The sequence below is a fragment of the Shewanella sp. MF05956 genome, assembly GCF_059758055.1.
Genome location: NZ_JCAYNV010000010.1, coordinates 1 through 57671, shown reverse-complemented (window position 1 = coordinate 57671; position 57671 = coordinate 1). Strand labels below are relative to the sequence as shown.

General features: G+C 41.6%; 49 protein-coding genes and 2 pseudogenes (1 of these 51 running past the window's edge). 26 read left to right on the top strand and 25 right to left on the bottom strand.

The features are described 5' to 3' along the window. Nucleotides 1-445: the 3' portion of an RNA polymerase sigma factor SigZ gene (gene sigZ, locus AC19MX_RS12355; protein WP_498298387.1), read on the top strand. It extends 92 nt beyond the left edge of the window; only the last 445 of its 537 coding nucleotides appear in the window; its start codon lies off the left edge, out of view; its stop codon occupies nt 443-445. Between the two features lie 114 nt (nt 446-559). Here sigZ and AC19MX_RS12350 read toward each other — a convergent pair whose 3' ends face one another. After that, a complete protein-coding gene (locus AC19MX_RS12350; RefSeq protein ID WP_498298385.1) occupies nt 560-1999 on the bottom strand; it encodes a glutathione synthase in 1440 nt (479 codons plus the stop codon). Nucleotides 2000-2278: 279 nt separating this feature from the next. Here AC19MX_RS12350 and AC19MX_RS12345 point away from each other — a divergent pair, with 279 nt between their 5' ends. After that, the gene (locus AC19MX_RS12345; protein ID WP_160052074.1) at nt 2279-2500 is read left to right on the top strand and encodes a penicillin-binding protein; all 222 of its coding nucleotides are present in this window, start codon (nt 2279-2281) and stop codon (nt 2498-2500) included. Between the two features lie 155 nt (nt 2501-2655). After that, nucleotides 2656-3021, top strand: a complete 366-nt coding sequence (locus tag AC19MX_RS12340; protein WP_498298580.1) for an MmcQ/YjbR family DNA-binding protein — start codon at nt 2656-2658, stop codon at nt 3019-3021. 116 nt (nt 3022-3137) lie between these two features. Here AC19MX_RS12340 and AC19MX_RS12335 read toward each other — a convergent pair whose 3' ends face one another. Continuing rightward, nucleotides 3138-4352, bottom strand: a complete 1215-nt coding sequence (locus tag AC19MX_RS12335; RefSeq protein WP_498298384.1) for an MFS transporter — start codon at nt 4350-4352, stop codon at nt 3138-3140. 103 nt (nt 4353-4455) lie between these two features. Between AC19MX_RS12335 and AC19MX_RS12330 the strand changes: the two genes are divergently transcribed. Both AC19MX_RS12330 and AC19MX_RS12325 read left to right on the top strand, forming a co-directional pair. Then, nucleotides 4456-5244 (top strand): AraC family transcriptional regulator, encoded by a 789-nt coding sequence (locus AC19MX_RS12330; protein ID WP_498298382.1) that lies wholly within the window; start codon nt 4456-4458, stop codon nt 5242-5244. Nucleotides 5245-5438: 194 nt separating this feature from the next. After that, nucleotides 5439-5759, top strand: coding sequence for a hypothetical protein (locus tag AC19MX_RS12325; RefSeq protein ID WP_498298380.1), 321 nt, complete (start codon nt 5439-5441; stop codon nt 5757-5759). An 86-nt stretch (nt 5760-5845) separates the two neighbouring features. Here the strand turns inward: AC19MX_RS12325 and AC19MX_RS12320 are convergent, their stop codons facing one another. Then, complete coding sequence (locus AC19MX_RS12320) at nt 5846-6271, bottom strand: transporter substrate-binding domain-containing protein (RefSeq protein WP_498298378.1); 426 nt, start codon at nt 6269-6271, stop codon at nt 5846-5848. Between the two features lie 806 nt (nt 6272-7077). Between AC19MX_RS12320 and AC19MX_RS12315 the strand changes: the two genes are divergently transcribed. Beyond that, nucleotides 7078-8127, top strand: coding sequence for a hypothetical protein (locus tag AC19MX_RS12315; RefSeq protein ID WP_498298376.1), 1050 nt, complete (start codon nt 7078-7080; stop codon nt 8125-8127). 24 nt (nt 8128-8151) lie between these two features. Beyond that, nucleotides 8152-9207, top strand: a complete 1056-nt coding sequence (locus AC19MX_RS12310) for a hypothetical protein (RefSeq protein WP_498298374.1) — start codon at nt 8152-8154, stop codon at nt 9205-9207. Between the two features lie 112 nt (nt 9208-9319). Here the strand turns inward: AC19MX_RS12310 and AC19MX_RS12305 are convergent, their stop codons facing one another. The 4 genes from AC19MX_RS12305 to AC19MX_RS12290 all read right to left on the bottom strand — a co-directional run bounded on the left by AC19MX_RS12305 (nt 9320) and on the right by AC19MX_RS12290 (nt 14638). Beyond that, the gene (locus AC19MX_RS12305; protein ID WP_498298372.1) at nt 9320-10258 is read right to left on the bottom strand and encodes a sensor domain-containing diguanylate cyclase; all 939 of its coding nucleotides are present in this window, start codon (nt 10256-10258) and stop codon (nt 9320-9322) included. Between the two features lie 292 nt (nt 10259-10550). Continuing rightward, on the bottom strand, nt 10551-12854 hold the full coding sequence (locus AC19MX_RS12300) for a xanthine dehydrogenase family protein molybdopterin-binding subunit (protein WP_498298370.1): 2304 nt from the start codon (nt 12852-12854) through the stop codon (nt 10551-10553). Beyond that, nucleotides 12838-13317: a (2Fe-2S)-binding protein gene (locus AC19MX_RS12295; RefSeq protein WP_432400729.1), complete on the bottom strand. Its 480-nt coding sequence runs from the start codon at nt 13315-13317 to the stop codon at nt 12838-12840. The genes AC19MX_RS12300 and AC19MX_RS12295 overlap by 17 nt, the downstream gene beginning before the upstream one ends. Before the next feature lie 19 nt (nt 13318-13336). After that, entirely contained in the window at nt 13337-14638 is a 1302-nt protein-coding gene (locus AC19MX_RS12290; protein ID WP_498298368.1) for a cytochrome c, read from the bottom strand. 470 nt (nt 14639-15108) lie between these two features. Between AC19MX_RS12290 and AC19MX_RS12285 the strand changes: the two genes are divergently transcribed. From AC19MX_RS12285 to AC19MX_RS12275, 3 genes are read left to right on the top strand one after another with little or no spacing between them, the layout of a single operon-like run. Continuing rightward, the gene (locus AC19MX_RS12285) at nt 15109-15426 is read left to right on the top strand and encodes a hypothetical protein (RefSeq protein ID WP_160052058.1); all 318 of its coding nucleotides are present in this window, start codon (nt 15109-15111) and stop codon (nt 15424-15426) included. A 33-nt stretch (nt 15427-15459) separates the two neighbouring features. Further along, entirely contained in the window at nt 15460-15720 is a 261-nt protein-coding gene (locus AC19MX_RS12280; protein WP_432400725.1) for a hypothetical protein, read from the top strand. An 11-nt stretch (nt 15721-15731) separates the two neighbouring features. After that, nucleotides 15732-17318, top strand: a complete 1587-nt coding sequence (locus AC19MX_RS12275) for a PepSY-associated TM helix domain-containing protein (protein WP_498298366.1) — start codon at nt 15732-15734, stop codon at nt 17316-17318. Nucleotides 17319-17414: 96 nt separating this feature from the next. Here the strand turns inward: AC19MX_RS12275 and AC19MX_RS12270 are convergent, their stop codons facing one another. Next, nucleotides 17415-18110 carry a pirin family protein gene (locus AC19MX_RS12270; RefSeq protein WP_498298364.1) on the bottom strand — a complete coding sequence of 232 codons (696 nt, stop codon included), beginning with the start codon at nt 18108-18110 and terminating at the stop codon, nt 17415-17417. Nucleotides 18111-18210: 100 nt separating this feature from the next. Then, nucleotides 18211-18657 (bottom strand): DoxX family protein, encoded by a 447-nt coding sequence (locus AC19MX_RS12265; protein WP_498298362.1) that lies wholly within the window; start codon nt 18655-18657, stop codon nt 18211-18213. A 158-nt stretch (nt 18658-18815) separates the two neighbouring features. Here AC19MX_RS12265 and AC19MX_RS12260 point away from each other — a divergent pair, with 158 nt between their 5' ends. After that, nucleotides 18816-19712, top strand: a complete 897-nt coding sequence (locus AC19MX_RS12260; RefSeq protein WP_498298360.1) for a LysR family transcriptional regulator — start codon at nt 18816-18818, stop codon at nt 19710-19712. Nucleotides 19713-19812: 100 nt separating this feature from the next. On the opposite strand, the pseudogene AC19MX_RS12255 reads toward AC19MX_RS12260, so the two are convergent. After that, nucleotides 19813-21004 (bottom strand): annotated as a pseudogene (locus AC19MX_RS12255) (MFS transporter). A gap of 147 nt (nt 21005-21151) precedes the next feature. Between AC19MX_RS12255 and AC19MX_RS12250 the strand changes: the two are divergent. From AC19MX_RS12250 to AC19MX_RS12220, 7 genes are all read left to right on the top strand, one after another. Next, nucleotides 21152-22033: a LysR family transcriptional regulator gene (locus tag AC19MX_RS12250; RefSeq protein WP_498298359.1), complete on the top strand. Its 882-nt coding sequence runs from the start codon at nt 21152-21154 to the stop codon at nt 22031-22033. A gap of 120 nt (nt 22034-22153) precedes the next feature. Then, a complete protein-coding gene (locus AC19MX_RS12245; RefSeq protein WP_498298357.1) occupies nt 22154-22276 on the top strand; it encodes a hypothetical protein in 123 nt (40 codons plus the stop codon). Between the two features lie 251 nt (nt 22277-22527). Beyond that, the gene (locus AC19MX_RS12240) at nt 22528-22974 is read left to right on the top strand and encodes a MerR family transcriptional regulator (RefSeq protein ID WP_498298355.1); all 447 of its coding nucleotides are present in this window, start codon (nt 22528-22530) and stop codon (nt 22972-22974) included. Continuing rightward, on the top strand, nt 22974-25214 hold the full coding sequence (locus AC19MX_RS12235) for a heavy metal translocating P-type ATPase (RefSeq protein WP_498298353.1): 2241 nt from the start codon (nt 22974-22976) through the stop codon (nt 25212-25214). Before AC19MX_RS12240 ends, AC19MX_RS12235 begins: the two co-directional genes overlap by 1 nt. 9 nt (nt 25215-25223) lie before the next feature. Then, nucleotides 25224-25574: a cupredoxin domain-containing protein gene (locus AC19MX_RS12230; RefSeq protein WP_498298578.1), complete on the top strand. Its 351-nt coding sequence runs from the start codon at nt 25224-25226 to the stop codon at nt 25572-25574. A gap of 183 nt (nt 25575-25757) precedes the next feature. After that, nucleotides 25758-26270, top strand: coding sequence for a DUF2937 family protein (locus tag AC19MX_RS12225; protein ID WP_498298351.1), 513 nt, complete (start codon nt 25758-25760; stop codon nt 26268-26270). A 31-nt stretch (nt 26271-26301) separates the two neighbouring features. After that, nucleotides 26302-26775 carry a peroxiredoxin gene (locus tag AC19MX_RS12220; protein ID WP_432400713.1) on the top strand — a complete coding sequence of 158 codons (474 nt, stop codon included), beginning with the start codon at nt 26302-26304 and terminating at the stop codon, nt 26773-26775. A gap of 86 nt (nt 26776-26861) precedes the next feature. Here AC19MX_RS12220 and envZ read toward each other — a convergent pair whose 3' ends face one another. The 9 genes from envZ to AC19MX_RS12175 form a co-directional block, all read right to left on the bottom strand. Then, nucleotides 26862-28196: a two-component system sensor histidine kinase EnvZ gene (envZ, locus tag AC19MX_RS12215; protein ID WP_498298349.1), complete on the bottom strand. Its 1335-nt coding sequence runs from the start codon at nt 28194-28196 to the stop codon at nt 26862-26864. A gap of 3 nt (nt 28197-28199) precedes the next feature. After that, nucleotides 28200-28925 (bottom strand): osmolarity response regulator transcription factor OmpR, encoded by a 726-nt coding sequence (gene ompR / locus AC19MX_RS12210; protein WP_432400709.1) that lies wholly within the window; start codon nt 28923-28925, stop codon nt 28200-28202. 117 nt (nt 28926-29042) lie between these two features. After that, entirely contained in the window at nt 29043-29840 is a 798-nt protein-coding gene (locus AC19MX_RS12205; protein WP_498298347.1) for a hypothetical protein, read from the bottom strand. A 417-nt stretch (nt 29841-30257) separates the two neighbouring features. Next, nucleotides 30258-31190 carry a heme o synthase gene (cyoE, locus tag AC19MX_RS12200; RefSeq protein WP_432400705.1) on the bottom strand — a complete coding sequence of 311 codons (933 nt, stop codon included), beginning with the start codon at nt 31188-31190 and terminating at the stop codon, nt 30258-30260. 13 nt (nt 31191-31203) lie between these two features. Then, the gene (gene cyoD / locus AC19MX_RS12195; protein ID WP_498298345.1) at nt 31204-31533 is read right to left on the bottom strand and encodes a cytochrome o ubiquinol oxidase subunit IV; all 330 of its coding nucleotides are present in this window, start codon (nt 31531-31533) and stop codon (nt 31204-31206) included. Next, entirely contained in the window at nt 31533-32168 is a 636-nt protein-coding gene (cyoC, locus tag AC19MX_RS12190) for a cytochrome o ubiquinol oxidase subunit III (RefSeq protein WP_498298343.1), read from the bottom strand. The genes cyoD and cyoC overlap by 1 nt, the downstream gene beginning before the upstream one ends. After that, a complete protein-coding gene (cyoB, locus tag AC19MX_RS12185; protein ID WP_432400699.1) occupies nt 32168-34150 on the bottom strand; it encodes a cytochrome o ubiquinol oxidase subunit I in 1983 nt (660 codons plus the stop codon). The genes cyoC and cyoB overlap by 1 nt, the downstream gene beginning before the upstream one ends. Nucleotides 34151-34152: 2 nt before the next feature. Then, a complete protein-coding gene (gene cyoA / locus AC19MX_RS12180) occupies nt 34153-35202 on the bottom strand; it encodes a ubiquinol oxidase subunit II (protein WP_498298341.1) in 1050 nt (349 codons plus the stop codon). Nucleotides 35203-35374: 172 nt separating this feature from the next. Continuing rightward, nucleotides 35375-35764, bottom strand: coding sequence for a hypothetical protein (locus AC19MX_RS12175; RefSeq protein ID WP_229785805.1), 390 nt, complete (start codon nt 35762-35764; stop codon nt 35375-35377). Between the two features lie 679 nt (nt 35765-36443). Between AC19MX_RS12175 and AC19MX_RS12170 the strand changes: the two genes are divergently transcribed. The 3 genes from AC19MX_RS12170 (at nt 36444) to AC19MX_RS12160 (ending at nt 40624) form a co-directional block, all read left to right on the top strand. Beyond that, complete coding sequence (locus AC19MX_RS12170; protein ID WP_432400694.1) at nt 36444-37934, top strand: SulP family inorganic anion transporter; 1491 nt, start codon at nt 36444-36446, stop codon at nt 37932-37934. Between the two features lie 31 nt (nt 37935-37965). Next, nucleotides 37966-38814 carry a universal stress protein gene (locus tag AC19MX_RS12165; RefSeq protein WP_498298339.1) on the top strand — a complete coding sequence of 283 codons (849 nt, stop codon included), beginning with the start codon at nt 37966-37968 and terminating at the stop codon, nt 38812-38814. A 1135-nt stretch (nt 38815-39949) separates the two neighbouring features. Next, the gene (locus AC19MX_RS12160; RefSeq protein WP_498298337.1) at nt 39950-40624 is read left to right on the top strand and encodes a DUF2238 domain-containing protein; all 675 of its coding nucleotides are present in this window, start codon (nt 39950-39952) and stop codon (nt 40622-40624) included. A 312-nt stretch (nt 40625-40936) separates the two neighbouring features. Here the strand turns inward: AC19MX_RS12160 and AC19MX_RS12155 are convergent, their stop codons facing one another. Continuing rightward, on the bottom strand, nt 40937-41821 hold the full coding sequence (locus AC19MX_RS12155) for a DMT family transporter (protein ID WP_432400686.1): 885 nt from the start codon (nt 41819-41821) through the stop codon (nt 40937-40939). Between the two features lie 144 nt (nt 41822-41965). Then, nucleotides 41966-42304: pseudogene (locus tag AC19MX_RS12150) on the bottom strand (GreA/GreB family elongation factor); the annotation flags it as partial. Nucleotides 42305-42432: 128 nt separating this feature from the next. On the opposite strand from AC19MX_RS12150, the gene gmtY reads away from it, so the two are divergent. The 4 genes from gmtY to greB are packed head-to-tail and all read left to right on the top strand — an operon-like array spanning nt 42433 to nt 50005. After that, nucleotides 42433-43746 carry a gamma-mobile-trio recombinase GmtY gene (gmtY, locus tag AC19MX_RS12145; RefSeq protein ID WP_498298335.1) on the top strand — a complete coding sequence of 438 codons (1314 nt, stop codon included), beginning with the start codon at nt 42433-42435 and terminating at the stop codon, nt 43744-43746. Further along, on the top strand, nt 43743-48893 hold the full coding sequence (gene gmtZ, locus AC19MX_RS12140; RefSeq protein WP_498298333.1) for a gamma-mobile-trio integrase GmtZ: 5151 nt from the start codon (nt 43743-43745) through the stop codon (nt 48891-48893). Before gmtY ends, gmtZ begins: the two co-directional genes overlap by 4 nt. Before the next feature lies 1 nt (nt 48894). Next, nucleotides 48895-49518 (top strand): gamma-mobile-trio protein GmtX, encoded by a 624-nt coding sequence (gene gmtX, locus AC19MX_RS12135; protein WP_498298332.1) that lies wholly within the window; start codon nt 48895-48897, stop codon nt 49516-49518. 19 nt (nt 49519-49537) lie between these two features. Beyond that, the gene (gene greB / locus AC19MX_RS12130; RefSeq protein ID WP_498298330.1) at nt 49538-50005 is read left to right on the top strand and encodes a transcription elongation factor GreB; all 468 of its coding nucleotides are present in this window, start codon (nt 49538-49540) and stop codon (nt 50003-50005) included. 187 nt (nt 50006-50192) lie between these two features. Here the strand turns inward: greB and AC19MX_RS12125 are convergent, their stop codons facing one another. Together AC19MX_RS12125 and AC19MX_RS12120 are read right to left on the bottom strand one after the other, a co-directional pair. Further along, on the bottom strand, nt 50193-50999 hold the full coding sequence (locus AC19MX_RS12125; RefSeq protein ID WP_498298329.1) for a DnaJ domain-containing protein: 807 nt from the start codon (nt 50997-50999) through the stop codon (nt 50193-50195). A gap of 174 nt (nt 51000-51173) precedes the next feature. After that, nucleotides 51174-51380 (bottom strand): helix-turn-helix domain-containing protein, encoded by a 207-nt coding sequence (locus AC19MX_RS12120; RefSeq protein WP_498298327.1) that lies wholly within the window; start codon nt 51378-51380, stop codon nt 51174-51176. A 130-nt stretch (nt 51381-51510) separates the two neighbouring features. On the opposite strand from AC19MX_RS12120, the gene AC19MX_RS12115 reads away from it, so the two are divergent. Next, the gene (locus AC19MX_RS12115; protein WP_498298325.1) at nt 51511-52050 is read left to right on the top strand and encodes a VspR family transcription factor; all 540 of its coding nucleotides are present in this window, start codon (nt 51511-51513) and stop codon (nt 52048-52050) included. 464 nt (nt 52051-52514) lie between these two features. On the opposite strand, the gene AC19MX_RS12110 is transcribed toward AC19MX_RS12115, so the two are convergent. Together AC19MX_RS12110 and AC19MX_RS12105 are read right to left on the bottom strand one after the other, a co-directional pair. Next, nucleotides 52515-57080, bottom strand: coding sequence for a hypothetical protein (locus AC19MX_RS12110; protein WP_498298324.1), 4566 nt, complete (start codon nt 57078-57080; stop codon nt 52515-52517). 49 nt (nt 57081-57129) lie between these two features. Continuing rightward, the coding region (locus AC19MX_RS12105; RefSeq protein ID WP_498298322.1) for an IS66 family transposase at nt 57130-57671 on the bottom strand (542 nt) is incomplete at its 5' end.

The window sequence follows — 57671 nt, the reverse complement described above, 5'->3', positions numbered from 1 at the left end:
AGATGTGTACATCAAAGCCAGCCTTAATTTACATCAGCTGAAATCTGCAGGAAGCTTAAAAGGGTGGTTATACCGTATTGCCCATAACACCATGATGGATTTTTATCGCGCTCGACAGCATTTTGATGAGTTGCCTGACAATTTAGTCGCACAAGAGCAAGATACCGGAGCGGAGGCGCGTGCAGAATTAGCCGAATGCTTACGGCCATTAATTGATGAATTACCTGAAAAATACAGCACACCGTTACGGCTGGCTGAGTTAGAGGGCATGCCACAACAACAGATAGCCGATCAACTTGGTTTGTCACTTTCTGGCGCCAAAAGTCGTGTGCAACGTAGCCGAGTTAAATTTCGCGAACAGCTAATGGCCTGTTGTGATTTTGAAATAAATGAACAGGGTATTTCAGGCTATTCACCAAAAGATCCTACGCGACAGTGTCGATAAAACGTCTCATGATGAGGTGATTAAAGGCGCACGATCTTAATTACGCCTTATTACTTGCATCGAAGTAATCGTGTCGAATATGTCAGATATTGCTCATTGGTGGGTGTGATGGTATTAATCAACTAACGCTAATGAATCTAAAATACCCTGGCCACTGTGGATGCCTCCTTCACCTTCGTCAGCAGGCTTGCTGCGGACTAAGTATCCTGCGTATCCATCCTGTGTTGTGGCAGGCGTATCATTAAACGTGACGGTAAAAAGTCCAATTTCGCTGACAAGATTATCAATATAAGTTTGTTTACTGTCTCTTACCGCAATGGTTGGCGCTTCGCGTTCCCGGGGGTATAAGCGTTGCATCAATGCCCAGGCGTCGTACTCATTAGTTGGAAGTTGCTTGAGTTTACGGCTGATGTCTTCTCCAAAAATACAATGGCCACCGCCTTCGCCTTGGTTTTTTAAGACCCATTGTTGTTTATTAGCTGTGGTGTTAAACCACGCAATGGTGTCGGCATTCACGGGTTTCATCTCTGCTAATACACTTTTTACAAGCATGGCTTCTTCAGTGCTGAGCCCCCAACGCACATAGTCAGTAGCAGGCATCATTGTCAGCTGCATTTGAATGGTTTTGCTGGTGGCTAATTGCTGACTGATGGTGGCGTTCATGGCAACATTATGTTGCTCTATAAAAAGACGTGTCTGACTTAACGTATAGCAACATTCATGTTGATCCATTTCGGGCGCGTAATAGTCAGAGTACTGATATCCCGCTCGTAAATAGACCACATCAATGCCACCAACATCTTGCAATATCAGCCGTTGGTTTTCACCGGTTGAAAGTTGGGCATTGAGCTGCTCAAAAGTGCGCCTAACGGTGCGTATGCCGAGTCGTTGCAATTCAACTTCAAGTAAATGTTGGTCATACACATTATCTTCATTTTTTTGTATCACCATCATAAATGTCGGTTTACCTGAATCGCCAGCCTCATTTTTCACCTTGATTGCAGCAACCGCTATGCCAGCGGCCAGTTGGGTTAATGCTTCATTTTTTTCAGGTATTGCCGACGGGTTTTCGGTCCAAGCTTGATAAGTTTGTGGCCACTGTTGTTGAATGTATTGGTGTATCTCTGTCGCTTTTTGACCAAATGGCGCCATGCCAGCGGCAATGCCATTGAACTCAACCACTCTTGCGCCATATTGGCTATCGTCCATGTAGTCGGTACGCATTAATAGTAGCGGCTGACGCATTACAGTCTTTCGGTTATTGATATCACCATGGGCTTGATAATGTAGTTGCATTAAATGGCCAAAAAACGGATCGGCCTTTGCAACATCACTGAGTGATGCTTGTAAATAATCATGATCTTCAGATACTCGATTAATAAGCTTGGCCATAATCGGGGTAACATTGCGCAAATGTTGGTATACATCGCGTTTCATGGTCATTGGCGCAATGCTAAATGGGCAATGTCGTGCGGTGTTATCTGCTTGACGAAATGCGACGCCATGCATAATTGCCCATTCGCAGGCATCTTCAATGACTTGTTGTGGTATCACAGTATTCTCACTATTTAAATGGTTAACCTTTACAGACAATTACTCATTTATCGATAACAGAATCACTTTCATAAAGTGATATTATATTAACGTGGTTGTAATCGTTTTTATTCGGTTGTGCGTTGTCCAATAGCATTAAGACGAGCGAGCCAGCTTAAAGACGCAAAAAGATGGGAATATTTTGTTAGATTGTGTTTTTGTAAGACATGGTTTTCGTCTAAATTTGGCAGTATGGTGATATATAATTGTCGATGAAGGTTTAACATCAAGGAGTGTGACATGAGTGACAAAATGAGTGAGTCTGCATTACAGGCATTGAAAATTGCGTTTACTTATATGCCAAAAGCAATTGAGGTGACTAAGTATGAGTATGGTGATAATTACCAAAAAACATTAGACCACATTGAAACCGTGAGGGAGATGTTATTGATTAATGATGTCGATCCCGAAGAGGTGTACGGCGACATTAATCCTGAAAGCACGCCTAATTCAACGTATTGATTGCATGAGGTTGAGCATGGCTGGTGAGCGACCCATCGTTAAATCTGATGGGTGCGTTAATTACCACGCTATTGGTGTTTACTTATTGGCTATACGGCCAACGTTTTGGTCATAACCCAAGATTTTTTGCTAACACGATAAACGGTGATAGATTTTTGAAGCACAGTGAATTTAATCAATTTTGTGAAGCTTTACCTGCATCAACTTATGTTATGCAATGGGGTGGTTCGCACGTTTGGAAAGTGGCTGGTAAGGTATTCGCGATTGGTTTTACGGTTAAAAATGGCGATCCTGCATTCACATTTAAAACGTCACCGTTAAATTATGAGTTTTTAAAAAATAATGATGGTTATCATCCTGCGCCTTACTTTGCCAGCCGTGGGATGAAGTGGATCCAACAGATAAAAACATCAGGCAGGTTAGATGAAGAGCTCACCTATTATTTAGCGCAATCCTACCGTATTGTCGCTTCAGGTCTGAGTAAGAAAAAGCAAACTGAACTGGGCTTGCTTCTAAAGTAGACTTGCTGCTTAATTCGGCTTGCTGTTAAGCAAGCCATCTTAAAATGAGTTGCCTCAGCTCACTATGTTGATGAATAAGTTGTTTGTTCTTATCACCATCATCATCACCATCACCATCAATTAGCCGCGGCAGACTTATTCAGAGTGGTATTTCTGCCGCCACCGAACCCGCATATTGCACACAATAGTGCTGCAATGATGCATAACCACAACGGTGCTTCCCAGCTGCCTGTTGAGGTATGAAGTGCTCCCGCCATCATAGGGCCTATCGCCGCCAATAAATAACCGACACTTTGTGACATACCAGAAAGCGAGGCCGCTTGATGCGGGTCATCTGTGCGCAAACTAATAAACGACAACCCCAAAATGAAACAGCCTCCAGAGCAAAATCCCAACATAATCGTCCAAAAAAAAGCAAAGTCAGGCATGTATAACAGGCCTATTGCACTGCCTGCACTGAGTAATCCTAAAATAAAGCTCAGCGCACTCTGATCTTTTAACTTAGCCAATAGGGGGATTAATACCAGGCCGGGTAGTGCGGTCGAAATTTGAAATGCGCCATGATATGCCCCAGCTTCAACTGCTGAGTGGCCAGTATCAGTTAATATGCTGGGTAGCCATGTAATAATGATATAAGTCAAAAATGAGTTTAAGCCGAGCAACAGGGTCACTTGCCACGCTAATAAGTAACGCCATACACTTTTTGACGATGGTGCAAATTGCGACATACTCGCGGGTTTAGTGTGCTTACCTAATTGTGCGGTCCACACAATCAACCCCGCGACCGTTAACATTGCCGACGAGCCCAATGCTAATTGCCAACCTAAACCATTGAACTGACTCAGCGGGAATACCAACGCAGAAAAACCACCCGATGCCATGCCCATGGTGAGAACATAAGCAGAAGTCATGAGTGCTACTTTGGTGGCAAAATCTCGTTTGATTAGGCTCGGTAACAGCACATTTGCAATGGCAATACCGACACCAATAACCGCTGTGCCTACAAATAACATAATAGATGAGTCGATAAATCTCGCCAAAATACCGAATAAAATCAGTGTTAATGCGGCAAACAAGGCATGTTCTAGGCCTTGTCTTCTGGCAAACATGGCTGCCATGGGGGAAACAATCGCAAAGGCGATAAGCGGTAGAGTGGTGATAAAGCCTGCCTGTGAACCACTTAGCGTAAAGTGATCTATTATTTGCGCTAACACAGGGGCAATGCCGGTAAACGGCGCGCGTAAATTAGCCGCAATCAGTAAGATACCTATCACCAGTATTACGCCAGAAAAGCGCGATTGCAGTTTGCTATTATCGGTTGGTAACGTCATTTTCTGCTTTAGATTTCACTTAATAATGGTCGACAGTATAAAGATTTGCCTGCTGAGATAATTTAGCTATAGTGACATTAAATATCTCAAAACGGACAAGTCTATGTTTAAGCCAATAGGGTGGGATGAGATCAGCAATTATGAATCGATGCCACAACCGGTCATCGCTAAAATTGAACAAGCTTGTGCCAGCCATGAAATCCCGTTACACACTCACCCTAAAGGTCAGTTAATTTTAGCTTTGCACGGTTACGTGACCTGTGAAGTCTCGGCAAAAATGTGGATGGTGCCAACCCATAGCGCTATTTGGATCCCGGCAAATAAACTACACAGTAATCGCGCCTCAGATAACGCACAACTGTGTCATGTGTTTATTAATAGCAACATGCAAGGTATGCCGTCAAATACTTGCACCTTAGCGATTACGCCCTTAGTTAAAGAGTTAATGTGTCAACTTGCAGGGTGTGATCAACATTATGACCTAACCAGTAAAACCGCGCGTTTAGCTCAAGTGTTATTTGATCAGTTGAGTGACATGCCCATTCAGCACCTAGATGTTGTGCTGTCAAAAAATGCTGTGATTCAGGCTATGAGCCAGCAACTGATAAGCCAACCGAGCGATAGAAAAACCTTGCCGCAATGGGCCGATGAGTTTGCATTAACAGAACGCACCTTGGCGCGGTTGATTAAGAAAGAAACCGGCATGACATTTGGAAAGTGGCGCACCCAAATTGATATTGTTACCGCACTGCAATCATTATCAGACAAGAAAAGTGTCCAACAAGTGTCTGAGTTATTAGGTTATGAGTCGGTTAGTGCCTTTATCACTATGTTTAAAAAAGTCATGAAACACCCACCGATGAAATACATGAGCGGGTTAAATGCTTATTAAGGCATTTTAGTTGTTTGCTAAAGGTAATAAAACGTTATAAATCAGATTTTTTGGCGATGCACGCCTATGCTTGGATACGTTATTTAGGTATTGACGTTGTTAGTTATTTTTATGGCAGTTGGGTTCGTGGGTAACAAAATACCTTTTAAAGTCGTATCATCAGGTTTTACCTCTGTAAGGTGATGGAGATAAGTGTGAGAGTGTTGAATATTTTTTTTAGTGGCGTGTTAATGCTGATGTCATTGTCGGTAACTGCGTCTGAATCACCTATTCGCGATATCAGTGAGATTATTTCCAAAGAAGAGTTTTTATCTTATCAAAATGTAGCCGATTTTATTGAGCACTCGCCTAAAGTGACAGAGCTTGTGGCGCCTGAAGCTGATGACATAGAGCAATACGGCAGTGATGTGATGAAGACGCTAACAGGCTCCGACTGTGATAGAGACGGTAAAATGGACAGTAACCCTCAGTGTAATGCGGTGTTCTATAAATTATGGATGAAGTACCAACGTTAGTTGGCGTCACATCACCTATCATGCTCCAATATTAAGTGGGGTCATCACTTTACGTTAGCCGCTTTAGCCATAATCGTATTTGTCAGTTATTTTTCAACGGGGTTTAATAAAACATCCTGCATGGCGTGTACATCAAATTGCGCTAAGCCTTGATTGACAATGTCGCACCACTTTTTACCCTCCTGAGTATTATTAAAAGTGATGTGCAAGGTTTTATCTTGCAGCACTTTCGGGTTAACTTGCAATAGATGAGTTACCTTGGCGATTTGCGGATCTGATGCTAAATATTGATACACATTAACGTCCATAATGATGGTATCGATTCGGCCAGCGGCCAGCTTTAAAATATTTTGTTTTTCATCGATACCAGTTTCAAATTTTTGGCTGCCATTGGCAATCATTTCATCTACTTCAACAGTATTGATATAACCTTTTAATACCCCTAATTCATAATGATTTAAATCGCTGACCTTATCCCAAATAATCGGGTTACTTTTGCGTTCTATTAACACAATAGGGCTGGCACCGATGGGATCTGAAAATATTAATCCATTAGCAGGATTAAAATAGGTTGGGTAATACCCTACTGTTTGGCCTGTGGTTACACTGCGAGCGGCTCGGTTCCAGGGTAAAACGGCAATGGCAAGGGTGTGATTTTGAAACTTAATGCTTTGCTAATGATTTGGCTAGTGATTTGGCTAGTGATGCCTTGTTCGGGTCATTCACTGCCTGAAAATGGCGGCCACTCGAGTGTTGAAAGCTCAAGAGTGTCGGCTAGGAGGCCACTTGAGCAGCACAGTGTGACCAAGATGCAAAGACAAAATTGTTTTAGTTCCATTGGTACCGCAGTCATCATTTTTCACCCGTCCGTTGTGAAGTCAACTTTGAATGGCATTTCAGTATAGGCATAAACGTATCATAGTTTTATGCCTTTTTTTACAGAATGAATAACCATATAAATCAAGTGTTAAGCTTTTAAAAGCGACTTCAAGATAAAAAAGCGCTGACGATAAAAATAGTTGGAGTAAAAGCTTAAAACGGGTGTGCCATTATCAATGTTGGCTTTTATGGGCTGGTTATCACGGGTAACAAAAGCTCTTAGATGTTTCGATTTTATCGACAGTCATTAATTCAAACAAGATGCTGATTATTAGGGTTGTTCTGTGCCATTTATGGCCTTTTTTAGGCTTGCATTGTTTTTTATCTGCTCTATGTTGAGTGCTCAGTTGTAACAAAATGCATGAGTTCGATAACAAAAAAACTAATAAATGATAACAGTCTGTCTATTGCTGTTGCAGATAAAAAATGAGGACAACCCATGAACAAATCGATTTTATTGCTGTTAGCTGGCTTATTTAGTGGTGCAGCGCAAGCGGCCGTTGGTGGCTATCCCGTGGTGCTAATCCACGGTTTTCAGCCAGATAACTTACAAAGTAAACCTACTGGGGCGCAGGTGACGAGTAATGGTGCCGATTATTGGGCGCAATATTGGCGCGATAGAGCAGATGAGCGTATTGATTGGCCGTCGCAAGAACGCATTGCCAATAAAATTACCAGCCAGTACGTGTGGCCTAAATTGCAACAAATGTCGCGCGACGGTACGTGTTCCAATGGTTGTGTGTTTGTGACCCACTCAACGGGCGATTTAGTGACACGATATATTATCGATAACCAAGCCTTATGGTTACAAAATGCAGGTTTACAGCCGCTTAATATTGTGGCGACATTTGACTTTGCTGGCGCAGGTGGCGGTGTTGAATTAGCAGATTTAGCGGTCAATGTGGCTAACGGTTCAGGGTTAATCAATTCCGCAGTTAAACTTGCAGTGTCATTATGGCTTGGCGCGACACCGTCATCATCTAACATTGGGGTGTTAAATGATTTACGAGTCAATACCGCACGTCAGTTAGCCTCATTTCCAGGTAGCCGCGTACCGCGATTACGTTTTGCTGGTGCTGGGTCTGACTTTTTAGGGGTAACAGGGGCTTTTTTACCGGGCGAAGATGACGGTGTAGTGGCAAGTCATTCAAGTTGTGGTGCGGCTTCAGCAACCAGTTATGACAGTTGCTCACGCGGTGTCGCATTTGACGGTAAGTTAACTTCGGTCAGCGGCCCTAGTGCGTTTATGCCTTATCATTATCCCATGTTGATGAGTGAAGGTTATAGCCATAATGACACTATTGGCAGTAGCGCTAAAGATGAAGTGACTACCGCCAATAATAGCGCTGCTTACCTAAATGGCGACAATATTAAGTTTACTACCTATGACGAAAAACGTGGCTGGTGGATTTTTAGTTCGCGTTATAGAGTGGTGAGTAATTCAAGTAAAACCAGTATGTCGTCATTGGTTTATCAGGCTGCAAATTAATTCACTCTCAATACGGGCCAATCTATGAAGCATAAAAAAGTTGTCTATGTGGTCGCCTTGCTTGGTGGATGTGCTGGATATTGGTATTTCTCGTCTGAGCCAGCACCTACGCTGGCTCAGGTTGTTATTTCAAACCAGCAAGCTCAAGTCGCCAGCCATCAGCCTAGTGTGGTAAAGCAGATGCAGCCTAAACAAGTGATGGTAAAAGAAACCTTACCTGAGTCGGTGAGTGAGCGCTTTTCGTTGCTAGCAGAAGCGTACGCACAAGAGCTCACTCTGCCAGGGTATTCAGTGCCGCTAGGTGTTAATGATGTTCACCTATTGAACCCGAATCAGTATGTGGCGCAACCTGTGATGTTAGAAGGGGGTGCCAGTGCCAGTATTGTTATGCCTAAATATCGTTTTAGTTTTCCTGAGCCTGTGGTCATTACATTAGAGGTTGATGGTTTAACGGTCACGGGTGTCAGTGCTGCGATCCGCAGTGAATTGTCTTCTCATAAAGAAGTGTTAGCCAAGAGCGATATGGCAAACCATGATGGAAAGTGGACCGTGCAACTCGATGCAACAGAGGAGTGGGACGGCCCGATGGCCGTCAATGTGACCTTTAGCGCTAAAGGTAAAAAGCAGACTTTAACCACGGGCATTGAATATAGCTACCCAGCAGCAACGATTACCGGTGTCGGTGAGGTGCGTGCTGAAGGGAGTGATATGCTCATTCCACTCAAACTAACGGTAGAGAAAGCCGGTTATTATCGGGTAAGAGCCAATTTATATACTGCAAATCAGCAGCCTGTAGCATTGTTAACTGCGTCGAAAAAATTATCTGAAGGTGCGGTTGAAATGGAGCTCAAAGCCTATAAGGGCGTGCTGCCTAAACAAGATGGTGAGTTTACGCTTGGCAGCTTTGTGCTAGAGCGTCGTCCTGCAGTACCTGGTGAGTTAACGCGTTATGGCCGCAGTAATGAGCCCAGTTATGACTTAGGTGAATTTGCTGTTGGGCAATTGTCTGACGAGCCTTGGCAGGCCGATGAGCAAGAAATGCAGCGTTTAGAATTTTTACAAAAAATGGCCGACGAATAGCGCATTGTCAAAGGGATAGATTAGGGCTTTTGTTAGCTTGTTATTGTCGTTGAATCAGTTAATGTTAAGTTGCTGAACACTTGATGAGGTCACGTTAAGTGACTTAAAAGGGTTAACAAATTTGTGCTTGCTGAACTTGATTTCTGCCACCTCGTTTAGCGCAATACAGTGCTTGGTCTGCTCGACTAAAGAGATCTTTCATCGATGTATCCCTCTCAATTAGGCTACTACTGCCAATAGATATCGTCAGAGTAATGTGTTGTTCGGATTGAGTGATATTAAAAAGATGTTTTGCTACTTTGGCACGGATCCGTTCAGCTATTAACATTGCGTCATCATGGTCGGTCATTGGCAGTACCGCTGTAAATTCTTCTCCACCAATACGTGATAACGAATCTGATTGGCGCAGTAAGCCATTACATACTTGGACAAACTCTTTGAGTATTTCATCGCCACTGACATGACCAAAATTATCATTAATCGTTTTAAAGTAATCGATATCGATAACTAATAGTGAAAGTGGTTGGTTAAACCTCATTGCACGGCCAAATTCATGTTTTGCTAATTGATGATATGAACGGCGATTATGCACACTGGTTAACGGGTCGGTATTAACGAGACTTTCGATGTGTTGGTGGGCGTCTTCTAATGCTTTTTGGGCATTTTTTAATTCGGTAATATCAACACCCATAATGATGATGTTACCGCTATCTAGATTGATCCTGGTCATTTTAAACCAGCGGCCATCTAATAAGTCGGTTTCATATTGATTGAGGTTTTTTTCAGAATGCAGCTTGTGTACGTTATCAATCCACTGTTCAAAATCGTTAGTGTTAATGACAACACCCTGTTTGGTGTTCCATGCATGGCGCAATAAATCACTGGCTTTTTTACCTATTGCTTGTTCTTTAGTGACACCAAAAATACTGGCATAGTGCTGATTGCAATAAATAACTTCCTTGTCACTGTTAATTACACCTAAGCAGTTTGGCGTAATGTCTATTCCTTCTAGAAGTATGGCTTCTAAATTTGCAAGTATACTTTTTGGCATAGAATACTCAAGGATGTGGCAATGCTTATTCATTATTATAAGTTAAATCCGTCACTTTTTGTTAACAATTAGTAGTTTAGTATAGTGCTGCTTTGTGGTGAGTATTTTTTGTAGCTGTTTTTATTGATTTTTTAAAAGTCATAATATAAATAAATTATTTTCTTCGTCAGTCTTACGGTTGATAAGTTTAGTCTTGCGGTTGATAAAAGAAATATTGCAGGCATAAAAAAGCCCGACTATTTCATCATAGTCGGGCTTTTTGGGTGTTACTTATTCAAGCTGCTAAACCATATTAAATGCTAGTCAGTTTGCTTTTAAGATCGTTTGGCTTCATTGGTAGCTTGCGTAAACGTACGCCAACGGCTTGATAGATTGCGTTAGCAATGGCTGGTGCAACTGGCGTCACCGCGGGTTCACCTAAGCCTGAAGGTGGCTGAGTGCTCGGGATAAACTCAATCTTTATCTCTGGCGTTTGGCCGATACGTATTGGTGTATAAGTATCAAAGTTTGAGTCTTTATACTGGCCATTAAGCAGCTCGGTGCCTTCATGAATTGCCATCGATAAGCCCCATAATGCCGCGCCCTGACACTGTGCTTCAGCACCATTAGGGTCAACAATAATCCCGGCATCAATCGCAATATACAGTTTTTGTACATCAATGCTGCCACGGGCTTTGTCTACATGCACTTGAACGGCACAAGCCACCCAGGTAGGCATATCGCGTTCTTGACCAAAGGTGGATGCAATCCCTAAACCGGTGTTTTCGGCTTGTGGCTTACCCCACTCAATCATTTCAGCGACTTTTTTAAGTACAGCAGCCTGACGAGCAGCGCCGCCAGCAGCAACAGGTGTGGTACCCGCGTTACGGCCTTCGGCGATTAGCATGTCGAGACGGAATTGCAGTGGATCTTTACCAGCATGATGCGCGGCTTCATCCATAAAGCTTTCAACCGCCCAGCCCGTCCAACCCGGCCCGACTGAACGTAACCAACCCGGTCTAAAAGTGGCAATGGCTAAGTCGTTAGACACCGCCCGCACTTTTTGTGCGCCTACGCTGTACCAGTGATCGGCACCAGCAATTGAGAACGGATCAAATGGCTGACCATTAACGCCTTTAGGCATAAAGCCTGGAGCTAATACTTGTGTTGGCCAACCAGCAGTTGCGTGATGTTCCATGGCGGTAACGGCTTTTTTATCATCGAACGCCATTTTTAATTGCTGTACTGAGGCAGAACGTGCACTGTCAAACAGCATATCTTGCGGACGCATCATCACCATTTTAACCGGTTTACCGCCTAATGCTTTAGAGGTTAATGCCGCTGGAATGGTGTAGTCGCCGTTAAGTCTGCGGCCAAAACCACCACCTAACATGTAGCTACGAATAACAATGTTAGCTTCGTCTTCACCTAATGCAGTCGCTAACACAGGTAGGGTAAGTGATTGCCACTGACAACCTGAATGCACTTCCCAAATACCATCTGGATTTTTAAATACCAGGGCATTTAATGGCTCCATTTGCGCATGCAGTACGGTGCTGGTGATGTATTCTTCGGCGATGGTGCTTTTAGCACTGGCAAAAGCTGGCTCAGTTTCAACATTACCTGTGTCTAAAATGCCGCCTTTGCTGGCGTCGCTAAGTAACTTTTTGCCATGAGCAATAATATCGGCTTCAGACACATTAGCGGTTTCGCCTGCATCCCAGGTCACTTTGACTAATTTTGAGGCTTTTTGTGCGGCAAAAAAGCTGCTAGCAATAACCATTAACCAACCTGGTACACTGCCACTGGCATCGTCTAACACGATAGTTTGTTGATAGCCTTTAATCGCTTTGGCGGCTGAGTCGTCAAACTTAACCACTTTTGAGCCATAACGTGTTGGCGGTAAAATTGGGTTAGCGTACACCATGCCATCAACTTTAGCGTCGATACCAAATACGGTTTTACCATTGGTTTTATTGGCGATATCAAGCGAGGTGACTTGCTGGCCAACTAATTTAAGATCAGCATTGGGTTTAAGCGGCAGTTGCTTGAGTTCTTCTTCGGTAAATTGGCGGGTTAAGCCCATTTTGACCAATTCGCCAAACGACAATTCGCCTTTGCTTGATACCACTTTGCCGTTACTGGCTTTACAGTCAGCAGGCGCAATGCCCCATTTTTTAGCGGCTGCTTCAATTAATGCAGTTCGACCCGCAGCACCCGCCTGGCGATACACAGGCCAGCTTTGTGAAATAGACCAACTACCACCGGTGACCATGTAACCCCAACGTGGATCACTGTCTACGTGGATTATTTCAATATCATCCCACGAGGCTTCTAATTCGTCAGCAAGAATACGCGCAATAGCCGTACCTACATGTTGGCCCATTTCTGAGCGCATAATGTTGACTTTGATTTTGCCAGCAGTGTCGATTGAGTACCATAAAGACGGTTCATAAATATCACCTTCTGTTGGTAATACTTTGCCGTCTGGGCTAGCAGGATCCATCGCCGCCATCAAGTGGCGCGGAAAACCAAAGCTGACGCCGACCGCGGTCATGGCAATTAAAAAACCGCGGCGGGTCATGCCAGCCGATCCACGTTTAGGCAGTCTGCTCATCGTTGCTCTCCTTGATTGAGGTTGCGGCTTCATGAATGGCGCTACGGATACGCACGTAGGTCATACAGCGACATAGGTTTCCGCCCATCACAGCGTCAATATCTTTGTCTGAAGGTTCTGGAATATCTTTTAACAATGCTGCCGCTTGCATAATTTGGCCCGACTGACAGTAACCACATTGTGGTACTTGCAGTTTTTGCCAAGAAATTTGCAAAGGATGATCGCCTTTTTCAGATAGTCCTTCAATCGTGGTGATTTCAGCACCTTCTACAGACGATATTGGGGTAATACATGAACGTGTTGCACGGCCGCCAACATGGACGGTACAGGCGCCGCATGTACCAATACCACAACCAAACTTGGTGCCGGTCATATCGAGTTCATCACGAATAACCCACAGTAGCGGGGTATCGCTTTCCACGTCGGCAGTCATCGGTTTGCCGTTTAAAATAAATTTTGCCATTGGTCACTTCTCCAGTGAATTAGTGCTCAAATCGGGGTTGATTTCGGATCTCGCCCACTTTCTGTTGTAGTGTTGGCCAGGTGTTTTCCCCAGCTGATTGACGCAAATAAGCTGCAATTGCGCTAATGTCTTCATCACTCAATGCATCGCGAAAACCAGGCATTACAATACCGCTGATCCCTTGATCTGCTCTGACGCCATCGAGTATTACGTTGATAAGGTTGGTTGGATCATCTAAATGTGTTGCAGAACCTATCGTCAGTAGTGGTCGGCCCTTAACGAGCTTGTCGCTACTGTAGTGACAGGCTTGGCAGGCTGTGTCATATAAGCGTGCTCCTTCTTCGACTTGTTGATTAGGTTGAGTATGCTGCGCCGCGATGGCAGCTTGTAAGGTGGTGCTAGTGTCTGGCTCGTCTGTATCGTTAGTGCGCGCAAGGTCGGCAAAGTAACCACTGATTGCTTGCATGTCGCTGTCTGGCAGTGCTGATAAACCTTTATGCATTACTGGTGCCATTGGGCCTGCGGCGCTACCGTGATATTTCGAATTACCTGTGGTGAGATATTCGTAAAAATCTTGCGATCTCCACGGAATGGGTGAGGTGCTGGTTGAGGTTAAAGACGGTGCTATCCAACCATCGATTGGCGCGCCTTGATACATTTGTGCGTATTGCTCACCGCCTAATGCATTACGGGGAGTATGGCATGCACCGCAGTGGGCGATACCTTCCGCAAGGTAGGCGCCGCGATTCCACTCTGCTGACTTAGCGCTATTGGGCTTAAACGAATCGGTATCGGCAAAGAGTAATTTCCAACCCGCTTGCAGCATGCTGATATTAAGTGGGAACGGAATACCATTGTCTTTTTTGACTTGGTTTACCGCCGGCACAGACGTCATGATATAGGCATAAATAGCGCTAATGTCAGCGTCGGTCATTTTATTAAAATGTTCGTACGGGAATGCAGGTAATAAATGGTGCCCATCACGGCTAACGCCCGTACGCATTGCACGAGTAAAGGCTTCTTCTGACCAACTCCCTATACCTGTTTCAACATCTGGGGTGATATTGCTTGAGTAAATGGTGCCAAATTCGGTGTGCATTTCATAGTTACCCGCATAAGCGGTGCCGCCAGGTGGCGTATGACAGGTGCTGCAGTAGCCCGCGGCAGCCAAGGTTTTACCTTGTTCGATAACTTCTGGAGAATAGTTGCTGAGTGCTGGAGAGGTGACAGGATCTATCGCGGGTTGCCAAGCATAAAGAATGAATAAGCCTAGTCCTACAATTGCTGCGCCACAAACGCTGTACACGATGCGTTTTAGCATATTTTATTGCCTTATTGTTTTAAGTAAAAATGATATAAAAGAAGGGAATATCTCATCAAACATTCCCTGTATAAACCTTTGTTTAATATTTAAGCTTAGCAATGCATATCGCTTTGTCCAGCGGTAATATTAACCGTTGATTAGATAAAAATAATACAGCATATTTAACTCAGAATATATGAGATTCAATGATTGCAGCAAAGATGTTAATTCATTGTTTAGTAATCGATTTCATTCGTTTTAGCGATGTTACATCAATCGCATTAATAGGCTGCGTTATCATTTAGCTGAACATTCAATCAATTTGGTTATTATCGGCATTAAAGACTTACCGCGCTATTCGATGTTGGTCTAGCCTTATAACGCTTTACGCTATGTTTACATTCGCTTTTACATTATCGACTTGTGTTTAACTGAACAATTTACGATAATGAAAACTATTATCATTTGTATTGGCGAGTTGGCTAAACATGGAACTTATTAGCGTTTCTTCTTTATGGGTAGGGTGTTTGTTTGCTTATTTAGCGTCTGATAAGCAGCAACTTATAAGCCTACCGTTTCCTAAACTACTCGCGTGGAGCCTAGGTTGTGCAGCCATGTTATTTGCTGTGTGGGGCTTTAGCCATACCTACAGTTTGCTGGTGGCTTGTTTGTTAGTTGTTATCTGTGTGATGACCATGTGGATGATGTTGGTGTTGCTAGCCGCACACTTCAAAGGCCGCAGTATGTGGGTGAGTTCGTTCGGTTTCGCCTTATTTGTCAGCATTATGTTGGTTGGCGTTAAATAACCCGTCGCTCAGGATTCAGTAAGGTTAAATCAAATGTGGTTAAAGTCGCTTGCAGCTTTTGCTTGGGGGTTATTACTGGCTGTCTGCCTGGTGTTAATAGTGTTTCGTTTGTTGCCGTTAGCGGTAGATACCAAACTGTTTATTGGCATGCTGTTGGGCTTTTGCTTATGGGTGGCGGTGATGGCGTATTGCTACAGCCGTAATACTGCTAAAGCGGCCAGTATTGTCTGTGGTAAATGGTTTGTCGTCACTGCTGTTGCCAATGTGTTGTTGTTTTATATTCCTGTTTATTAATGAAGTCTTCAATGAATCCTCGCGCTAACGCCCCACATAAACTGATTAAAAACCTCGTCGAAGCCCACAGTTGGCTTGGACTGATCATTTCGCCATTACTGTTTATCGTATTTTGGGCCGGTGCAATCACACTGTTCCATGACGAAGTGGCACAGTGGGCTATTACGCCACATCACCCAGTGCAAAGTAGTCAGCAAGACATACCGCTTGGCAGCTTAGTTGAACAAAAGCGGGCAGAATATCCGGTTGATCAACAAGGGCGTTTTCGGATCAATATGCCCACCTCATTAGTGCCTTATTATATTTTTTATATGGAAGTGCTCGACGATGCCGCAGAAAGTGGCCGTCAATCTTTAGCCATTCTGGTGGATCCTAAAACCGGTGAAACGGTTGCGGGTAAAGATGACTTCTTGTTATCGCAATTTATTTATCGACTGCATTACAACCTTCATTTACCCGGTGGAAGCTACCTCATCGGGATGGTGACATTAGTCTTTTTGTTTGCCCTAATCTCTGGGGTGTTTATTCATGCCCGTAAACTGTTTAAACACTTTTTTCAGTACCGGGTAGATAAGCAGAGACGCGATAATCTATTAGATTTACACACAGTGGTAGGCGTCATGACGCTGCCGTTTACCTTAATGTATGCCTTAAGTGGCCTGGTGCTAAATTTAGCCATTGTGTTTCAATTGGCGTTTGCGATGTTTATTTACCAAGGCGATCAACAAGCCTTGTTTAATGATGCAGGCTTTAAACGAGTGGTTGAGCCTCGCAGCCAAACACCAATGGCGATGGGCAATGCCTTTAAGCTAATTGAAGAGACTCGGCAGCAAGAAAATTTTGAATTACGTAATGTGATTTTTCATCATTACGGTGCCGACAATGCATTAGTGCAAATTCGTGGTAGTGATACCGCCAGTTTTGCCCAGCGTGATGAAGTGACTTACCGTATTGCTAATGGTGCCGTGGTCGATAAGGTCAATGCCGAACAATACAATGTATTCCGCCAGGGACGCGATGTGTTAGTGACGCTGCATTTTGGTGATTTTGCCGGTATGGATGTGCGGATTTTATACTTCATTTTAGCCATGGCCATTAGTGCGATGATTGTGGCAGGCAATATGTTGTGGATTAATAAACGCCGCACCCAGCGTCATTCTTCGCCGCGCAGTATTGCCATTGCAATTGCCGTCACTATAGGTGGATGTGGTGGCATTATTGTGGCCACAGCGGTTGGCTTTTTATGTGAGCGAGTGTTACCTGCCACGTTGCCAGCCCGCGGTGATTGGCTTGTTGTCTGCTTTGTACTGGCTTTGTTAGCGACCATGTTAGTGAGTATTAACATTGGCAATGTTAAACGCCATATTAGCCGCTTATTATTGCTTACTAGTGCACTGTTATTAATAACATTGATAGCCGATTGGCTGATGTTTGCTGAGCAGATTATTACTCTGTGGCAAAACGGCTTTACTGCAGTGATAGGCGTGCAAGTGGCGATGGGCTTAATGGCTGCTATTGGCGTGTTTAGTGCACTAAAGCTAAGAGATGCGCAGCAAGGTAGTGCCACTGATAATATTGGTCAGCCCCTTATTAATTAAAAGCATGAGTGCTGAGTTAATGGGGAGGATGAAATGAGATTAGGAAAAAGGCTGTAGCCTGCGATAACACTATCACAGGCAACAGGGTTTTGAGTATTAAGGTAAATCAAAGATAATTGCAGTAGACTGGTCGTCTTGAGTGTTTTTAAAGGTTATCGTTTGTTGACCTGTTATCTTTGCTCCATCACCGGCAGTGAGTCTTTCTGACTCGATTTTCAGCTCACCGACCACTTGATGTGCATAGACCTGTCTGTCAGCGGCAATCGTGTAAGTCAGCTCTGAATGCGGCGCTAAAATCAATTGTGATAACGTCGCATTTTGCTTGATGTGTAAGGTGTCATTTTCACCCGTTGGCGTCGCAATGGTGGTTAATCCCAGAGCTTGGCCAAAGTTTTTTTGCTGATACCCTGGCGTATTACCTAAGGTATTGGGCTGGATCCAAATCTGTAAAAACTTCAATGGCTCGGTTTTAGACGCATTGTATTCACTGTGAGTGATACCGCTGCCGGCAGACATAAGCTGGAATTCACCAGCAGGCAATACTTCAACGTTACCCTCACTGTCTTTATGGGCAATTGAACCTTCGAGCACATAGCTGATGATTTCCATGTCACGATGGCCGTGAGTGGCAAATCCTGCACCGGGCGTTACGCTGTCATCGTTAATGACTCGCAAGGCTGAGAATCCCATATGCTCTGGGTCATAATAACTGCCAAATGAGAAGCTGTGTTTACTGTCTAACCAACCAAAATTGGCGGTGCCGCGCTCGCTTGCAGGACGTATAGTGATCATGATGTTCTCCTAACGCTTAATATATGTTTATACCAATCAGATGTGTGTTTTGATCTGATTGGTATTGATCGAAATTTGGGTTTGCTAACTTGCTCTGAGGTTATTTAGCTAATCGAGTGGTAAGCGCGTTATCAAGCGCTGCTTTACCCGAACCCGATAAAGCCAATGACACGCTGGCGGCTAATAAAGCCAAAGCATACTCATAACCGTTGTTAGACATAAATAAGCCGTTGCTTAGGTGAACACTGGCAATGGCAATCACCATGGTAAAGGCAAGTGCTACAGCCGCTGGACGAGTCAGTAAACCGAGTAAAATAAATAAGCCACCAAAGAACTCAGCACTGCCTGCCATAAAGGCCATTAACACACCAGGTTCCATTCCCATTGACGCCATCCATTGCCCAGTACCTTCTAGGCCATAACCGCCAAACCAACCAAATAATTTTTGGGCGCCGTGGGCCATAAATATAATCCCTACAGGCACACGCAATGCCAATGTGCTAAAATCTGCAGTAGAGTGTGTAATGCGTTTAATCAGTGCTTTCATGGTTTGTATCCTCAATATTTTTAAACTGTTATTTGGCTGGTGGTAAGCGTAAATAACGCTGCCTCACCGATTGATAATGAGTATATTGAGACTTGATCGAATAAAAAATCGGAATAAACTGAGTTAATAGTTCAAATTTTTTGAATAAGGATGAATTCATGCACCATGCGATTACCATCGATGCATTGCGGGCCCTGGACGCCATTGAGCGCAAGGGGAGTTTTGCAGCTGCAGCGGCATCCTTGTATCGAGTGCCGTCAGCATTAACCTACACCATCAAAAAACTTGAAGATGACATGGGCACAGCGTTATTTGACCGGACAAAACAAAAAGCACAGCTCACCCCAGCAGGTAAAATTGTATTAGAGCAAGGGCGTCAGATATTGCTGGCCACTAATCGACTGATTGATTCCGTGCAGCAATTAGAGTCCGGCTGGGAAAGTGAAATTAGATTGTCGCGCGATACGGTTATTCCTCAAGCGCCGTTGTTTCAGTTAATCGAGCAATTTAATCAGCTCGAACACTCGGTAGACATTAGTATCGATGTGGAAGCTGTGGGTGGTGGTTGGGATGCCTTACACAGTCGCCGCGCAGACATTGTGATTGGTGCCTCTGGCGAATTACCTAGAGGTGTATTTCAAACCCACAAAATAGGCGAGATTGAATTTGTATTTGCAGTGGCGCCTCATCATCCATTGGCGTTTGTTGATGAGGTATTAGCCGCCGACAAACTCACCGAATACGCCTCAGTTGTGGTGGCCGATACTGCGCAAGTGTTGCCGACACGCAGTAGTGGCTTATTTCAAAGCAAGCAAGTCATTAGAGTTAACACCATGGAAACCAAAATAGCGGCACAGCGACAAGGTTTGGGGATTGGTTTTTTACCGCGGCACATGGTGCAATGTTATTTCGACAGCGGTGAGTTAATTGAAAAACAATGCTCAATCCCACGTCCTAACCAGAGCTTATATCTTGCCTGGCATAAAGAGCACCAAGGCCGCGGGTTTGAGTGGTTTATTGAGCATTTACCAAAAATTGATTGGGGATTAAGTTAACCTGAGCTCAAGCTTTTTTTTACTAAAGCTGAAAAGAATCAAGGGCATATAGGTATATATCTATGCCCTGATTTAACGACCTCTAGCTCAGAAATAACTATTATGCCGCTGCCTGAGATACCGCAGTGTTATTGGTTTTATTGTCTAGCGAGCCACTGTAGCGGGTTAACGCTAATGCTAACAATACAATCACCGCGCCAACCCATGGGGTATGCATTAAGCCTGCTTGCTCAACGATTAATCCGCCGCCCCAGGCACCCAGTGCAATACCCACATTAAATGCGGCAATATTGAGGCCAGATGCCACATCAACTGCGTTAGGTGTATGCTCTTGCGCCAGTTTAACCACATAAACTTGTAATCCTGGTACATTACCAAATGCAAATGCGCCCCACACTAAAATGGTGATAACTGCTGCAATAGGGTTAACCGCAGTAAAGTTAAATACCACTAAAATGGCGGCTAAACCGGTAAAAATGATACTCAGCGCTTTGATTGGGCCTAACTTGTCGGCCATTTTACCGCCCCAAATATTACCGATAGCCACTGACACGCCATAAACCAACATAATCAGACCAATCGCATGAGACTCAAAGCCTGACACTTGCTCTAAAATGGGTGCTAAAAATGTAAACGCGACAAAGGTGCCGCCGTAGCCTAATGCGGTAATGGCATACACTAATAATAATCGTGGCTGAGTTAATACCTTAAGTTGAGTGGATATTTTAGTGGCCGCAGGCTGCTGTAAATTGTTTGGTACCAATAAACTGCTGCCTATCAACGCAATAAAGCCTAATATCGCTACCGCTAAAAAGGTGGCTTGCCAACCAAATGTTTGGCCAATATAGGTACCTAAGGGCACGCCTGTCACCAATGCGACAGTTAAACCGGTAAACATAATTGCAATGGCGCTGGCAGCTTTTTCTTTAGGCACTAATCCGGTTGCAATGGTTGAGCCAATAGAGAAAAACACTCCATGGGCTAGGCCAGTAATAATGCGTGCGACAATTAAGGTTTCATAACCCGGGGCTTGCCATGCTAATACATTACCTGCCACAAACAGCGCCATAACGGTTAATAACACGTTTTTACGGTTCCATTTACCTGTAAGTGCCGTTAATACCTGTGCGCCAATCGCAACACCTAGGGCATACAAGCTGACTAACAAGCCTGCTGAGGGTAATGAAACATTAAGGTCTTGGGCCATGGTGGGCAGTAACCCCCACAATGACAAATTCGGTGGTACCGATTGCAAAGGCGCTTAGCGTCAATGCGAGTAGGGCTAACGGCATAATGTGTTCCTCGGGTTTAATAAGGTGAATGAGTCGGTATTGCGTAATGCTGGCTATTATTCACGGTAAATGAGTTGTAAAAAACAGTGTCTTTAGCAAATAACTTTTGTGTAAAATGAAGGTAATTGACGTTAACCCGAGGTGTGTATGCTGACTCGCTCAGATGATCTGGATATTTTATTAACTGTGGTCGACAGCGGCGGCTTTTCTGCGGCGGCCAATACGTTAAATATTCAAGTGGCCCGTGTGTCGCGCGCGGTGAGTAAAATTGAGCAGCAGCTTGGGGTGACCATATTAAACCGCACCACCCGGCGTATTGAGCTGACTGACGAAGGTAGGCAATTTGTCGAGTCGGTGAGAACGGGCTTACTGCAATTACAACGGGCAGAAGATGAGTTAGTTAAGCGAGGTGAGTTACCACAAGGGCGATTGCGCGTAGATGCTGCAAGCCCGTTTGTGTTTCATCAGCTGGTGCCGTTAATGCAAGATTTTAGGCAGGCGTATCCAGATATTATGTTAGAGCTCACTTCAAATGAGGGTTATGTCGACTTACTGGAAAAGCGTACTGATGTGGCGATTCGTATTGGTAAATTAAACGATTCTACCTTGTACGCCAGACCATTAGGCAAGAGTGCCTTACACATCGTGGCCTCACCAGCCTACATTGCCCGCCGAGGCGCACCGCAAAAAGTGGCAGACCTAAGCGGTCATGAGTTACTCGGTTTTACCGAGCCAAAAGCGCTTAACCGGTGGCCGTTAAAAGGTAGCGAGGAAATTATGCCGAGCATCTGTAGCAGTAATGGCGAAACGTTGCGGCAATTGGCGTTAAGCGGTAATGGTATTGCGTGTTTGTCGGGCTTTATGATTAACGACGATTTAGCCGACGGTCGGTTAGTCGCCTTGCTTAATCAAGACAAAATTAATGTTAGCGATCGCGAGCAAGTGAATGCGATGTATTACAAATCATCTACTGTGGCGCGGCGGATCTCAGCATTTATTGAATTTATTCAGCCTAGATTAACCTTATAACTAAGGGCTCAATTTAACCGTGTGTAGATATTTGCAGTTAGAGCAAAACAGATTTGCTTGGTTGACGGTTTATTTCTGTTGTTAGTTGGCGCACAGTGCTGGTCAACTAAGCTGGTAAATGTGCAAGCTAATATGGCCTCATTAGCGTTATCGCTTCCGCCTGAAGACATGGCGGCAATCGATAAATTAGATCGAAATCATCGTGTAGCTGCGCCAGATTTTAGCCCTGATTGGGATCAATAATCTATCAGCGAATGATCCATTAGCGAACGTGCTAATGGCTTAAGTGGCCAGGGAGTTCGCACTCAGTTTTAGATGATTTGTATAGCAAGTATCCACGCCAACATGAGTGATCATATTGGCGTTTTTTATTTTCAGGGTTGCTAGCTGCTTGACGTGGGTGTAAGACATAGGTTTACAGTCGTTGCATATGCTAAGTAGATTTATTTATGTAGATCTTATTTTTCAATACAGTTGTTACCCAAGGAGTGATTATGCAAGTCAGTGAACTCTCAACCTTATTGGGCGTTACCACAGACACAATTCGTTTTTATACCCGAATCGGCCTGCTCGCCCCAACAAAATCGCCTAGCAATGGTTATAAGTTTTATCGTGACAAAGAAGTGTCACGAATGCGATTTATTATGAGTGCCAGAAACTTAGGTTTTTCGGTGGATGAAATTAAAGTGATTTTTTCCAAAACTGATCACGGTGAAAGCGCTTGTACCATGGTGAAGCAGCTTATTAGCCAAAAGTTGGCCGAAACTGAAATACTGTTTAATGAAACGTTAAAGCTACGTAATAAGCTGACTCAAGCCGTAAGTGAGTGGGAAAACCTGCCCGCGTTGGCACCCACCGGTAACATGGTTTGCCACTTGATTGAGGGATTTGATTCAAACCATGAAACCCCTTGTCAGGTTAGTGATAAGGAGTCTTTGTGATGAATACCCAAACAACAACACAATTATTGATAGAGGGTGCAGGTTGTGCCAGCTGTGTTGGCAAAATTGAGAAAGCCCTTAACAGCGTGGCGCAGGTTGACCAAGCAGAAATGAACTTTGCCGATCGCAGCGTCATGGTCACCGGAAATGTTGACGTGGCCAATTTGCTTGAGGCCGTTGAAAACGCTGGTTATCACGCGATTGTGATTAACGATCAGGGTGGTGCAGATGCCATCGATGAAAAAGAACAGGCTGATGCAATATATTATAAAAGCCTAATAAAACATACTATTGTCGCATTAGCAGTGGGTATCCCGCTGATGATTTATGGTTTGTTTATTGGTGACATGACCGTTACTAACCCAATACAACAGATGGTTTGGGGGGCTATTGGTGTGCTGACCTTAGGAATTATGTTTTTCTCCGGCAAGCATTTTTATACTGGCGCATGGAAATCATTTACTAATCATAGTGCCAATATGGATACCTTAATTGCGCTCGGAACAGGCACTGCGTGGATTTACTCTATGGTGGTGGTATTTGCACCAGATTTATTGCCAGAAATGGCGCGCCATGTCTATTTTGAAGCAACCGCGATGATCATTGGTTTAATCAACCTTGGACTTGCGTTAGAGGTCAAGGCACGCGGTAAAACCTCCGCAGCGATTAAGCGTTTAATTGGTTTACAAGCTAAAACGGCTAGGGTGATCCGCAATGGTAAAGCGGTCGATATTGATATTGCCTTGGTGCAATTAAACGATAAGGTCAGTGTTCGACCAGGTGAAAAAATTCCCGTAGACGGTGTGGTCGTTGAGGGCAGCAGCTTTATTGATGAATCGATGTTGACTGGTGAACCTATACCTGTTGAAAAAAGTATTAATGATGATGTTGTCGCAGGCACATTAAACAAATTAGGAACACTCACCTTTACCGCTACCCGAGTCGGTAAAGATACTGCATTGGCGCACATTATTACCATGGTTAAGCGGGCGCAGAACTCCAAACCGCCGATTGGACGGATGGCAGATGTCATTTCGAGCTATTTTGTTCCTGCAATGATGATTATTGCCATTGTCAGCGCCATGGTATGGCTCAATTTTGGACCTGAACCTTCAGTGGGATACGCCATAGTGTCGGCGATGACAATATTAATTATCGCTTGTCCGTGTGCTCTAGGATTAGCAACGCCAATGTCTGTGATGGTAGGTGTGGGTAAAGCCGCTGAATATGGTGTGCTTATTCGTAATGGTGAGGCTTTGCAAACTGCGTCGACTATTACCACCATGATCTTAGATAAAACAGGCACCATTACCGAAGGTGCACCAAAAATCACCGATATGATTGTTGTGAGTGGACGCGAACAAGAACAGGTATTGCAATTGGCCGCGAGTATTGAGCAACATTCTGAGCATCCACTTGCGCAAGCTGTTGTCCAAGCAGCAACGGATAAGGGATTAACCTTATTCAATGTGGAAAATTTTACTGCTATTGCAGGATTTGGTGTTCAAGCTCAGTATCAATCGGCTCAGTTATTATTTGGTAATGAGAAATTAATGCACGATAAAGGCATTGCTTTGAGCGAATATCAACAACAAGCACAAGCCTTAGCAGCAGAAGCCAAAACGCCAATGTATTTTGCCATCGACGGTGAGCTCGCGGCGGTAATTGCGGTGGCCGACCCCATTAAAGCGGATTCTGTTGCCGCCATAGCAAGGCTTAAAAGTAGTGGTATTAAAGTGATTATGCTTACCGGAGATAATCACGCGACAGCCACTGCAGTGGCAGCAAAAGTAGGTGTAGATGACTTTTTTGCCGACGTATTACCACAAGATAAAGCCAATAAAGTGGCCGAATTACAAGCCTTAGGTGAAGTCGTAGGCATGACTGGCGATGGTATAAATGATGCCCCAGCACTGGCTTTAGCTAATGTTGGCTTTGCTATTGGCACCGGAACAGATGTGGCGATTGAAAGTGCCGATATAACGCTAATGCGAGGATCGCTACACGGTTTGGCAGATGCCATCGCGGTGAGTAAAGCGACGTTAGGCAACATTAGGCAAAATCTGGTCGGTGCGTTTATTTACAATATGGCGGGTATTCCGCTCGCTGCAGGGGTGTTATTCCCTGTGTTTGGCGTATTACTTAACCCAGTAGTTGCGGGTGCAGCAATGGCATTTTCATCATTAACTGTGGTGAGCAACGCCAATCGTTTACGCTTTTTTACCCCTCAACAACACTAGGAGTGAATGATGCTATTAATTAACTTATTTTGTGTGGCATTGATTGCCCTTATCGTTTGGTGGTTTTGGTTATACAAACCTAAAGCCGCAACTCATCAAGCAAGTAACGCTATTGTGGTTAAAGACGGTGTTTACTCTCCGGCAAGAATAACCGTGCCAGCTAATACTTCGACACAATTAACCTTTTTACGTCAGGACAAAGCCGGATGCTCCGCCAGTTTGTTATTTCCTGACTTAGACATTAGCGAAGAGCTGCCTCTGGACAAATCTGTGGTGATTTCGCTACCAGCATTAGCCAAAGGTGAGTATCCATTTCATTGCCAAATGCAGATGTATAAAGGCGTCTTGCTGGTTGAGTAAACCTAGACAATGGGTAAGCTAAGTCGGCTCAATAAAACCTTGATGCTTACTACTGAGCCACATAAGCTTTGAAAAAGGCCTACCAGTTACGCAAGTTAACATCTGTTTATTCAAGATGCTTACTTGCGTAATTGGTGATATTGTGGCGTTTGTGAATTTTTCTCTATCTCAACCGATGACATCATGATTAAACATTTAATGGACTACCTGCGTTTAGTGCTGTTTGTTTGTGGCGTATTGATTGGTATTCAAGTTCCTGGTTTTGTCGATCAATATGGTCAACGCTTAGAAGCACATCAGCTAGAAGCCAAGCAAAGTTTGGCCGAATTTCAACACGATGCCGACCGCTTTTTTGCTGGCGACATCAGTAAGCTTATTCAACACTATCGCAAAAATAACGATCCAGTTTTCAGCGCGGGTGGCGAAAGTATCGAATCGATTTATCAACGTTACGTGGCGTTAACCGATGCATTAACGCGCTTTCGTCAACACAGTTATAGCCCATACCAGCAAGTGCTCCTTGCACCGCAAACAGACATTCAAGCTGAAGTATGGAACAACTATTCGCATGTGATTTTATTAAAGCCCGAAGCCATTGCCATCGGCATGTTACTTGGGCTGTTAATCTCAATTTTATGTGAGTCAGTATTATCTATTTTGTATGTAGGTTGCCGTAAAGTATTGGCGCCTAAATAACCCATTTATTCACCCTTAAGGAAATATGATTATGATCGCTACAGGACAATCTTTACCAAAAGCTACATTAAGCCAACTGACTAAAGACGGTATGGTTAATCACGATGTAACTGAGCTTTTTGCCGGTAAAAAAGTGGTGTTATTTGCCGTACCAGGTGCATTTACGCCAACCTGTTCAGAAGCTCACTTGCCAGGCTTTGTGGTACAGGCTGACGAGTTTAAAGCTAAAGGTGTTGACCTAATTGCTTGTGTATCGGTAAACGATGCATTTGTGATGAAAGCATGGGGCGAAGCGCAAAATGCCTCTGAATTAATGATGCTTGCAGACGGCGATGCCAGCTTTACTAAAGCTCTAGGCCTAGAAATGGACACCGCTGGTTTTGGTGGCGTGCGTTCACAACGTTACGCGATGATTATCGACAACGGCGTTGTGACATTATTGAATGTTGAACAAGCCAAGTCATTTGAAGTGAGCACAGCAGAAGCCGTAATGGCTGCACTGTAAGTCGCTATTCAAATTAGATTGAAAAGATGGGCGCCCAATGTGGCGCCCATTTTTTATGAGTGCGTTAACGTCGTTTCAATCAAATCTTATTGATTTTTATCCATTAATGGCAGCCAAACCTGAGCTTTGAGGCCACCTTGAGGGCGGTTAGACAGTTTTACTTTGCCATGATGACGGTCAACAATTCGCTTAATAATCGCCAGCCCTAAACCTGAGCCGACACTGCCGCGGGCAGAATCACCTTGAGTAAAGGGTTGAAATAACTGCTCAACCTTAGATTCATCAATGCCTGGGCCATTATCTTCAACGCTAAAACACACCGCATTACCCTGATGGTACGAACTGATTTTTATCCAGCCATTGCCGTAACGAAACGCATTTTCTACCAGGTTGCTCAGCACACGTTTAATCGCCACGCTATTCATGGCAATGTCGGGGCAGTTGCCCAGCGACAGCTCTATGGTTTCTTCGCGGTGAGATTCCTGTTGGCTAATTTCCTGGATTAAGCGGTTAATTTGATCTGGCTCGCGCACACCTTCACGATCGTTACGAATATAGGCAATAAATTGGTTAATAATCGCATCCATGTCTTCAATGTCGGTAACAATGCCTTCTTTTAAATATTGGTCTTCTTCGACCATCATTTCAGATGCTAAGCGAATGCGGGTTAGTGGCGTGCGTAGGTCGTGGGAGATACCGGCCATGAGTAAGGCACGGTCTTGCTCAAGCTGTTTCATGCTATGCGCCATTTGATTAAACGCATGGGTTACTTCAACAATTTCGGTAGAACCGCTTAATGGTAATGTGGGCGGGAAGTCGCCTTGAGACACCGCAACCGCGGCTTTTTGTAAGCGTTTTAATGGCCTGTTTTGCCTGCGAGCAAATAACCAGCCGCCAGCGACACTGAGCGCGCCAATCACCAATAAATACAAGGTTAATGGCGATAAGTCAGATTCGTTAATGCCGGTTAACGGCACTTTAATCCACAGCGTGGGGGCTTGAGGCGGCTTAATCCACACGTCGAGATTTTCACCCTGAGAAAAACGAACTTCAGCTTCGCCGCCCAAATAAACCGACATTTGTTCAGACAAAAAGCTGTAATAAGTGGCCTGGCTGAGTCCGGCCTCCTGGGCTTGTTTTTGGTTGTAAACCGTCATGCCATCGTCACGCACTTTGGCATTTAAGGCATCAACCATGGTGAGATGTTCGCGGCCAACATCCACGCCATCAACAAATAATAAGTTGATTTGGCGGGCAATCAGTTGGTTAATTTGCTCGTAACTGGGCTTGATAAAGTAAACGGCGACCGACCAATACGACACTAATTGATTGATCAGCAATAAGCTGCCAATCAACAATACCGTTTGGCTAAACGCGCTTCGAGGTAAGAAGCGTTGCCACCATTTTAACTTGAGTTCCATGACTTACTTACGCGTGGTGCCGTCGGGTACAAACACATAACCTAAACCCCAAACCGTTTGAATATAACGTGGGTTGGCGGCATCTTTTTCAATTAAACGGCGTAAGCGCGAAACCTGTACATCGATAGATCGCTCAAGGGCAGAGTAGTCACGGCCGCGAGCAAGGTTCATTAACTTGTCGCGCGATAATGGCTCACGAGGATGGTTAACCAGCACTTTTAATACGGCAAACTCACCGCTAGTCAGCGCAATGCTTTCATCACCATGAAACATCTCTCGCGTGGCTAAATTCAGTGAAAACTCACCAAACTCAATCATTTCTTCCTGCTGCGCAGGCGCACCTGGTACTTCAGTTGTTTGACGACGCATTACCGCTTTAATCCGTGCTAATAACTCACGTGGATTAAACGGTTTAGGTAAATAGTCATCAGCGCCAAGCTCTAAGCCAATAATACGGTCGACTTCATCGCCTTTGGCGGTGAGCATCACAATAGGAATTGGGTTTTCTTGCTGGCGTAAACGGCGACAAATCGATAAACCATCTTCACCGGGTAGCATCAAGTCGAGTACTAAAAGGTGAAAGTTTTCGCGCTCAAGTAATCGGTCCATTTGTTCAGCATTGGCTGCGCTACGTACTTGAAAGCCTTGTTCAAGCAAGTAACGTTCTAATAATGAACGTAATCTCATGTCGTCATCGACAACGAGGATCTTAGAGGTTTCTTGGCCCATGGAATATCCTTTTAACACTAAATTGATACCAGCAATGGCTCAGTATGAAGTGTAATCACTTGAATTTGAATAGCTGATTGCAGCAGAAATTGTAACTAAATAGCTGTAAATGCCGCTTTATTGTTTAAAAAGCAGCAAATGGTCTGTTATGTGGTCTTTGTCTTGGTCAAAAGATAAAGCCAGTTGTTGGCGCAAAGGGTGATAAATCATGAGAGGTAATGCGGATGTCAGTTGTGGGTGGCTATCAAAAAGAGGTTCACTAAATTCTTGCTGTCCTTCAAAGCGGCCCCATTGTAAATGGGTATTATGCGGATGAATGTGAGGGTCTTGATGTAAGTTCACATTCACTAAAACGTAATAACCGCTGCTGAGCAACACAACACTACTTAATGCTGGTGTTGATAATTGATGCCAGACGCCGAAGATAGATTGGTGCTTATAGGCATAATAGTCATGTTGTTCATCGCTAATGCTGTCTGCGTTAGTGTCGATAGTGAAGACTAACTTTTTTGATTCTACGCCAAGCGCGATATGCAGCTTGGGATGGGTAATTTGATACGCCACCAGGCCCAATAGCGGATTATTGCTATAACTGGCCATAAAGCGCACACCATTAGGCGCAATAGCGAGTCGGCCCCATTCGGCTACGCTTTTATGCGGCGTTAGGTGGTTGAGATTAATGTATAAATAGCTTAAATCACGGTTTAATTGCAGTAAGGTGATGTGCTCTGGGGTGTCGATAATCCAATTGCCAAATAACGCGTGCTGATTGTTCGAGGTGAATGTTTGCGCTGTCGCGTTGACGGGCACCACTAACGTTAGGAACATCATCAAAGACAGAATGCATAAGCGCAATGGTTTGTTAGCGGAATTGATGAGGCCAGTAAGCAACTGGGTTGTTAACGTGGTAAACATAATATCCCTTTATGTTTTTAGAGTGGGTAAATACCCAAACAACCTGAAGATGCTCGATTTCAGCAAGAGTTTACACGCGTTTAGGCAAGGCATTGATTGCGGGTAATGGTCGTTCCCTTTCCAAAATCAATAACGCAGCATAAACACGTGTAAAACTTGCCCTTTGGGAGTTTCACCGTGTTCCCACTACGTTGTTGCGCTAATTTATAAGGTACCTACATTACCGCATTAACGCGCCTAGTATTGAAAACACGGTGAAGCTCTGAAACACGGATCTTCAAGTTGATTGGGTATAGACCGAACTTCATACGGTAATTTAAATGAGCTTTAACCCTAGTCAACAATGTTGAATAAGCAAATAAAAAGCCCGCAGCATAGGCTAACGGGCTTTGTGTTCAACCAAATAATGATGACCGGTTAAGGTACTAAAGTCAGTAATGGTACTTGAGCAGCAACTTGAAAATCCAATGCCATGGTCACGCTTAATGCGGTAATCGTGATAATGGAAAATCCAAATACCTGCCGAGCCCAAGACTGCAAATTGATGTCGCGACGATAGCCTTTTAATGCCATGGCTAACCACCATAAACTCGTCGCAAAGGTGACCGCCATAAAGGCAATACCTGTGTAACCAGCTAAGGGAAGCAGTGCACTCACTAGCGCAAATACCGCGATGTACAACACGATATGCAATTTAGCTTTAGTCATGCCTTGGGCTACGGGTAGTACCGGAATATTGGCCGCGGCATAATCGTCAAAGCGAAAAATCGCAATCGCATATGAGTGAGGCATTTGCCATAGGCTAAACATTAGCAGCAAAATGACCGCGCCCATGTCCATTTGCCCGGTAACCGCGCAATAACCCACAACCGGTGGCACGGCTCCCGAAAAACTGCCAACTAAGGTGCCGTAAACCGAGTTGCGTTTCATGTATAGGCTGTACACGCCGACATAAACCACATAGCCAATGGCGGCAAATAACACCGCTAAACTATTAGTGAATATCGCCAGCATGGTAAAGCCGACAACACCCAGACCAATACCAAAGCTCAATACCGCTTGTACCGATATTTCACCGGTAACGGTCACTCGGTTTCGAGTACGCTTCATTTTGGCGTCGATGTCGCGATCAATGCAATTATTGATCGCACAACCCGACGCCACCACCAAAGACAAACCTATCATGGTGGCGAACATCAAGGTCAAATCAACATTACCTTGAGCCGCGAGTAAAAAGCCGCCCGCGACAGAAATTAAATTGCCCATGATGATGCCAGGCTTAGTGACCTGAACATATCCTCGTAAGCGTGAGGTTAATTGTGCTGACATAGATTGACCTTGATTATTCATGATAGCTGTCTAATTACATCATCAATTCGTTAGCTGCGTAGATAATCCACACAGACAAACCCACTACCATGACAATAATCAAGGCGGTGAATAAGAACGAGAATGTATTGATTCTGCCTTCTTTAGAAAAATCTAAATGGAGGAAGTATTTCAAGTGCACCACGATTTGCACTATCGCCGTTATCACCACAACCCAGAGTGTTGTCATGTGGTCAAACTGGTGTGTCATCACCGACCAAAATGGAATACCGGTTAAGACAACCGATAACACAAAGCCGACTAAATATGATTTAACGCTGGCAGAAAAGTCGCCTGCGCCGTGGCTTGCATGTGCATTGCTCATCACAAGACTCCTAACAAATAAACTACGGTAAACACACACACCCAAACGATGTCTAAGAAATGCCAAAACAAACTTAAACAACTCAGGCGAGTGATGCTGCGATTAGTTAAGCCTGTTTTAAGCACTTCAACCATCATGATCAGCATCCAAATTAAGCCCGCGGTAACATGTAAACCATGCATACCGACTAGGGCAAAAAATGCGGATAAAAACGCGCTGCGATCTGGGCCATTACCGTGTTCAATTAAATGATGGAACTCGTAAACTTCCATCGCGATAAACACACAACCCAACGCAAAGGTGATTAATAACCACGTTAATGTTGCGGCTTTCTTTTGGTGTCTTGCGCAAATCATGGCAAAGCCATAAGTAATACTACTGATCAGTAAGGCGGCAGTTTCGATAAGCACGAAGTCTAATTCGAAAATATCTTTGCCCGACACCCCACCATCGGTATTCATAAACAACACCGCATAAGTCGCAAACACAGAGGCGAACAAAATACAGTCGGTCATGAGATAAAGCCAAAAACCGAACAAGGTGTTACCGCTAGTGTCATGATGATCATCATGGTGTTGATCATTGTGCTCAGCAGAATGAGCTACGTGTAAATCTGCTTTAATAGCAATACTCATTATCGGCCCCTTGCTACGTTATCTAAGTGTGCATTTTCAATACGTGCGACTTCATCGGGTTGCACGTAATAGTCCACGTCATTGTCGTAAGCGCGCAGTAAAAACAACACAAACGTACCGCCAAAACCGACAATGGCTAACCACCAAATATGCCAAATCGCCGCAAAGCCCATGGCAGTAATACACGCAGCCATGGTAATACCGCTGGCAGTATTTTTAGGCATGTGAATTGGCTGATAGGTTTCACGACGTTGATAGGCAGTGCCTTTTTCTTTCATGTCGGTGAACGTATCAATGTCCGTTACGGGATCTAACTGGGCAAAGTTATAAAACTGTGGTGGTGAAGAGGTTGACCACTCAAGTGTACGGCCATTCCATGGATCGCCTGTGGTATCGAGGTTTTGCTCACGGTCGCGGAAGCTCACATACAATTGCACAAATTGTAAAATAATCCCCACAAGAATGATGAATGCGCCGACTACGGCAAAGTAAAGCCAGAAGTTCCACGCTGGGTTATCTGTGTGGTTAATACGACGTGTCATGCCCATAAAACCAAGCACGTACAACGGCATAAAGGCCAAATAGAAGCCAATTTGCCAGCACCAAAAAGATGCCTTGCCTAAACGTTCATTAAGCGTGAATCCCATCGCTTTAGGGAACCAGTAAGCAAACCCCGCCATATAGCCAAATACCGCACCACCAATAATGGTGTTATGGAAATGGGCGATTAAAAACAAGCTGTTATGCAACACATAATCGGCCCCTGGTAATGCTAACAATACCCCGGTCATGCCGCCGATGGTGAAGGTCACCATAAAGCCTAAGCCCCACAATACTGGCACGGTCAAACGTAAACGGCCGCGATAAATGGTAAATAGCCAGTTAAACAGTTTTACCCCAGTCGGCACCGCAATCACCATGGTCATTGCGCCGAAGAAGGCGTTAACATTCGCGCTTGAACCCATGGTAAAGAAATGGTGTAACCACACAATAAAGCCAAGTACAGAAATCGCACCCGTTGCCCACACCATTGAGGTGTAACCAAATAAACGCTTTGAAGTGAAGGTTGAAAACACTTCAGAGAAAATACCGAAAGCCGGTAATACCAAAATGTACACTTCAGGATGACCCCAAGCCCAAAATAGGTTGATGTACATCATGGCGTTACCGCCACCGTCGTTGGTAAAGAAGTGGAAATCTAAATAACGGTCTAAGGTCAGCATGCCTAACAAAGCCGTTAAAATTGGGAATGATGCAACGATTAACACGTTAGCCCAGGTACAAGCCCAAGTGAAAATAGGCATTTGCATCAGCTTCATACCAGGCGCACGCATTTTTAACACAGTGGCGATAAAGTTCACCCCGGTTAAGGTTGTCCCTATACCGGATATTTGCAAGGCCCAGATATAATAATCAACCCCCACCCCCGGACTGTAGGCCAGCTCTGACAATGGCGGATAAGCCACCCAACCGGTTTTAGCAAACTCACCGAGTCCTAGCGATATGTTAATTAACACCGCACCAGAGGTGGTTAGCCAAAAACTGAAATTGTTTAAGAATGGGAACGCGACATCGCGAGCACCAATTTGCAGCGGTACGACCAAGTTCATTAAACCAATCATAAATGGCATTGCCATAAAGATAATCATGATCACGCCATGGGCGGTGAAGATTTGGTCGTAATGTTCTGGTGGTAAATACCCCGCAGCGCCATTAGTGGCGAGCGCTTGCTGGGTTCGCATCATAATCGCGTCAGAGAAACCACGGATAAGCATCACCATCGCTAACACGATATACATGATGCCAAGTTTTTTATGGTCAACCGAGGTTAACCAGTCGTGCCACAGCACGCCCCATTTTTGATGCTTAGTGATTAAAGCTGCAATAATGACACCAATAATGGCGACAGCCGCGAGGGTCACCATAATAATGGGTTCGTGATACGGAATAGACTCGAGTGTTAATTTTCCAAGAAATGGCATGATTACTCCGCCTCCCCAGAAGCAGTTGAAGAATGCTCTGTGGTTGAGTGTGTAGGTGATGGATGTTCGGGATGTTTTTCAGCGTCCATGTCTTTCATATGCTGCATATGTTGAGTGTGATCCATACCAGACATTGATTTCATGTTGCCCATGTCGTGCATGCCTTCCATACCTTCCATACCTTCCATGTTGCCCATAGATTTCATGTTCGAGTCTGGATGCATATACTGCATTACAATGTAATTAAACATGCCGTGTTGTACTGAGCCGTAATATTGCACAGGGTTATTTTCGCTCTTTTCAGCGAGCTGCTTATATTGCTCAACATCCAAGGTGTGACCTTGTTGTTTTACCTTAGCAACCCAGGCATCAAAATCATCTGCTGTAGGTGTGGCAATGGCTTTAAATTTCATGCCGGTAAAACCTGCACCACTGTAGTTAGCAGAAATGCCGTCAAAAGTGCCAGGTTCATTCGCGATAAGGTGTAGCTTGGTTGTCATACCTGCCATTGAGTATATTTGGCTGCCCAACTGTGGAATGAAAAATGAATTCATCGCCGTGTCTGAAGTGATTTTGAAGTTAACCGGCACGTTGGCAGGGAAGGCCAATTCGTTAACCGAGGCAATGCCATATTCTGGATAGATAAATAACCACTTCCAGTCCAGCGACACTACTTCAACCGTGACGGGTTTTGCGTCATGTTTAAGCGGTTTATAGGGGTCTAAATCGTGTGTCGAATTCCAGGTGATAACACCCAAAATGATCACGATAATAATCGGTACTACCCACACCACTACTTCAATGGCGGTTGAGTGTGCCCATTTAGGCGCATAAATCTCCTGGTCGCGGCCGTCGCGGTATTTCCACGCAAAGTACAGCGTCATAAAAATGACCGGAATAACCACAATCAGCATCAGTAGCGTTGCCACTATAATGAGGTTTTTCTCATCGATGCCGATTTGACCTTTGGGATCCAGTACGCCGCCTTCACAACCGGCGAGCACAAATGCCAATGCCGCCAGTGCTGGTTTACTTAAATTTCGAATTAACAAAGGAAGATTCCTCTCACCTTAAAAGCTTACTACGCTGCCAATCCCATAAGGTTGTGACAGATTGAGAGCAACACGCAAACACAGCATTAACTGGCCTATAAACGGCAGTTGTTCACTTTGATGTCAAAGTGGGTGTCATAACGAGTTGTTGAGTATTGAGCTAAAACGAAAGTTAACGAGGAGGGGCGCGGCAACCGTGTGCCGTATAGTCTAACGACTTAGGAATAACAGGAGATAATGCACTGAGCGCATCGCTGAGTTCAAGCAGATTGCTAAATTTAGAATTGAGATGAAACAAACGCCAAAATTGTTCAATAACCATAGGGTTAAGCACAATTAAGCTGAGTAAGCCCGCACCCACAAACTCAGCCAATAGGCCGTCTGCAATCGCGATAAACTCACTGATATCAATAAAGTGACCAACCGAAATCGATAACGCATCGGCTAAAGGTTGCAGCAACAGTAATCCGAAACACAAAGTTAAATGTGCTTTACTCAATTTAGACAAGCTTGCTATGCGGCTTAGCGGCGTAACAAGTTTTTGGCAAAGAGTTGGATTCAAAAAACGTTTCCGCCTGAGCGTAAATGAAGTGGTTGTCGCATCAAAAACCATGCGAGTTGTTATACGGCAGGAGAATAACAAGAAGCAGCTATTAATTGAAAGTAGTTAAGGGCCGTAAAACAGCGTAAAGATTAAATAAACCTGAAATAGCACATTATTTATACTGTTTGTTTACATATTTAACCTGGCATTCATCATTTCAGGTCTTATTAAGCTTAAAATCGTGATCGACCGCACACAAAATATCCAGATAAACGTGAGCCATCTTAAAATGGATTTGGGCTGAGTCTATTAAAAAAGGCGCTACTTTTATCGGATATGATCAGTGAAAATATTGTACTGAAACATCGCTGCAAATGAGGCTTAATAAGGCGAAACATCGATTATTTTTACGACAGATTTTGACTTTAGACGGGCTGAACTATATTCTTTGTCGCTGCTTTGAGGTGCATACGTGTATTTAAAGCAAAATCTTGCATGAACTAAGCCGCATTTAGCTATACCCTCCCGTATTGGATTGCGACAATCCATCTGTAGTGGCTGTTTTGCTTTACCCCATATTTGATAGCATCTCGTTGCATGACGGATCAACATCTTAGAAACTGTTTGCGGTATTTTCAGTTTCGGATCAGCACGTACTATTGAAATAAATGACTGAATTTTAAACAGAGTGAATAACATGATACAAACCATGAAAAAAGAATGGTTCTCCAACATCCGCGGCGATCTATTAGCCGGTCTTGTGGTGGCACTGGCGTTAATTCCAGAGGCAATTGCCTTTTCGATTATTGCCGGTGTCGACCCTAAAGTGGGGCTATATGCTTCGTTCTGTATTGCGGTAGTGATTGCGTTTACCGGTGGCCGCCCAGGGATGATCTCTGCTGCAACGGGTGCAATGGCACTGTTAATGGTGACCTTAGTAAAAGAGCACGGCCTTGAATATTTATTGGCTGCCACCTTATTAACCGGTGTATTCCAGATTGCCGCAGGTTACTTAAAACTCGGTAACTTAATGCGCTTTGTATCGCGCTCGGTGGTGACCGGCTTTGTTAACGCCTTGGCGATTTTAATCTTTATGGCGCAAGTGCCAGAACTCATTGACGTGACTTGGCATGTGTACGCCATGACTGCCACAGGCCTTGGGATTATTTACTTATTCCCGCTTATCCCTGTTATCGGTAAATCATTGCCGTCACCGTTAGTGTGCATCGTGGGATTAACCATTTTTGCGGTATTTATGGGTGTCGATGTTCGTACTGTAGGCGACATGGGGCAGTTACCAGATACATTGCCTATCTTCTTGTGGCCAGAAGTGCCATTAACCCTTGAAACCTTAATGATCATCTTGCCTTATTCAGCAGGTCTTGCGGTGGTTGGTTTACTTGAATCAATGATGACAGCCACCATTGTTGATGACTTAACCGACACCCAAAGTGATAAAAACCGTGAGTGTAAAGGCCAAGGTATTGCCAACATTGGCGCTGGCTTAATGGGCGGTATGGCGGGTTGTGCGATGATTGGTCAATCAATTATCAACGTTAAATCAGGCGGCCGTGGCCGTTTATCAACGTTTGCAGCCGGTGTGTTTTTGCTGATTTTAATCGTATTCCTCGGCGAATGGTTAAAGCTTATCCCTATGGCAGCATTGGTTGCTGTGATGATCATGGTGTCTATCGGTACTTTCTCTTGGGATTCAATCCGTAACCTTAAACACCACCCAATGTCGACAAACCTTGTGATGGTGGCCACGGTTGTGGTGGTTGTTGCTACCCATAACCTGGCGATTGGGGTATTTGTAGGGGTGTTATTGGCTTCATTATTCTTTGCCAATAAAGTGGGCCGATTCATGGTGGTTAAAAGTTCAGAGATTACTGCTGAAACTGGCCGCCATTATCAAATCGTTGGCCAGGTGTTTTTTGCCTCGGCAGATAAGTTCAGCCAATCATTTGATTTTAAAGAAGTGGTAGATAAAGTGACTATCGACTTATCACTAGCGCATTTTTGGGATATCACCGCAGTATCGGCACTCGATAAAGTAGTAATTAAATTCCGTCGTGATGGCACCGAGGTTGATTTAATTGGCCTAAACGAAGCCAGTTCGACCATCGTTGATAAATTTGGGGTGCACGATAAACCTGAAGAAGTCGAAAAAATGATGTCTGGTCACTAACCCTGAGCAACACCACAAAAGGAGAACAATAATGACAAATGTGATTGCTTGTATCGACGGTTCAAAAGCAACCTTAGCCGTATGTGATGCCAGTGGATGGGCGGCTAAGCAATTAGATGCCCCTGTGACCTTGTTACATGTATTAGATAAGTCGGTGTATCCAACTCAGTTGAATTTATCTGGCAACATTGGTTTAGGAACGCGTGAGCATCTACTTGACGAAATGGTGGTGCTTGAAGGCCGCAGAAGCAAACTGGCACTCGAGCAAGGCAAATACATGCTCGAAGATGCTAAAACGCGTGTAACTGACCAACAATCTACAGTGTCAGTCGATACCTTACAGCGCCATGGCGACTTAATTGAAACCTTGTTAGAACAAGAGCCAAATGCACGTTTAGTGGTCATGGGACGTCAAGGTGAGCAACACCAGGACCAACCAATTGGTAGCCATATTGAGAGTGTTATCCGCACGCTTAAGCAACCTATTTTGGTTGTTATGGCAGAGTTTACAGCGCCTGAGCGTTTTATCTTTGCTTACGATGGCAGCGCCACCGCTAAAAAGGCCCTTGGCCGAGTTGCCGCCAGCCCTTTACTTAAAAGCTTAGCGTGTCACTTAGTGATGGTGTCAGACAATCAAACGACAGCCAGTGCCGAACTTGCAGCGGCAGCTGACACCTTAAGCAGTGCAGACTTTACGGTAAGTACAGCAGTGTGTCAGGGTGAAGTGCAAACCGCATTAGAAGCCTATCAAGTCGCCAATAATATCGACTTAATGGTAATGGGTGCTTACGGTCATTCACGTATTCGTGAGTTTTTTGTCGGTAGCAATACCACCAGAATGATCAGCAAAAGCAAAATCCCGTTATTACTGCTGCGTTAATCATAATGGATTAGCTGACAGCGAACGGTTATTAGCGGATTGCGATTAGCGAATAATGATTAGCTATGAACAAAGTGCTGATAGCTAAACCTTGATAGCGATAGTTAATAGTGTCAGTTGATAGCTAAAAGTTAAAAGTGCTAGCTAAAAAGCCACCCCGGCATTGTATGTCGGGGTGGCTTTTTGTTTATGGCTTCGTTATGGTTATTTAAGGCCTGCGGCCACTCACGTCGTAGCGCTTCGATGACTCCAGAGTATGAATCAATGTCACTTTGATTCTATTCAACTTTATTCAATTCGATTTAGTTAAATTCGACTTAGTTAAATTCGATTTCATTAAACCCGATTTCATAAAATTCGTCAGCATTAAATTCGTCCTCCCGGCAATGCTTTTGAGCCGGGATCCAGGTGTTTGTTTTACTTTTTCTGATGGCCTACGGCCACTAACGTCGTGGCGCTTCGCCCACACCAGACCAAGAGGAAACCAACGGCTGTTCCCTCTTGGAACTCCCAGCCGCCACATCAAAATTATCTGAAAAGCGATAATTTCGCGACGTGGTTGAATCAAGCTTTTGACCGTATTTCGGTGTTCTTCGGTCTTATTCGAAAATGCTAACGCTTCAGATGGGGCGTCCCTTCCCCTCTAAAGCTAGCCAGACATCCATGTCAGGACTCACGTCATTTTCTTCAACAGCCTCAAGTTCAGAGTTGAATTTGTACATTTTAAAATCAAAAAATTAACTCGGTTTGGCATCAAAGTTAGTAAGGAAGGTTAATCATGGCCAACCAACCTAATTGCTAATGCCTGAGTCTACTACGCCTAAGCGTTTTATCTTTGTTTTGGCTTTTTTCATGGCTATTCGCCCACATTGAGGCAGAGAGTTAAAGCCTATTCTTGTTTAAAATCAGAGATGATATGTTGTGTTAAATAAACGATTTAGCATTGAAATATTGGCGTATGGGTTTATTGTATAAAAATAAAGCGTATCATCAATAATGACGTAGTGATAAATGCAATCTATGAGTCGTAGGTGTTTGTTGCCTAAGATTTTTTAGCAGGTGATGTTGAGAGGCAAGCCTTAAGTAAACTGTGACATGCCATAAAATATCTTTAATTCACAATGGCCAACATTCTATGGAACATAAACGATATTTTTTATTGCTTTCAATCATCTTTGTTATTGAATTTATTGTTATTTCTATCAACCCTTATAATCGAGCTGATTGGGCGCTTGAGAATGTGTTAATTGTCTTCTCTGCCATCTTTGTGGTGTTCACCTATAAAAAATGCCCATTATCGCGGCTTTCTTATAGCCTGATATTTGTCTTTATGAGTTTGCATGAAATCGGCTCATATTATACTTATGCCAATGTTCCCTATGATGAATTTCTGCAGTCGTATTTTAATTTTAGCCTTAACGAATATATGGGTTGGGAGCGTAATAACTTTGATCGATTGATTCATTTCGCATACGGCTTTTTATTGGCATATCCAGTGAGAGATTTGTATTGCAAGATTGCTGACGTGAAAGGCTTTTGGAGTTATTTCACGCCGTTAAACCTGATAATGTCGACATCGATGTTATATGAGTTAGTAGAGTGGGGCGCCGCAGAGATATTTGGTGGCGAACTTGGCATGGCGTATTTAGGCACCCAGGGTGACATTTGGGATGCGCATAAGGATATGGCACTCGCTAGTCTAGGCGGATTTATAGCGATGGCGATAACACTGTTTATCCATTCACGTATTCAAAAAGACTTTCGAGAGCAATGGCGATTAAGCCTAACAGTAAAACATAACGGGGATTAAGCAAAGCTGAGGCAAGTTGAATTGTTATGGTTACCCAGACCTTGTATGACCTAAGGCCACAAACGAGCTAACGCAGTTGCGCTTCGCTGACTCCAGAGTTGGGTAAATGTTACTCAGCTCCACTTCAACTTCATTAAATTCGACTTCATTAAATTTGTCGTCCCGACGAGAAAATAGCTAACAAGCATCGTCAAAAACGAGTCAGTCTCTGGTGCCTCACTCTCACCAGAGAGTGAAGCAACATGATCTTAATGGCCACAAGCCATAAGATCATTGATGCTACAACTAAACCCTGTGCAATCCCACTGCCCATTAGGCTTCGCTATTCACCACCCTCGAACTGACTTTTTTGCGTGTTTGGCTGAGCGTGTAAACGCCGCTGACGACAACCAGTAGGCTGCCGAGTAGCGTCATGGTGTCTGGGGATTCACCGAATATGAATATGCCCAACGCCAAGGCAAATAATAAGCGGGTGTAGCGAAAGGGGGCGATGACCGAGACATCTCCAGCGCGCATGGCGATGGTGAGGGCGTTGTAGGCGGCAACACCAAAAATAATCGCACCGATGATTTGCAGTGATGCTGTGGTATTAAGTTGTGCTGGCTCATTTTGATATAACTGGATAGCGATACCTGCTGGGATTAATACAAAGAATCCGTAAACCCCAAGTTGCATGTTCGATAACACCGGCGGGGCTGCGCGGGTGGCTAAATCGCGGCCGGCAAAGCCTAATGTGGCGATGACTGCGAATAGTGAGTTAGCTTCAAACCCAGCGAGTCCTGGGCGGATAATCATTAACACCCCAATAAACCCTACAAGTACGGCAATCCATCTTTTAACCCCCACGTGTTCACCAAACAATAATGCTGCGCCTATCATGGCAATCAGTGGCGTGGCTTGTAATATTGCCGAGGCGCTTGAGAGTGGTGTGAGAGTGATGGCTAACGCAAAGGTGAAGCGGCCAGTCACTTCGCAGACTGCACGGATTAAAATCGGCGCAGTGAGTATGGCCGGATGGAGTATTTTTTGACCTTTACGCCATGTTAGCAGCATAAAAATCAGCATGCCGCCGAGGCCAAACAATGCCAGGATTTGGCCTAAAGAAGTGGTTTCGGCTGCGGACTTAATCAGCATGTCTTCAATGGCAAAAGCGGCCATTGCAAAAACCATGTAGAGACTGCCTTTCGTGTTGTTCAATATGACACCTATTGGGAATGCAAAGCGATTAACGCAACGTGATAAACACAGCTACCTTGAGTAATGTGTGAGTGAAAAAGGCTTGATACATACGTTAACTGGTTGATTATTATTAGCTATCGATTAGGCAACACTAAATCACTTTTAGGCTTTGGTATAGGTAATTTTATTAATGTACCAGGTTTTATTGCCTTGAGGCGTGCTGACGACGGCTTCGTCGTCGACTTCTTTTTTGAGTAACGCGCGCGCCATGGGTGAGTCGATAGAGATGTAATCTTTGCGTTCGTCGTAGATTTCTTCTGGGCCGACAATTTTAAAGGTTTTAATGTCGCCAGCATCGTTTTCGATTTCGACAACGGCACCAAAAAACACTTTGCCTTCTTGTTCTGGCGCGTAATAAACGATTTTAAGCTCGGGTAACAGCTTGCGTAAGTAGCGCACTCTACGGTCTATTTGCCTTAATAAACGCTTGTTGAAGGTGTATTAGTACCACTGCAAAATATATACTAAATCATTTATAAGTACTCGAAGAAAAATAAATAACTAATTATTTTTATAACTTTGACATTATAAGAACCATTAACTATATAACTTATAGTATGAATTAATGAGTGACTATTTTGGCTTACGTATTAAAAAGGCGCGTGGACTACAAAGCGAATCAATTTGCTGTAATTGTTAGCTTACCTGCATTGATTACAGAAAAAGGTGTTCTAGTTTCACACCTCAGATTCTTATATTCAAAGCGTAATAAATCTCAATCTTGGCTTGAACGAAATACTTTTGCTATTGAATTATTACTTAACTTCATAAATATACATGAAAAAAATTTTTTATCAGCTAGTGAGTTATTGAGATCCTTTGTAGATAGAATGTGTTTTGGTTCAATAGATGATTCACAGATAGATAGCTCAAATTTGTATTGGCACCCGCGTAAAGTTGAAGATGTAAACGTGCTTTTGGGACATATTAATTCTTATTGTGATTATCTAGACCACACTTATGGATATGATGTTCCAAATCTAAATCCTATGAGAAAAGCTACGAAAGCAGAAGAGCGTATGCGCTGGTGCGCTTATTATAAGCGAGAAGCAAATTGTTTCTTGAATCATTTGAGTAATCCTTCCATGAATAGGTTTTCAGCTATTCGGACTGTTAATGGGCCAATTAATCACATGCTTTCAGTTGAGTCTGTGCATCGTTTTCCTGAAGAATACTTTGAAAATTTACTGCGGTATGGATGTGTGAGTAATCGAAGTGGGGAGGTTGATTTATCAAGCCAGTTAATTATCATGCTTATGCATTATGGTGGCATTAGGTTATCTGAATGCTTTCATATATATATCAATGATATAGCGATAGATGCCTCAAGTGGTGCAGCGATTATTTCAGTTTTTCATCCGAGCGATGGTTCAAGCCCAGAAAAAGGAATCTCAAATCGTAGAGAATATTTAAATATTCGATACCGACAGAAACCGCGTAATGAATATAAACGTTCACATAGACTATACTCTGGCTGGAAACAGCCGTTATTAACTAATCGTAATCATTCATTTGATGTGATGATATTTCCAAATAGTAAAGCCATTGAATTTACATGGTTACTTGAAAACTTTTTAGCAAATCGAATCAGTGGCGATCATCCGTACCTTTTCACTAATTCAAATGGTGAGCCAGAATCAAAGAAAAATTTCATACAAAAATATAAACGTGCGGTTGAACGTATCGGATTGGAGTCAAGTAAAAACCTTGGTACTACTCCCCATTCACATAGGCATTCATATGGATATCGTCTAAGTAAAGCTGGTTTTAGTCAGCTTGAAATACAAAAAGCAATGCATCATAAAAGCCCTTTTAGTTGCTTGACTTACCTTAATCCACAAAATGATGACATTAGAGCTCTATCAAGAGGATTAGGCTTATGATTAAGCATTTTTATAAAGATTTAAGTTCGGCAAAAAATGCCGCACAATCTTTAGGCATTACGACCAGAGCTAGCTATCTGAAAAGCTACAAGCGAGATCCTCTTTTACCTTCAACCCCCAATATTTTTTATATAAGCGAATGGATAAGCTGGCCAAGTTTCCTGGGTATAAAATATAAATATTATTTGACCATTTCTCAGGCACAGAAGGCAACTGAGCTTTTAAATATTACAACTTGCAACGAATATCGAAAGTACTATAAAAATGACCCGCGTCTTCCATCAAGTCCATCAGAGTTATATGCAAACGAATGGGAGGGGTGGAGAGTATTTCTTAATTTTAAACCAAGACATTATCTTACTCTGGATGAAGCTAAAAAAGCCACAGAGTCATTAAACATAACGACTAAAGAACAGTATGAGAGAAATTATAAAAAAGATAGCTTATTACCTGCATCTCCTAAGGATAAATACTATAAACAATGGGAAAGTTGGACAGTATTCTTAGGCACAAATAAGGAATACTATCAGAGTATTGAGGACGCTCAAAAAGCTGCCTGTTTATTAGGAATAAGAAATCGTCATGAATATAAAGAAAATTGTATTCGAGATTCACGCTTACCTACAGACCCGTATAGAACTTATGCAGGGGGGTGGATAAGTTGGGCAGTATTTCTTGGAACCGAAAAACAGTTTTATTCTAATCTTAAAGAAGCTCAAGCAGCAACTCAAGCATTATTAATAAAAACTAAAATAGAATATAGTGAAAATTATAAAAAAGATAGCCTTTTACCTGCTGTACCACAAGACTATTATGCTAATGAATGGAATGGCTGGGGAATATTTTTAGATAATTTAAAACAAAACTATCTAACTTTTAATGAAGCAAAAAATGCAACAAGTATATTGTCAATAAAAACTAAAAATGAATATTATAAACGTTATAAACAAGACCGTTTATTACCAAGATCACCACAAGTTATTTATGCTGAACAATGGGAAAGTTGGCCAGCATTTTTGGGTGTTGAAAAATTTTTTTACTCAAATCTTAAAAGTGCTCAAAAAGCAGTTAAACGAATGGGGATTAAGACTAGAGATGAATATAATAAAAATTATAAGCAAGACGCGTTGTTACCATCTAATCCGCATAATTATTTTTCCGAGAGTTGGATAAGTTGGCAATTCTTTCTGGAGATAAAGTGTAAATATTATTCCACTATAAATGATGCTAAAGAGGGGGCGCAGACACTAGGAATAATGACTAAGCAAGAATACTTGAAACAGTATAAAAAAGACCCAAAATTACCACCAAACCCAAAAAGTTTTTTTAATCATGAATGGCAAGGTTGGGGTTTGTTTTTAGGAACGAAAAAAAATATTTATCAATCTATAAAAGATGCTCAAGAGTCGGTTAATAGGTTAGGCATAAAAACAAAAAAAGCATATGAAAAATACTATAAAAAAGACTCGAAATTGCCTTTTAACCCTAAAAGTTTTTATAAACTTGAATGGCAAAGCTGGAAAGATTTTTTCGGGAAAGAAAACAAATTTTATCCTTCATTGGCAATAGCACAACAAGTCGTAAGGGCATTAAAAATAAATAGTAGAATAGAATATAAGAAATATTATAAAAAAGATGAAAAACTACCATCAAGTCCTGAAAGTACGTATGAGTCAGAATGGCAAAGTTGGGTCAATTTTTTAGGGGTAAAAAAATATTATGTTACATATGATGAAGCGAAAGAAGCTGTAAAGTTGTTAATAATTAAACGACGATTAGAATATTCAAAGAGATATAAAGAGGATTTGCATTTACCATCTAACCCCCAAAGGTTATACCCGACTCAGTGGCAAGGGTGGAACGATTTTTTAGGTTTAGAAAATAAATTCTATCTCAATATTCATGATGCTCAAGAGGCTATTAAAAAACTAGCAATAAGAACTGGGACTGAATATAAAAAACGTTATAAAGAAGATTCGAAATTACCTTCAGTCCCTGAGAGGCTATACAAGGATGAATGGATAAGCTGGGCATCTTTTTTGGGAAAAATAGAAGTATACTCCACACTAGAGGAGTCTAAAGCTGCAGCTAAATTACTAGGGATAAAGCGGAGTAGCCATTATAAAAAACTTTATAAAAATGATCCTCGTCTCCCGGCTAATCCAAAAAATTTTTATAGCTCAGAGTGGCAAAGTTGGAACAATTTTTTAGAGTACCCAGATAGGCTGTACAGCACTTATTTTGAGGCCCAAAAATCGGCCCAAAAGTTATTAATTGCAACAGCAACAGAATATCAAAAAAACTATAAAAGAGACAATCTCTTGCCGGCAACGCCTTCCAAGTTTTATTCTGAAGTATGGATAAGTTGGGAAGATTTTTTACTCCCGGAAAAAATAATTGAATTATCCAGTTTAAGAGTTGCGTGTAAAATTTTAAATATAGGTAACTCTCAAGAATATAGAGTGATTCAAAAAAAATATAAGCAATTACCGGCTAAACCAGATAAAAAATTTTCTAATTGGATCGATTGGTATGATCTTTTAAATATTTCTAGACCTTACTCCTACGAGCGCTTGCGAGAGATAGTTTTAAGTCATAAATGTCTGAAAACCTCTGATTATAAAGAGATGAGATCAGCATTAAATGATCCCCAAATACCCTCATCACCAGAGGAAACTTATAAATATTCAGGTTGGAAGAGTAGTTATGATTTCTTCGGTACAACTAGACCATATCAAATAAAATATTTTGATCAAAAATGGAGTAAATGGGCTGAATCAATCGCTAGTTTTTTGAAGCTAGCAAAAGGAGGTGATACTAAGATAAAAGATCTGTGTGAGTTTGTACGCGAATATATAGAACCTCATGAATTTGAATTGTCACCGTTAGAGTATTTAACTCGTGGTAGAACGAATATACAGCCAATGTTAGACTTATTTGAAACGGTGTCTGTGGTACGTAAGAGGAAATGGTTATTTTCAATAAATGAATTTTTAAATTGGAATATTATTAATTTTTTAACACTTGAAGATACTGAAACTGGAGAGGTTTCTAGAATAAAAGGAGCAAGAAATCCTTTCTCCCACATAAATTTTGACGGAGAGCAAGCACCAACTAGTCTTAATGAAACAAACAAATTAGCCTTGCCTTATCAATTTGTAAAAAGTGCTCGAGAATGGATTTTTCCACCAAGTAATTTACAGGGGAAAACTAGTTATTCTGACCTTGAACATCTTCAAAAATTTTCAACAGATTGGATCGTTATAGATGACCTATCTCGTATTGATCGATCAGACCCTGACTGTGTAATTAAAGAAGTCGGTGAGAAAATATTTCTTTGGTTACCTATATATTGGACATATACCTATGCATTAATGCAGTTACCCGCGAGAGGACGACAAATTGTTTACTGTGACTCTGGAGAGGCTGATGTTGAACTAGCAGATATTAAAAATGGAAAAGTTTTCTGGGAAAAAAATAAAAGTAAACTAGCAGGTCTAACTCACCAAAAAAGCATGGTGAGTAAAACTAAAGATAATGATTTTGGTGTTTATTATACTTCAAATAAAACCAATTTTAATGGTGAAGGTTATGCTATCCCATTTATGCCTTTAGATTTGGCATATTGGCTTATAAAACTGAGGAAGTGGCAAGAGAAATATAATCATATAACAGAACCTACAAAATGGTTGAATTGTATCCGTACTAATTTAAATGAGATACAGAGAAAGCAGAAAGGTGTTAATTGTTTCCTTTTTCGAGACTTTCGAGAACAAGAACCGGGTATATTTACTGGGCGTTTAACCTCTAGATTAGCTGCTGCACTCTTTTACTCGTCTGGTGATCAATTACTCTCCGCAACTTATGCCGGTCAAGAATTCAAAGAATGCCATCATCTGCTAGAGCAACTAGATAGTATCCCCCTTACGCCGTTTAAGTCGGAGTACACTCCACACTCAATGCGAGTGAGCTTAATAAATGCTTATGCATATGAATTTGGTATGCCACTTGAAGTGATTATGAAGCTCGTTGGCCACTCGTCTATTGTAATGTCAATTTACTACATTAAAAGTGGGAAAACTGGCGCTAATATCCGAGAGAGGGTTCAGCTTGGTGAGAAGCAAGCATTTAGCAAAGGAGCTGATACTCTAAGAAGTTTTATTGAATCACAACGAATTGAACATTGTAAAAGTCAATTAATAGCTGATTCTCCGGGGTTTTTACAGACTATAAATAATACTAGACCGGCAACTAGTTACCTGTTTAAGGACTTTGGCATATGTCCTGTCGGTGGTTCATTTTGTAACGATGGTGGCTTGCCCGTTGCAATGAAGGCAAATCTTTATCATCCAGTAATAGCGGGTTATCTAGGTGAACAAAACTGCATTCAATGCAGATTCTTTGTTACTGGGCCTGCATTTATGATGGGGTTATCAGCACTATTTAATGAAGTTAGCTTAGCTATTAATACTCAATCACATCGTTACATAAAGTTAGAAGAAAATTTAAGTGAGACTATAAATCAGATAGAAATCCTCTCGAATGAGATCTATCAACAAAAAAATAAAGAATATTTGGCTAAATTAGAAAAGGATAAACTGCGTCTGCAAGCTATCAGAAGAAAATTAAATTCCGAAATTGAAACTAGAGCAAAAAAAATGGATTTATATATGTCAGATATGAATTCTATTAATAAATATCTGATTAATTGTCAGAAAGTTATTAATCAAGAAAAAAAACAAGATAGTTCAAAATTACAATTAATTGTGCCACATGAATTTGAAGTTACTTTTGAACTGACAGATGTAAGTGCTTTTCAACAACTATCAGAAGTATGTGAAAATGCAGAACTTTATCATAGCTGTAGTGATGAACTTGCAGTGACAAGAAGAAGCCAAGTACTCGATAGAATGTTAATTCAAAACGGATTAACGCCAAAGTTTGTTTTTTTAACTGAAGATCAACAACTTGCAATTGGCAACCAAATGACCCAGCTTATGCTGTCAAGACTTAAAAGTTGGGAAAAAGTAAATCGCTTAATCAATGGAGATATTTGCTTGAATGATTTTTCTGAGGATGAAAGGTTTTCTACTACGGAACTAAAAGAGCTATTCGCTAAATCCACATCGCTTAAATTGGTAGACTAACATGACTGAAATATCTCCTAAAGTAGTGCTTGAGCAGCTTAAAAAAACTGCTTCTTTTCGAATTCAAAATTCATTAGATGCGATCTATCAGATCTGCTCTGAGCAACAAGATAGAGGCCTAAGTGAATTTAGCTATTCAACTATTGCCCGTCTTGGAAAGGGGCTAGGGGTTCCAGCGGGGCAAAGTATTCGCAATAAGACAGGAGAGCCATACAGGACTCTCATAGCTAGTTTTGTGGATGCGTCTTCTCAACCAGAAAAAGTCTCAATTAAATCAAATAAAGGAAAGAGTTATGCTTGGATTAACGACCTTAAAGATCCTGTCGTTAAGCTTCAAGCAAATATACTTTACTCTCAGAAATTATTGGCAGAAAAGTTAGTAAAAGAGATTGTACCGATTGATCAAATCATAGAAATCTATGATGGTGGCTCATCAAATACAGCACATTCAAAACTCACGAACTTAGAGCGAGAAGCTCTTGAGTATCTTATTTCTAGTGAATTTATGAGGCGTTTAGGTTTGGAGTTAGGTCCAAACGGCAGTATATTGTCAAGCGATAATAAAGATACTTTTTTTCCGGTCGCAACCTTAGATGCGATTAAAAAAGCATTGAAGTATTTGTAATGAGAGAACAGGACATCACTTGAATACCAATCTAATAACTCTTGAAGGGTTAGATAAACTGAATACAGAACTTAACTACCTTTGGCGTGAGTACAGGCCTGAGATCACTAAGAAAGTGACTTGGGCTGCTAGTCTTGGTGATCGCTCCGAAAACGCTGACTACAAAGAAAATAAGAGATTACTCAGACAAATTGATTCTCGTGTTAGGTTCCTTCGAAAACGCATTGAAGCAGTGAGAGTTGTTGAGCATTCACCGGAGCAAGACGGCAAGATTTTCTTTGGAGCCTGGGTTGAAATTGAAAACATTGCAGGGGAAACAAGAAAATTTCGAATTGTAGGACCTGACGAGATTTATGGTCGAAAAGATTACATTTCTATCGATGCACCGATGGCTCGAGCTCTTTTAAAAAAAGAGGTCGATGATGAGGTTATAGTTAAAACTCCTGCAGGTGAATTGACATGGTATATTAACTCTATTTATTATTAACTATTTAGAAGAGAAAGTTATAATTATTCAGTATTTTATAGAGATAAATAATTAGATATTATATAGTATCTAATTATTATTGTTATTTATAATAACAAAGCTGGTTTAATCAAAGTTTTTACATTTAAAATTTAACAAGAATTGTGATCGGTTGTGAATGTTCTGTTATAAATTCATCTCAGATCTTTTAGTCTATTTGTTGGTTCTTTAAGCTTTTTGGTTTTAATCCCGTATTTTTTTCTATTTCTAAAATTATGTCATCAATGATATTTTTTTCATTTTTATCAATAGTTACAAACAACATGTAAACGTCACTCTCACGATAAATTTCTAATTTATAGCCGATTTTATTTAGATCATTTATCAAAGAGTATACATTTTCTTTGTTTTTAAAACTCCCTAAATACAGTCCAAGATTATTATTTTTTGGCGGACTATTCACCAGATGAAACTCAATCTCCTCATCAATGCTCGTCTCGTTATTTTTGTCTGCTATGCCATTGCTACCTATATTTATCGACTCAATTGTCAGCCATAAAGCAAATATCATTAACGTGAAAGCAATTGCTTTTTTATTAAAATTGTTTTTGTTTGATTTAAATGATTCTTGTTCTAATGATTTTATTTTTAACTCTAACTCAATCAGATTTTTTTCTAATTCTGATGTTTTTTCGTAATGCTCAGTAGATATTTTTGATTTTTCAAGTAATAGTTCACTATTTGTTTTTTGTAATTTTGAGTTATTAAGTTCTAATTCTTTACAACGTTCGCTAAAATCATTTATTATTTTCTCATTCTTAAAATTAGTTGAAGCGTATTCTTCTTCTCCTTTTCCTTTTATTATTTTATCATAAGCTAATTTTATTATTTTGAAAAGTTCATTTGAACCTCCTTTATCGGGATGGCATTTTATAGACATACGTTTGTATTGTTTTTTAATATCTTCCGTACTAGAGTTTTCATTTGTACCTAGTATTTCGTTATATGTTGCCATGTTCTATTTCTATATTTAGTGTGTAATTATTATTCTGTCACCTAACATATTGGTATGCAATAACATTTAGAGCTTTTATGTATTGTATTTCTCGACTGACATAGAATTTTCTTGGGTATAATCTATTCCAGACTTTTTATTTAATTCTTTTAAAAACAGCCACTTAACTTTTAGTCAAGGCAGTAGGCTCTTCAGATCACATCCCAGTACTTCAGCTAGTTGATAAGCTTTTGCTAATGTAATATTGACCTCACCACGCTCAATTCTCCCTACATAACTGCGATCAATTTCGGCTAATAAAGCCATTTTGTCCTGTGATATCCCAAGAGCTTTGCGTTTAGCTTTTAGTTTGCTTCCAAATTGTACAGCTAAGTCTTTCATTTTTAATCTCATTAAAAATAAAGACTATCTAAAGTTGCGGCCTATAAAGCCACGGACTATAATCCGCAATTGGTTTTTTTATCTATCTAGCACTCTGAATGAGTGAAAAACAAAGCTATGCGGGGAAGTTATGTCAAAAGCTCCAATCAAAATCAGCTCAGTAGTACATACCATTCTCCGAGATGAAAGTTTTAAAAACTTTCAAATCAGAGATCTGCGAGATGCATATCTTCTTATCTCCCCAAATAGTTATAGTGCACGTGATGTATATCAATTTATCTATAGACAAATCAATAGATTAGTTGGTTATGGTGCTATAGAGAAGCATTACAATGATGATGTGAACGTTACTTTTTATCAAAAGACAATGTCATTTTATACATCAAAGTTTATATTCAGCATTACTGATCTTGATAGCATAAGTTTATCATCTCGGAAAAATATTATTTCTGATGATAAATTTACTGCTGAAAAAAAGAGGCTTAACAAGTACCAGGCAGATTTTTTTGCTTGTGTTGGTGAATCTGATGAATATCAGCGTCTTTATCATTTGTTTCCCGAGATCAAAGAACATATTCAATCGAAAAATTTACTCGCAATAGAGCATAGTTCAAAATTACTAGGTCAGATAAGAGCCCTTAAGTCTGTAATACTTTATCAATATAAATAGTTAAAATAAGACAGTTTAAGAATAAATTAAACACCGTAGTAAAGAAGTTGTTTGATTTCGTATATTTCGTATATTTCGTATATTTCGTATATTTCGTATATTTCATATATGTATAATTGTCTTGATTAATATGTTTTGAGTAATCGCACCAATAATACTTCCTAACTAAGGAAACCAAGAATATATGATGTTCCCAATAATACCTTGACCTGTTCAGCTGAATTTGGTCATATTAGGTTCGTTAAGCGACCAGGATGAGAACTCGAACGTTTTATGAATAAATCGAAGGTATTTATCAAACTACATTTGTTCGGAATGATATATATCACTTCATGAATGATTTGAAGTGATTCTACATTGAAATCATTCGTTGTGAGTAAAAAATGTACACTCATGCGGTAGCCCTGTAGGGATGATAAAGGCACTTTATTCTGTATTATATATATCAACAGAAGAAAGTTTATTTAAAAATCAATAGTTCTAGAATTAATAAAAATAGCCTCAGGTTTATTTTGTCCGACTAATGTCTTTTTTCGACTTTTATTCTGCTCTTTTATAGCTGCATTTCTAGATTCTGTAAACGTTGGGTGATACTGAGCCCATTTGGTATGTTGAAGTAAATCGGCAGGAACACGAGCATCAATACAGGTTTTAGAAATTATCAAATTCCGCCAAAACTCTTCAATTGAATTAGCCAAAATCATATCTCGAGTCCATTTTTCTGCCCAAATCCACATGTTATAAACTACTTTTGCTTTTTTTGCCGCTATACCAGTTATACCTGGTTTATCCAAGTGTTTATTAATAATAGTCTCTAATTCTAACTGTGTAGAAAAACCAGCCATAGTAATGGCATATGCTTGATCAAGGGTTGATGAGCTTTTAGCCATCGTTATGATTATATCTCTAATAAAATCTTTTGCGCCAAAACGTTCAGCCGCAATTACTTCACGAGCAAGAATCTCGTCATTTTCAGATTTTAGAAGGCGTTTTCGCCAAAGCTCAATCATCACTTCTGAAGAACTACTCGACCAAATGGCTTGATGCTCTAAAGTTAAATCATCACCAAAAGAAAATTTTACTAAACCAGATGCGTTCAATGAACGATTAAAAAGGCTTATTGATTTATTTGGCATATCATAAGAAACCATATTCGCGAGTATAAAAGCAATGTTTCTTAGCCATATAAATTGAAAATCATTGGCTTCATCTAGGATATTAATTAATTTATGTGTAAATGCATGATTATCATTAAGGATTAGTTTCAAATCTTCAATGTTTAAACATTCAATTAAGAGTTGCGCATCAGTGTCTTCCAATATTATTAAGAAATTATTACATAATGTTCTTAATCGTTCTTGTTTATCATTAAAGTAGTTATCATTATTTAGCATTTTCTCAAAGTCATCAATAGACCCAGGATTGTTGAATCGAACTTGATTACGTTCTGTATCATCTATGGATAGTAAAGGATATGAAGACTTACCATCTGTCGATAGTGTAAGGTCTATAGATGGCAAAGTTAGTTTTGTTACTGATTTTATTGCAATTTGTAGCTTTGCTATAAAAATATTTCTCACTATGTTTATAGCATCATCACCAATTAATTTTGCAGCGATAAACCAAGTTTTTGGACTGATTCTATTTAATATTTCTTCAACTTTAATCTCTTTTTTAACACAAGCGTCGATGAGTAGAAGCGAACCAAACCAAAATTCATAACTATTTCTATTCTCTTTGAGTCCTGACCACTTACTGCTTACATGTGCATCTCTAATCGTTTTAAGATCATATTTGTATGCTAATTCGAATGAAATTGAACGAAGCTTAAAAGATGTAGAAGTATGGTAATGGAATATACATGATTCAAACTCTGGTGTGACAAGAACATTTCCGTAAAGAGCTGCAGCGAGAATTTTATAGGTCAAAATTTCATTTTTACTATTCTCAATTAGTGTAAGTAACTTGAGAATGTCAGATGCTTTTAAAGGTTTAATACTTGGAATGACAGTTAATAAATAGTCTGTACCAAATGATGTGTCAGACATACATTTTAGTTGTTCTGCCGCTGATAATAAAGGGGCTATATGCTTAAAAATAAATAACCTCATTGTATCTTGCTCTGTTTCAGCAAGGCTCTTAATCATATTAGTATTGTGCACACGATTTATTATTTTAATCGCTAAAGAATGAGTCATTAAGAGTGTATGTTCCTTAGCACAAACTATTAGTTGTCGTAGGGGCATATCGGTTCGGGTCAATAACTCTGATAATAACGATAGAGCCTTTTCTTGGGCTAAATTTGGTTCAAACCGACATACTATCGGAAGAAGCTTGTTGTAATCAATATCTTCGCCACTGGATGAAAATGCATGCATTAACTTTTCAATTTCGATGTTTTTAAAGTGATTTAATCCATTATCAATATCTACTGGTCTTGTAGCTTCGGGATCGGCAGGAGTTGATTGACGCCAGTTGTTACTAGGTAAAGGTTCCCAGAAATCCATATTTTCACGGAGCTTTTTTGCAATTATTAGAGCTTCAGCAGCCGCATTTATATCACCTGTTGCATTTAACATGCGAACAATAGTCCATTTACCGGTCCTTGATGTATTAGGTTGGCGTAAAGGTTCAATTGCTAACATGAATTTACTCTTACTAACATGCCGATCTATATTATTAAACGTTGTCAGTTGTTGAAAAGCATTTTTTGCAGCATGTGTATCCTCATCGAGAGCAAAACCAATCCCTAATGCTATAAAGCTATCAGCAAATACTGCTAAAGGGTGACTTGCCATCAGTTTTAATGCTGTAGTGTAAAGAGTACCTGTGTCACCTTTAACTTCTGTCATGCCGTCTAAAACAGTACGTTCATTTGGCGATAAGCTAGTAATTACCTCCTGAATACTCTTTTCCCTCTTCTTTAGGATTTTTAAATCGTCATCCAAACTGCCCTTCTGATAACGGTTTACCTGCTCAATGGCATTTTTGTTGTAACTTTTAAGCCAATGATTGATAGCATCCTCAACAACAGGCCACAGCTCTTCAGTGGCAGATATTTCGAATGCAGCATGAATGAACCAGTCTTTATTCAGTCGAAGACTACGATCAAGGAGTAGGTGTTTCAGCGTATTAAAAAACTCTTCAGGTTGATATTTTATAATGCTCACAAACTCTTCAAACCGTTTCTCATTAACGTTCTGAAGATCAGAAAAAGCCTGAAGGAGAACATTAAAAATATTAGAATTAAAACGGGTTGAATCTAGTGCACAAATCATAAGTGACGTAAAGAGAACATCGACAGTGCGATCCATTGCGCGAATAGGATCTATTAAATGTGCAATACTTTCATTTAAATTTTCATGTGCATTCTGTGTTTGCCATAGCTGATCGATTAGCGTATAGCCAAGAGCTAGTGTTAGTCCTTCGTTACGAAGTTCATAGGTATCTCCAGGGCCAGGGAGTGCTCTGAAAAACCGAGTTTCAATAACTGCCTTGGATTCTGATTCGAACTGTCGCAGCGAATTATTTGATAATATAGGTAATTTTTGCAGTATTTTCCTAGCATGACTACTGATACGCGTAGTTAATTCACACCATTTTTCATTTTCAAAATTTTCACGTTGTGAAGCTCGAAGATGCTCGAAGAGTATTCTATCAATCGTAAGGCCGATCCAAACGTTAGAATTACTATGAGGTAATACCGCAATTGCAACTCCTAGTAAGCGAGGGTTACAGAGGATTTTTAGGGTTGTATCATCAAGCCACTTTAGGCTGATCCCATAATGTTTTAGCAGTTGGTTTCGTTCATTCTCAGTCCACTCTTTTACATCAATTTGCTTAGGTTTAAAGTTTATGCCAGGAGCTATCATTTTTTGCCAGAAAAGTGGGCGCACTGTTACTAACATAGATCCACCGATAGCGTTTAATCTAAGATTTAATGTATTTAAAATGCGATCCCATTTAATGTTCTGTCGTTGATTAATTCCATCCACTACAATTAACAATGGAGGTTCGGGAGGCTGAGTTTTCCAGGATGAAAATCTATGACGCCATCTATGTATTATTGCTGTATCGGTTATGTTGTTGGTCTGCTTAATTATTGTTCTAATTAAAAGCTCATCTATATCTTCAGGTGACAAATTAAGACCATCAAACTGTTCCGCACTCATAAAGATAGTTAAGCCTTTATGAGCACAACAAATCTTTGCTGCGAGCCATGACTTCCCTTGTCCCTCATCACCTAAGAGAATAACGCTATTACTATTATGTAGAGTATTTAATACTTGTTCTTGCAAATGACTACGTAATATTGGTAAGTCAGGCTGCGCATTAACAGCTATTGACTGCCCCAATCTGGCACTTGCAATGCTTGCAGAACTGAATGATTCGACTTTCCATTTCTGGTTTGTTTCGATAGCACATGCATTTGCTAAAGTAGGTACCTTTAATTCTATTAACAGTCGTTGCAACAAACTTTCAAAGCCAGAGTGCGCCTGAATAGACTTAAAAATTTGTTCAAGTTTCTTGTAATCAGGTTTAGGGTCGCAATATTCGATTAAGAAATTTATTGCAATGTTTTTTGCTGCAACTGTGGCCACTGCCATCAGTGGTATAGGATCGTCTACCCAATCTAATATTAGAATTGATATAGCGTTAATATTTCCAGCTTCGCGTAAATCGTTTCCTAACTGAGTACTTACTTCTGTCGTTGCTCCCAAAATCCAAAGTCGATCTGGTGAATTTTTATTATTGGCTAAATCTACTATTTTAGACAAAACTTCAGTTCGTGGAATTGGTCCAGAATATCGTTTAGCTTCAAAACATATTGCATCATTTGGATATGCAGACTCACCATCTATCCCTCTTTGAAAACCGCTTGAAGCCAATCGGAAAGGGATATTTGTGAGTTCCGTCAGAATAGCTCGAACAAAGCCTTCAAACCCAGTATTTCCAGCCGGTTTAAGAGTCAAAATAGTTTTTTTAAGCTGATCTAACTGCTCTTCTAACGTTTCCTTTACTGGCATCATATATCCTTAACTCCATCTTTACCCTGAGCAATAGTATGCGTCCGGCGAACTACGCCTTGTCTAGCCTAACCTGCCAGGGTAAGAGATTGTTGAGGTCACAATCAGGGTAGGATAATTGCTCTAAGCAGTGTTCGATGTAATCGAACGGGATAAGTCCATTCGCTTTAGCCGTTTCTATGATGCTGTACAAAATTGCACTCGCCTCAGCGCCGCGATGGTTGTGGTTAAATAGCCAGTTTTTACGCCCTATCACAAACGGTTTTACTGCCCGCTCTGCACGGTTGTTGTCGATATTGAGTCGGCTGTCTTCTATGTAACAACTCAACTTTGACCATTGATTGAGACTGTAATGTATGGCTTTTCCTAGCGGACTTTCCTTTGATACTTGCAGCACTGATTTATCCAACCATTGCTTAAATAACCCCAGCTGAGCACGTGAGTGGGTGCGCCTAAAATACAATCGTTCTTCCAGGCTCAGTGCTTGTATTTGGGTTTCAATACGGTACAGCTTGGCTATCATGCTCAGCGCCATATCCGCTTTACTGATTTTGCCTACTTTGGGCTTGCCTTGTGCTATTAGCGCTTCTTTGA

Bases quoted from the DNA above. Each gene is read 5' to 3' on its own strand.
- AC19MX_RS12345 (WP_160052074.1), top strand. From the start codon at position 2,279: ATGAGTGACAAAATGAGTGAGTCTGCATTACAGGCATTGAAAATTGCG.
- AC19MX_RS12335 (WP_498298384.1), bottom strand. From the start codon at position 4,352: ATGACGTTACCAACCGATAATAGCAAACTGCAATCGCGCTTTTCTGGC.
- AC19MX_RS12330 (WP_498298382.1), top strand. From the start codon at position 4,456: ATGTTTAAGCCAATAGGGTGGGATGAGATCAGCAATTATGAATCGATG.
- AC19MX_RS12315 (WP_498298376.1), top strand. From the start codon at position 7,078: ATGAACAAATCGATTTTATTGCTGTTAGCTGGCTTATTTAGTGGTGCA.
- AC19MX_RS12310 (WP_498298374.1), top strand. From the start codon at position 8,152: ATGAAGCATAAAAAAGTTGTCTATGTGGTCGCCTTGCTTGGTGGATGT.
- AC19MX_RS12305 (WP_498298372.1), bottom strand. From the start codon at position 10,258: ATGCCAAAAAGTATACTTGCAAATTTAGAAGCCATACTTCTAGAAGGA.
- AC19MX_RS12300 (WP_498298370.1), bottom strand. From the start codon at position 12,854: ATGAGCAGACTGCCTAAACGTGGATCGGCTGGCATGACCCGCCGCGGT.
- AC19MX_RS12295 (WP_432400729.1), bottom strand. From the start codon at position 13,317: ATGGCAAAATTTATTTTAAACGGCAAACCGATGACTGCCGACGTGGAA.
- AC19MX_RS12290 (WP_498298368.1), bottom strand. From the start codon at position 14,638: ATGCTAAAACGCATCGTGTACAGCGTTTGTGGCGCAGCAATTGTAGGA.
- AC19MX_RS12285 (WP_160052058.1), top strand. From the start codon at position 15,109: ATGGAACTTATTAGCGTTTCTTCTTTATGGGTAGGGTGTTTGTTTGCT.
- AC19MX_RS12280 (WP_432400725.1), top strand. From the start codon at position 15,460: ATGTGGTTAAAGTCGCTTGCAGCTTTTGCTTGGGGGTTATTACTGGCT.
- AC19MX_RS12275 (WP_498298366.1), top strand. From the start codon at position 15,732: ATGAATCCTCGCGCTAACGCCCCACATAAACTGATTAAAAACCTCGTC.
- AC19MX_RS12270 (WP_498298364.1), bottom strand. From the start codon at position 18,110: ATGATCACTATACGTCCTGCAAGCGAGCGCGGCACCGCCAATTTTGGT.
- AC19MX_RS12265 (WP_498298362.1), bottom strand. From the start codon at position 18,657: ATGAAAGCACTGATTAAACGCATTACACACTCTACTGCAGATTTTAGC.
- AC19MX_RS12260 (WP_498298360.1), top strand. From the start codon at position 18,816: ATGCACCATGCGATTACCATCGATGCATTGCGGGCCCTGGACGCCATT.
- AC19MX_RS12250 (WP_498298359.1), top strand. From the start codon at position 21,152: ATGCTGACTCGCTCAGATGATCTGGATATTTTATTAACTGTGGTCGAC.
- AC19MX_RS12240 (WP_498298355.1), top strand. From the start codon at position 22,528: ATGCAAGTCAGTGAACTCTCAACCTTATTGGGCGTTACCACAGACACA.
- AC19MX_RS12235 (WP_498298353.1), top strand. From the start codon at position 22,974: ATGAATACCCAAACAACAACACAATTATTGATAGAGGGTGCAGGTTGT.
- AC19MX_RS12230 (WP_498298578.1), top strand. From the start codon at position 25,224: ATGCTATTAATTAACTTATTTTGTGTGGCATTGATTGCCCTTATCGTT.
- AC19MX_RS12225 (WP_498298351.1), top strand. From the start codon at position 25,758: ATGATTAAACATTTAATGGACTACCTGCGTTTAGTGCTGTTTGTTTGT.
- AC19MX_RS12220 (WP_432400713.1), top strand. From the start codon at position 26,302: ATGATCGCTACAGGACAATCTTTACCAAAAGCTACATTAAGCCAACTG.
- envZ (WP_498298349.1), bottom strand. From the start codon at position 28,196: ATGGAACTCAAGTTAAAATGGTGGCAACGCTTCTTACCTCGAAGCGCG.
- ompR (WP_432400709.1), bottom strand. From the start codon at position 28,925: ATGGGCCAAGAAACCTCTAAGATCCTCGTTGTCGATGACGACATGAGA.
- AC19MX_RS12205 (WP_498298347.1), bottom strand. From the start codon at position 29,840: ATGTTTACCACGTTAACAACCCAGTTGCTTACTGGCCTCATCAATTCC.
- cyoE (WP_432400705.1), bottom strand. From the start codon at position 31,190: ATGAATAATCAAGGTCAATCTATGTCAGCACAATTAACCTCACGCTTA.
- cyoD (WP_498298345.1), bottom strand. From the start codon at position 31,533: ATGAGCAATGCACATGCAAGCCACGGCGCAGGCGACTTTTCTGCCAGC.
- cyoC (WP_498298343.1), bottom strand. From the start codon at position 32,168: ATGAGTATTGCTATTAAAGCAGATTTACACGTAGCTCATTCTGCTGAG.
- cyoB (WP_432400699.1), bottom strand. From the start codon at position 34,150: ATGCCATTTCTTGGAAAATTAACACTCGAGTCTATTCCGTATCACGAA.
- AC19MX_RS12170 (WP_432400694.1), top strand. From the start codon at position 36,444: ATGATACAAACCATGAAAAAAGAATGGTTCTCCAACATCCGCGGCGAT.
- AC19MX_RS12165 (WP_498298339.1), top strand. From the start codon at position 37,966: ATGACAAATGTGATTGCTTGTATCGACGGTTCAAAAGCAACCTTAGCC.
- AC19MX_RS12160 (WP_498298337.1), top strand. From the start codon at position 39,950: ATGGAACATAAACGATATTTTTTATTGCTTTCAATCATCTTTGTTATT.
- gmtZ (WP_498298333.1), top strand. From the start codon at position 43,743: ATGATTAAGCATTTTTATAAAGATTTAAGTTCGGCAAAAAATGCCGCA.
- gmtX (WP_498298332.1), top strand. From the start codon at position 48,895: ATGACTGAAATATCTCCTAAAGTAGTGCTTGAGCAGCTTAAAAAAACT.
- AC19MX_RS12125 (WP_498298329.1), bottom strand. From the start codon at position 50,999: ATGGCAACATATAACGAAATACTAGGTACAAATGAAAACTCTAGTACG.
- AC19MX_RS12120 (WP_498298327.1), bottom strand. From the start codon at position 51,380: ATGAAAGACTTAGCTGTACAATTTGGAAGCAAACTAAAAGCTAAACGC.
- AC19MX_RS12115 (WP_498298325.1), top strand. From the start codon at position 51,511: ATGTCAAAAGCTCCAATCAAAATCAGCTCAGTAGTACATACCATTCTC.
- AC19MX_RS12110 (WP_498298324.1), bottom strand. From the start codon at position 57,080: ATGATGCCAGTAAAGGAAACGTTAGAAGAGCAGTTAGATCAGCTTAAA.